We start from the raw sequence: 54,240 nt of genomic DNA on the forward strand, positions 1-54,240 counted from the left end.
CCGCGATCGTGCCGACCCGGCCGATATACATCAGGATGACGAGCACCACCTGCGCCGAGGGCGGCAAACCTGCGGTGATACCGGTGCTGAGGCCCACGGTCGCGAACGCCGAGGTCACCTCGAACAGAGCCCGGTCGAACGGCACGTTGTCGGTGAGATAGATCAAGGCAAGTGTTCCCGCAGCGACGAGGGCGACACCCAGCAATGCGACAGTCATGGCCTGCCGCTGGGTTTCCTCGGCAATGCGCCGTTTGCGGATCACCACATCGGGCTCACCTCGGATCTCCGCCCAGATCACGAACGCGAGCAGCAGAAAGGTGGTCACTTTGATGCCGCCGGCCGTACTCGCGCTGCCTCCGCCGATAAACATCATGGCCGTCGTCACGGCTCCGGTCTCGGCGTTTGCCGCGCCCAAGTCGACGCTGTTGAAACCGCCGGACCGGGTCATCACGTCCTGGGTGAAGGCGGCCAGCACCTTCGCGGGAATGCCGAGCGGCCCGAGCGTGCCCGGATTGCTCCACTCGAACACCAGGAAGACCAGAAACCCGGTGCCGCTGAGCAGGGCGGTTCCCCAAACGGTCAGGCGGGTGTGGGTGGACCATTTCCCTGGGGTACGCCACTCGCGCGCAAGCTCGAACCACACGGGAAACCCGATCGAGCCAGCCAACACTCCCAGGGTCAGCGGAATGCAGATCCACCAATCGCCAACGAACCGTACGAGGCTGTCCGGGTAGAGTGCGAACCCCGCGTTGTTGAACGCTTGTACGGCATGAAAGACCGCCTCCCAGACCGCGCGACCCAACGAGTAGTCGTACCCGAGCCAGAACCGTAACGTGAGCACGACGCTGATCACTGCTTCGGATACGAACATGACGAGAGCGACGCGGATCAGGATGCCGCCGATATTGCCGCCGAACAACCCCGCACTCTCCGCCTGGGCCAGCAGCCGGCTGCGCAGCCCCAGCCGCCGGGACACCAGCAGGCTGAGCAGCGTTGCCAGCGTCATGATGCCGAAGCCACCGATCTGCGACAGTACGGTGATCAGCGCCAGTCCGAAACCGGACCAGTACGTCGGTGTATCGACGACGGACAGGCCGGTGACGCAGACGGCGCTCGTCGCGGTGAAAAGCGCGGTAACGAACGGCGCGTGCCCCGGATCGGCCCGCGCCGCAGGCAGCATCATCAGCAGCGTCCCCACGGCGATCGCACCGAGGAACGCCAGCGGCACAATGCGCGCCGGGTAGCGCCACGGCGAGCGAGTATGCACCGCGCAACCTCCCGATCTCTTTGTTGGAGTGCTTCATTACCCGGCAGAGAGGGTCTGCGGCGCAACTCGACATGACGATGTTCCTCCTTCCTTTGGCGATGACAGCCGCATCAACCGTGTTGTTCTAGAGTCAGCGGCATGGCGAGGCTTGCGGTAGTTAGTGGCGGCGGCACGGGAATCGGCCGGGCAACGGCGGGAATGCTGGCAGGGGAGGGCTACGACGTCCTCATCGTCGGCCGGCGCCCGGCTGTGCTGGCCGACGCGGTGAAATGGATCGGGCCGCAGGCCACGGCCGTCACCGCGGACTGCGCCGACCCCGCCCAGATCCCCGCCGTGGTCCAGGCAGTCGGCGACCGCCCGGTCGATGTGCTGGTCAACAACGCAGGCGCGTACGTGGCCGGCGACGACTCCACTCTCGCGGAGCTCGCCGACCGCTGGACGGCCACCTTCGACTCCAACGTGCTCACTGCTGTCCTCCTTACCGAGGGCCTGCGTCCGCTGTTGCGCCGACCGGGTGGACGGGTGATCCTGCTCAGCTCGGTCGCCGCGCAGCGCGGTGGCGGCGGCCCCTACTCGGCGGCGAAAGCTGCCCTGCACGGCTGGGTGTTCGACCTGGCAGCCCAACTCGGGCGGGACGGGATCACCGCTAATGTGATCGCGCCCGGGTATGTGACCGACAGCGAGTTCTTCGCCGGCCGTATGACCGAGGAAGGCCACCGTAAGCGGGTCGAGGCGGCTCTCCTGAAGCGTGCAGGCGAACCCGATGACATCGCCGAGACGGTCCGCTGGCTCGCCGGTCCAGGCGGCACCTTCGTGACCGGCCAGATCATCAACGTGAACGGCGGCTCCGTCCTGGGCCGCTGACAGGCCTCCGCAACGTTCTCCCCGCGAGACAGCGCGCATCCTGCCCAGTCTGTTGCTGCCGTCTCCCTGCTTGCCCGGGCGGCTCCCCGAGTCGATGCCAAGATTGGCCGCTGGCCGCTGGCCGCTGGCCGCTGGCCGCTGGCCGCTGGCCGCTGGCCGCTGGCCGCTGGCCGCTGGCCGGTTGGCCGCTGGCCGGTTGGCCGGTTGGCGGAGCTGTCAGGCTAGTCAGTGCGGAAACGGAGGGCTGACCAGCGGTCGTCGATCGCTACCTGATCGCAGGGCCGCATGGCGAAGTCCGCGGCGACCGGGCCCAGTGAATCGCTGTCGATGTCCGACTTGCTGCTCCTCGGATAGGCGATCCAGAATGCGGCCGGCTGCTTGAGCTCCTCGGCGTGCTCCGTCATGAGCCTGCGCGCGCTCGCGACATCTTCCGCAAACACCACTGCCGCGCTCGCCGTCGACGGGGTGTCGACCTCGCGAACCCCCTCGGGCATCGGGGTCAGCAAAGGCAGCTGGGCAGGATGCGACAACCAGACCGTGGAATGCGGCTTGATCTGCAGTTTCTCGGCAATCGTCTGCGTCATGCCTTCACGCTGCCACCGGCGAAATGACTTGTCGACCGGATCGCCGAAGGCCTGTGGACAACGTGGCCGCCTGTGGATAACCCGGCTCTTGTCGGTCCGGGCTGATAGACATGCGGTCGTGGTGGAGATGACGCGGAACGAGGTCAGCGAGGCAGAACGGGCGGCCGTCCGGGAGTGCGCCGAGGAGGTGCTGCGCCGGCTCGCCGGTGATCATGCCGTGCTGCGCGAGGACCAATGGCGGGCGATCGAGGCACTTGTGGTCGACCGCCGCCGGGTGCTGTGCGTGCAGCGCACCGGGTGGGGCAAGTCTGCGGTCTACTTCGTCGCCACCGCGCTGCTGCGGGACGGTGTCACAGCTGAGCCGGGTGACCCGCCAGCCGGACCGACCGTCATCGTGTCACCCCTGCTGGCGCTCATGCGCAACCAGGTGGAGGCCGCCGCTCGTGCCGGCATCAGGGCGCGCACCATCAACTCCGCCAACCTCGACGAATGGGACGAGATCACCGCCGAGATCCGCGGCGGAACGGTCGACGTGCTGCTGATCAGCCCCGAGCGGCTCAACAATCCGGACTTCCGCGACAACGTGCTGCCCGGCTTGGCGGCCAGCACCGGCTTGCTGGTGGTCGACGAGGCCCATTGCGTGTCCGACTGGGGCCACGATTTCCGCCCCGACTACCGGCGGCTCCGCACTTTCCTTGCCGGGCTTCCGACGCGGACGCCGGTGTTGGCGACCACCGCCACCGCCAACGCCCGCGTGACCGCCGACGTCGCCGACCAGCTCGGTGACGCACTGGTGCTGCGCGGCACGCTCGACCGCGACTCTCTGCGCCTTGCCGTGCTGGAGCTGCCAGATCCGGCGCACCGCCTCGCCTGGCTGGCCGATCACCTCGAGAAGTTCCCGGGCTCCGGCATCGTCTACACGCTGACGGTTGCCGCCGCCACCGAAACCGCCGAGTTCCTGCACAGCCGTGGCTTCCCCGTCGCTTCGTACACAGGGCAGGTCGAGGATGCCGCCCGCCGCGCTGCCGAGCAGGACCTGCTCGACAACAAGATCAAAGCGTTGGTGGCAACGTCCGCGCTCGGCATGGGTTTCGACAAACCGGACCTCGGTTTCGTCGTGCACCTCGGGGCGCCACCGTCGCCGATTGCTTACTACCAGCAGGTCGGCCGGGCAGGCCGAGCCGTGGACCATGCCGAGGTCTTGCTGCTCCCCGGCCAGGAGGATGTCGCCATCTGGCGCTACTTCGCGTCACTCGCGTTCCCACCCGAGGAGCAGGTGCGCGCCGTGCTCGCCGCACTGCCTGCCGACCGGCCGATGTCGACACAGGCCCTCGAACCCGTCGTCGACCTGCGCCGCGCCCGCCTCGAACTGATGCTCAAGGTCCTCGACGTCGACGGCGCTGTGCGCCGCACCCGAGGCGGCTGGCTCGCCACCGGCCAACCCTGGACCTACGACACCGCCCGGCTCCAGCGCGTCGCCGAAGCGCGGAGCGCCGAGCAGAAAACCATGCTTGAGTACGCCAGAACGACAGCGTGCCGCATGGAGTTTCTGCGCCGCTGCTTGGACGATCCCGACGCGGTAGCCTGCGGCCGGTGCGACACGTGCACAGCACCCCAGTTTGACGCGGAGGTGACAACCGCCTCGCTGGCCGCCACGAACGCCTTCCTCGGTCGTGCCGGCGTCGACATCACCCCGAAGAAGCTCTGGCCGACCGGCATGGCAACCGTGGGAGTCGCCCTCAAAGGGAAAATCTCTCCGGGTGACCAGATCACTTCCGGCCGTGCGGTAGGCCGCCTGTCCGACCAGGGCTGGGGAGCAAAGCTGCGCGCACTCGTCGGCCCGGAAGCCCCGGACGGACCGATTTCTGACGAGCTCGCCGCGGCCGTGGTCGACGTCCTCAAGAGCTGGGCGCATGGCGATGACGCCTGGTCCGATCGGCCGGTTGCAGTCGTCGCGGTCGGTTCCCACCGCCACCCCCAACTCGTCACCAGCATCGCGTCCCGAATCGCGACGGTGGGCCGGCTGCCCATGCTCGGAACACTGTCCTCATCCCACATCGGCAACGACGGACCACGAGGCAACAGCGCGCAGCGCGTGCTGGCCCTGCACGATGCCTTTACCGTCCCGCCCGACGTCGCCGCCGTCCTGACCGAGCTCACCGGCCCCATCCTGCTGGTCGACGACCTGGTCGACTCAGGCTGGACGATGGCTCTCGCAGGCCGCGCCCTCCGCCGAGCAGGCGCCCCGGGGGTGATGCCTCTTGCCCTCGCAATAGCCGCCTGACGCTAGGTGGCTGCCCTCACCGCGGTCGACACTCGAGGATTCGGGCAGGCCGGCGGCAATGATGCGGGCGGATTCCTCGCGCGCCGGTGGTCTTGGCGTTACAGGCCGATCGGGTCAGGTTGCCCAAATGGCTTGGGGGCCGGTCCACCAAGGACCGCTATCCGGGAGTAGTTAGGGGACTTCCAGTATTCGGGGTTGCTGGGCGGGCCCGGGCCGGTCATTCGGGGCGGTCCAGGCGGGTCAGTTGGGGCGGGTCCAGGCGGGTCAGTTGGGGCGGGTCCAGGCGGGTCAGTTGGGGCGGGTCCAGGCGGGTCAGTTGGGGCGGGCCCAGGCGGGTCAGCCGGGGCGGGCGAAGCCGGCGATGGGCTGAGAGTCGATGCTCGCCACTCGGACGTTCTCGCCGTACTCCGGTGCGTGGATCATGCGGCCACTGCCGATATAGATGCCGACGTGGCTGATGGGGCCATAAAAGAACACGAGGTCGCCGGGTCGCAGGTCGGATCGGCCGACGTGGCCTTCCGAGGCATACTGGCGCGCCGCGTTATGGGGGAGGTGTACGCCCACAGTTCGCCAGGCTGCGAGCGTAAGGCCGGAGCAGTCGTATGAGCCCGGACCATCTGCACCCCAGCGGTACGGCTTGCCGAGCTGGTTGAAGGCAAAGTCGACCACCCGCCCGGCGGGACCGGGTACGTACTCGGGGGCCGGAATGTCGCCGGAGTCGGTGTAACGCGAGCCGCCACCGTACGCGATTGCTCGCATCTGTTTGAGGGCGACGATTTCGCCTTCGACGGTGGCCTTGCGGGTGTTGAGCTGGATTTGCTGTCGTCTCTGTTGGGCGGAGAGGGCGTCGAGCATTGCGCGAGTACCGTCCACCTTGGCACGGGCTTCGCGGAGGTCGTCAGCGGCGCGACGTTCCTCCGCTGCGAGCTGGTGCAGCACGAGGAGTTTGTCGACGAACTCATGGGGTTGATCCGATGCGAACAGCGCCATTGTTGGGCCGGTGCGGGTGCGCTGGTACGTATTCGAGAGGAGTCCGTCCACGAGGGCCTGGCGCTGCGCGAGTTCCCGGGTCAGCGGGCCGAGTTGGGCGCCAAGTTGGGCGGTGCGCTGGCGGGTGTCGCGCAGGTCCTCCCGGGAGGTGTTGAACTTTTCGACGACCACCTCAAGTCGACGAGAAGCGGTGGCAATGTGTTGGTCCAGCTCCGCCTTACTTGGCCGCTTCTGAGTAAACGCCAACCCAGCAGCGCCCGACCATTCGCCGGGCGATGCGAGAGCCGAGCTGCGGAACGCAACCAACGAGCCAGAGGACTCAAGCGCCAAGCCGGAGAACTGAGGCGCCAAGCCGGGCAACTGAGTCCTTGAACCGGAGAACTCAAGCGCCAAGCTGCGGAACGCAACCGCCGAGCCCGAGGACTCGAGCGCCGAGCCAGAGGACTCGAGCGCCGAGCCAGAGGACTCAAGCGCCGAGCCAGAGGACTCGAGCACCGAGCCAGAGGACTCAAGCGCCGAAGCTAAGAACGCGATCGCCGAACCAGGTGGCGCGAGCGCCGGGAGGGGAGTGGCGGCGTAGGCCGACGTGAATGTGCCCAGGAGTAGCAACGCCGACAGCAGCGCCGAGGAGAGCGCCGTGAGCAGTGCGGCGGTGGATCGGGCGGTCACGGTAGACGACACAACGCTCTCAACGAGACAAATCGTCTATAAGCCACGCCTCGGTGGCTGGCAAGATCGTGCCCGCACGGCTCGACCGCGATCGTGGAGATCGCGGCCGCTCCACGCCGCCGGCGACATTTCGGCGCGCACGGCCCTGCAGCTGCGGCACCCTATGGGATCCGATCCGCTACCCCCGCACGCCGAGACACGGTTCACCGAGCTCGGGCGGATCCGCTTGGCGAGGGAGTCCACGTAGGGCAACGCCCCGCGAATTGCCGTGGTTCGGCTGCGCCCCGCTCACCTCGGCGTACCTAGACGCGACACATACGGTAGGGGGGTATGCTGGCCGGCATGACCACGGACGACGAGCACGCGGGGCCGCACGGCTACTCTGGTGATAGAGCCGCGCTGCTCAGCCGGTTGCGGCGGATCGAGGGACAGATTCGCGGACTGCAGCGGATGGTCGACGAGGACACCTATTGCATCGACGTCTTGACGCAAATCTCCGCCGCGAAGAGCGCGCTGCAGGCGGTGGCGGTCGGGCTGCTGGGGGATCATCTCGCGCACTGCGTCGTCGATGCCGCCCGGGCTGGCGACCCCGCTGCGAAGGTCAAGGAAGCCACCGACGCGATCGCGCGTCTTGTCCGTTCCTGAACTGCGACGTTGACCGAACACTACGAAGGAGCGATCGCCATGGCCGTCACCGCCACCTACACCGTTAAAGGCATGACCTGCGGACACTGCGTCCAGGCCGTAACCGGTGAACTCTCCGGCCTTCCGGGGGTCACGGACGTCCAAGTCGACCTCACCGCCGCAGCCGTCACCATCACCAGTGCCGAGCCGCTGACCACCGAGGCGGTCCGCGCGGCCGTCGACGAGGCTGGCTACGAGCTCACCGATGCCTGACACCCCCGCCGAAAAACCGATGCCTGACACCCCCGGAAAGATGCCCGACACCCCCGAGAACGCCCCGCCCCCCGGCACCGCCAGCCCCGGCAGCGGCAACGCCAGCCCCGGCAGCGGCAACGCCAGCCCCGGCAGCGGCAACGCCAGCCCCGGCAGCGGCAACGCCAGCCCCGGCGGCGGCACCGCCAACGACAAGAACACAAGCAACGGTGGCGGCAAGGTCGAAGGCAACAACGCCAGCATCGAGGGCGGCAACGCTGCCCAAGCTCCCGTCGATAGCGGAGACCAGAGCGCCGGATTCAAGCTGGCCGCTTTCGGCGCCCTCGTCGTGGTGGTGCTCTTCGCCGGGTACGGCATCGGCCGCCTCAACAACTCCGTCGACCAAACCCGGGCCACCCCGCCCGCCACCCAGCAGCAGTCTGCCTCGCACGGCACCCACAACGCCGCCGCCGCTGCACCGGCCGCCCCGCATGACGATTCCGGCGCAGCCCCGCACCAGCACAACGCGGACGGAACCGTCACGCAGGTGGCCGGCTCGGGTGCCGCCACGCAAACAGTCGGCGGTTTGGCGCTGACGGCGAGTGGACTGACCTTGCAGCCGGCGTCGGTCCAGTTCACCGCCGGTCGCGCACAGCCGTTCACCTTCAAGGTCACGGGTGCGGGCGGAGCGCCGATCACCACGTACGCGGTCGTGCATGACAAGCCGTTGCACCTGGTCGTGGTTCGGCGGGATCTCACCGGGTTCCAGCACCTGCATCCCACGATGGCCGCGGACGGCACGTGGAGCATCGACCTCACCTTGGCCGCGCCGGGCAGCTATCGGGCCATCGCGGATTTCACTGCTGTCGTCGGTGGACAGCAGACACCGGCGACGCTGGGCATCGATCTGATGGTCGCCGGGGACTTCACGCCGGCGGAACTCCCCGCGCCGGTCGCTGAGGCGAGCACGGACGGTTTCTCCGTTCAGTACCGCGGCAAGCCCCAGATCGGCAGCACGCAGCCCATCCTGATGTCGGTGCGCGGTGCTGACGGCAAGCCGGCTGCCCTGGAGCCCTATTTGGGCGCTTTCGGGCACCTGGTGGTGCTGCGCGAGGGCGATGTGGGTTACGTCCACGTGCATCCGGAAGCCGGCCCGGTCGCCGGCGGCGTGAAGTTTTGGCTGGCTGCGCCGGGTCCGGGCCGCTACCGCATGTTCTTTGACTTCCAAGTAGCCGGCAAGGTCCACACCGTCGCCTTTTCTACAGTGGTGGAGTGAGCAGCTTTTCCAAGGCGGGCGTCACGCCCCAGGTGGCGGTCAGTGCCCGGTACTCGTCGCGCTGGGCTTCGGTCGGCGGCGTGCCGGTCCGGCGTGCCCGCAGCAGCAAATTGCGGGGCGTGTGCTGGGAGTCGACGAACTCGACCACCTCCACCTTGTAGCCCTGCAAACGCAGCAGAGCGGACCGCAGCGAGTCGGTGAGGACGTCCGCGAAGCGCTCCCGCAGGATGGCATGCCGGGTGATCTCCGCGTACGGGGAAGGAGCCGCATGCCCCTTCAGCTGCGCGGCGATGTCGTGGTGGCAGCAGGGCGCCGTGAGCACCCAGCGTGCGTTCCAGTGCACGGCCCGCGCCAGCGCCTGATCTGTGGCGGTGTCGCAGGCGTGCAGGGCGAGCACCAAGTCCGGCGCCGATGTCACGGTCGCGTCCGCGATGGTGCCCGCCACGAAGGACACCGCATCTGCGCAGCCCAATTGCTCGGCGACGGCGGAATTGCGTACCCGCTGATCCTCGCGGACGTCGACTCCCACCACCTGGACGGCCGTGCGTTCGCTGAGGTATCGGTAGGCCGCGAAGGTGAGGTAGGCATTGCCGCAGCCCAGGTCGACGACGCGCAGCGGCGATGGCAGCTCCTCAGGCAGCGTGGCGGCCAGGGCCCGCAGGAACGCGTCGACCTGGCGGCGTTTCGCCGCGTTGCCGCCGATCACGCCGAACAGTGGATCGCCCGGGTCGAGGAGCCACTGCTTGGCGCGGTCGTGCTGCTGCGGCACCGGGGCCGCCGTCGCGCCGGACCGGTGCACCTGGGCGTCGCCCTTCTTCGTGATGCGGACCTGCACGGTCGCTGTCTCGGTTTCGATGTGCCAGTTGCCGAACGGCTCGGCCAGGAGGGCATCGACCGCCGTCGCCGCCTCGCCCTCCGCGACATTTCTCGTGTACGGCCGGGAGCCGTCATCCGTGACGATCTGCAACCTGCGCCCGTCTTTGAGCGCGACCGGGCGCAGCTCCGCCCGCTGCACTGACGGGGTGGCGCCGCGCCGCTTGCCGGCCGCTACTGCGCGGGTCAGTGTGGGGCTGAGGACGAGCTCACGCACCTCGGCGAGGGCGGTGTCCAGGGGCAGAGGCATTTCCCCATTCTGCCCCGGGGCCACCGTCGATCTCCAAACCGGCCGGACTTTGTTAGGCTCCCCTAACCATCGGCATGGAGGTGCTGCGATGACGTTGGCCGAACCTGACGTTCAACGACTGTCCGTCCGGCTGCGCACCGGAACCCGTTCCGAGCACGACGACGCCCAGGGCAGCGGGTTCCTCGACCGTCTCGCCGCCGGCACCCTGCCGCGAGAGGCGTACGCGGATCTTGCCGCCCAGCACTGGTTCATCTACGAAACGCTGGAGCAGGCCGCTGCGGCGATGGCCGCCGACCCGGTCGCCGGCGCCTTCGTCCTTCCCGAGCTGACCCGGCTGCCCGCCCTCACCGCCGACCTTGCCGTGCTGGCGCCGGACGCAGCCCCGGGCAGCCCCCGCCTCGCGGCGCTGCCCGCGACGCAGGAGTACTGCGCCCGGCTGCGCGCAGTTGCCTTCGACCAGCCGTGGGCCTTCGTCGCCCACCACTACACGCGGTACCTCGGCGACCTCTCCGGCGGCCAGTTCCTCGGCCCGGCCATCGCCAAGGCGTACGGCCTGAACGGCGCCGGCCACCAGTTCTTCGTGTTCGAGGGCGTGTCGCCGCCGGCGTTCCGCAACCGCTACCGCGCACTGCTGGACGAGGCTGCGTTCTCGCCGGAGGACGCGCAGCTGTTGCTGGCCGAGGTGTCCGAGGCGTACCGGCTGAACATCGCCGTTCTGGCCGAGCTGAAGGAGCGCTGGTCCGCATGACCGACACCGACGCGGCCACCCCGTTCCCGCCGGATGTCGTGGCTCAGATCGCCGAGCACATGAACGGCGACCACGCCGACGACAACGTGCTCATCGTCCGGGGCCTGGGCGGCGCCGATGCGGCCAGCGCTGCTCGGATGTCCGGCATGGACGCCGACGGCATGGACTTCGAAGCCACCGTGCACGGCATCGCGGTCCCGGTCCGCATCCCGTTCCGCGAGCGCCTGACCGAACGCCGCCAGGTCCGCGGCGAAGCGGTCCGCATGTACCAGGAAGCCTGCGCCGCCCTCGGCGTCGAACCCCGCCACTGAGCTTCGGGCCCAGCGCACCCGGGTCGACTCACGGCATCGGACACGACAAAGGCGTCCCACCCCCTCAGGTGGGACGCCTTTCTCGTGTTGTCAGATCGGTTCGGCGTCTAACGGATCAGCTTTCCGCGCCGGTGCCGACACCGGCGTCGGAACCGCCGGTCATCTCCGAGCCGGACTCGCCACTGCGTCCGCTGCGGCGACGGCGGCGGCGAGGACGGCCACCCTCAGCGGGTTCGGCCGCGTCGCCATCCTCGGAGGCCCGGGGAGTTTTGGCAGCCTCGGTCGCCGGGGAAGCCACTGAAGGTGCGGCGTCGGCTGCTTCGGGCGTACCCGAAACGGGTTCTCCGGCCCGGCGACGGCGACGTTGCCGGCGCGGCCGGTCGGAGGTCTCCCCGTCCGCGGCCGGGGCAGCCGGTGACTCGGACGCATCGTCGCCGCTGCGACCGCGACCACGGCTGCGGCCGCGTTCCGGGCGGGACGACCGGGTGGACTCGCCGCGACCCCGCCGACGGGTGCCGCCCAGGTCCTCTTCGACCTCGGCCGACAGCCCGGCGCGGCTGCGTTCGGCGGTCGGCAGCGTGCCGGAGACATCCGTGGGAATGTCCAGGTCGTGGTAGAGGGCCTCCGACGTGTGGTACGTCTCGGGCGGCTGCGGCATGCTGAGCCCCATCGACTTGTCGATGAGCACCCAGCGCGGCATGTCCTCCCAGTCCACGAAGGTCACGGCGACGCCGGTCGCGCCGGCACGGCCGGTGCGGCCGATCCGGTGCGTGTAGGTGTCCGGGTCCTCCGGGCAGTCGTAGTTGATCACGTGCGTGACGCCGGAGACGTCCAGACCGCGGGCCGCGACGTCGGTCGCAACCAACACATCGATCTTTCCGGTACGGAACGCGCGCAGTGCCCGTTCGCGGGCGCCCTGACCGAGGTCACCGTGCACGGCCGCGACCGCAAAGCCGCGGAAGTCGAGGTCCTCGGCGACCCGGTCGGCCGCCCGCTTGGTCCGCGTGAAGATCATGGTGAGGCCGCGGTCCTTGGCCTGCAGGATGCGCGCCACCATCTCCAGCTTGTTCAGCGGGTGAGTGCGGTAGACGACCTGCTTGGTCAGCGGGGACGGACCGCTGTCCGCGGTGTGGCCGGCGTGGATGGTCACCGGGTGGCTCAGGAAGCGGCGGGACAGCGCGACGATCGGGTCCGGCATGGTGGCCGAGAACAGCATCGTCTGCCGCTGCTCCGGCAGCATGGCCAGGATCTTCTCGACGTCCTCGAGGAAGCCGAGGTCGAGCATCCGGTCGGCCTCGTCCAGCACCAGCGCCTTGATCGAGGCCAGCTTGAGCTGCTTCTGCTTCGCCAGGTCGAGCAGCCGACCCGGGGTGCCGACCAGGATCTCGACGCCCTTCTTGAGCTGCTCCACCTGCGGCTCGTACGCCACGCCGCCGTAGATCGGCAGCACCCGCACGCCGCGGGTGGCGCCGGCCGCGGCGAGGTCGCGGGCCACCTGCAGGCCCAGCTCGCGGGTGGGGACGACGATGAGGGCCTGCGGCTGACCATCGGCGCCCTCGGACGGTGCGGTCACCCGCTCCAGGATGGGCAGGCCGAAGCCGAGGGTCTTACCGGTGCCGGTCGGCGCCTGGCCGATCAGGTCGGTGCCGCGCAGCGCGATCGGAAGGGCGTACTCCTGGATCGCGAAGGCCCGGGTGATGCCGGCCGCGGCCAGCGCCTCCACCGTCTCGGCCCGGACGCCCAACTCGGCGAACGTCGGGCTGTCGGAACGGACGGGGGCGCGGGTCAGGGCCGGTACCAGGGCGGGTTCGGTGTCGCTGTTCGAGATGTCGGTCATGGAGTTCTACGGGTGCCTCTCGTGGTGCGCCCGTCGAAGTCCTGGGCGCGTCTGGGTAGGGCGCGGGCCACACGCGAGAAATGCTCGCGGGCCGCACGCGCGTCGCCGCGGCGAAATCGGCCGAGCCGAACCAGGCCGTGGTGGACCAGAACGGGTCGAACCCGGGCCGGCGGTATCCGGCTCGGACCGGCCGTGATCAATCCGGGCCGGAAAGCGTCCGGGCCGGGACCGGGCAGGCCGGTCGATCACCCTCGATCAGGCTGGATGGAGCTCGATCAGGCTGGCTCGATCAGGCTGGATGGAACAGGCCGGACGGGTCGATGTCGGCGGCGACGCTGGCAAGTCTACCTGACGGAGAGATTTCGCACCTCAGGCCGAAGGTGACGGCCTACGCAAAGCGGTCGTCCAGGCTGCGGAAATGCGTCAGGGGGCCTCGCGGCCCCCTGATCACGGCAGTACGGTGCGCTCGCCGGCGCGTATCTCCCGTGCCGGCGGGGCCGCGTTCGTCAGCGGGTGGTGAAGCCGAACGGGCGGGTGCTGCTCTCGGCGATCTCCACGTACGCGACCTTGGCGATCGGGATGATCACCTTGCGGCCCTTCTCATCGGTGAGGGACAGAACGCCGTCCTTCTCCATCGCCTCGGCGACAAGCTGCTCGACCTCGGCCGGCGTCTGCGCGCTCTCCAGTGTCAGCTCGCGTGGGGCGTACTGCACGCCGATCTTGACCTCCACGGGTCCCCTCCCTCTCAGCAGTCCTCCCGCAAAGGCTATCCGATTTCCGTAGTTGTTCCGGCCGATGACTCACCCTGCAACGGGAAGCTCGAAATGCCCCGCCATACCAGGGCCGTGACCAGGGCTTCCGCCTCGTCCTTGGCGGTCTGTCGGCCGTTGGCGAGCCAGAATTGGGCGGCTGCCCCGGCCGCGCCGACCAGGCCCGCGGCGAGCAATTCCGCGCTCGGCTGATTCAAGCCGGTGTCGGAGACCACCGTGTCGGTGATCGCGGCGATGCAGCCCTGCTCGACGCGCTCCACCCGTTCCCGCACCTGCGGGTCGTTGCGCAGGTCGGACTCGAAGACCAGGCGGAAGGCCTCGCTCTCGTGGTCCATGAAGTCGAAGTACGCGCGGACGGCGCCCTTGACCCGCTCCTTGTTGTCCGGCGTGGCGAGCTGTGCCCCGCGGACCTTGGCGATGATCGAGTCGCAGTGCGTGTCCAGCAGCGCCAAGTAAAGCTCGAGCTTGCCGGGGAAGTGCTGGTAGAGCACAGGCTTGGAGACGCCGGCCCGCTCGGCGATCTCGTCCATGGCGGCGGCGTGATAGCCCTGAGCCACGAAGACTTCCTGCGCGGCCGCGAGCAGTTGCTTACGGCGCGCAGAGCGGGGCAGCCGGGTGGGCCGTCCCGCCGTCTGTGCCCCGCCGGACGCAGCGGTCATGTCAAGAACCTCCGAGCTCTTTCCACCGCGCGTAGGAACGCGGATTGCCCGGTTCGTCGCCTGTCGCGTTCCGGGCGGGCAATTGTCGCGACGCTGCAACTTATCGCTACTGCCACCACACGGTAGCCTCAGCGGTGGGCAAGCGAGGAGCGCGTGGTGGACGAATCAGGGCATTCCGGTGACGCTGGTACCGCTGACGGCGGTTCCGGAGCCGAGTCACGCGACCGCACCCGCCTGAACGGCTGGGCCACGCGGGAGAGCCCGTGGTCCCCCACCGGCGCGGCACTCGACCCGGAAGCCGAGGTCCCCGCCTGGCGACGGCCCGGCGCGGACGCCCGCTTCGCCGCCCGACCCCTTCCGGCTGACCCTCCGCCGGGTGACATTCGCCCGTTCACCGCCGCGCCGCCCCCGCCGTCGTTCACCCCAGCACAGCCTTCGACGCGCCCGGCCCCCTATACCGCGCAGGCGTCGACCCCACCGACCTACTCCGCCCAGCCGTCATCGCCCTCGACCTTCCCGGCTCGCCCTGGCGCCGCCCCCACCCCATCGGCCTTTTCCGCACCGCCATCGACCACACCACCACCTCCGGCGTCGCCGGCGTTTCCGTCCGCTGCCCGCTCGTTGCCGCGAACCCCTGCTCAGCCGCCCTCGTTCGCGCAATCTCCTCCTGCTCAGCCGCCCTCGTCCGCCCAGGCCCCTCCTGCCCAGCCCAGCGGGGAGCTGCCGCGTTCCGTGGGGGAGCCGCCGCGGGGGGAAAACGCTGCGTCGCGCTGGTCCGACGGCCGGGGGCGCTATCCGGATCCGGCGTCACCGCTCGCCCCGAACGGTGTCGATCCCCGACAGAACCAGCCGCCCCGTGCCGCTGGTCCGCAGAGCCGTCCAGACCCGCTTGGCCCGCAGCGGCTCAACAGCCAGGAAGCGGCACTGCCCGCCAGCGCCCCGCCCTACCCGTACGAGGGGGATCTGGACGACGTGCGCCCGACCTTCCCCGCCCGGCACGCCCTCGACCCGACGGCACCCGGTAACGCCGAGGAATCTTCAGTGGCCCAGGCGCCGTACGATCCGGCCAGTTACCCACGCCGGCTGCCCTACCAGTCACCGCAACCGGCATACCCGGCTCGGCCGGCCGGCGACCCCGGCGGCGCGGGAACGGGAGCGCACTCCGCTCTGCCGCAGCGCGTCCCGGCCCAGCCGGACGTGCCCACCGTTCCGGAGCCGCCGTCCGTGGAAACCTCGGCCGAGACCCCCGCGCTGGCCCGCATCGCGACGCACCTGCGTCGAGGTGACGTCCTGACGTCGCAGGAACGCCAAGAGGGCTTCGACGTCAACGCCATCCTCGCCGCGGTCCGCGAAGTCGACGGCGTCCGCGACGCGGCCCTGCGCACCACCCCGGCCGGCGCACACAGCCTCCGCCTCGACCTGTCCGAAGGCGCCGACCCAGCCGAGGTCAGCCGCCACGTCGCCCGCCTCCTCCAGGAGCGCATGGGCCTCGACGCCGCGATGCAGGGCGCTTCCCCGCTCGTGCCCACCCAGACCCCGCCGCTGACGGCCCCCCGCTCTGCACCCCCAGCCTCCGCACCCCGGTCCGGCTTCCCGGCAGCCACCGCGCCGCCAGCCTCAACTCCTGGACCCGTGTCTTCCGCGCCGCGTTCCATGCCTCCGGCAGCCTCAGCTCCTCGATCTGCGCCCCCCGCGGGGCGTGGGCCCGGGACTGTGCCTCCAGCATCGTCGGTGCCCAGGTCTGCGCCACCATCTGGGCCTGGGCCAGGGTCCGTGCTTCCGGCCGGGTCCGGGCCGAGGTCTGCGCCTCTGCCGGTGCCCGGACCATCGTCTGCGCCTCCGGCGGCCTTTGCGCCACATTCGGCTGCGCCACATTCGGCGCAACCTGGTGGCATGGAGCAGCAGGCTGGCTCGGTGCCGATGTCCGCCGGTCCGGCCCTGCGCAGTGGGCCATCGTCGCCGGAAGCAGAGTCGGCCACGCCCACCGGTTCGCTCGCGGCCTCGCCTGTTGGGTTGTCGACGGGCATTCCTGCCGGGCCGTCGACGGTCTCCGCTGCCGGTTCGCCCGCGCCACCCTCGACTGGACCACGCTCTGCATCGCAGCCACCCACAACCGGACACCGGGCTGCCGACCCTCAGCGGGCCGACCCTCAGCAGGCCGACCCGCGGCCCGGCTCGCCCCTCAGTGAACCGCGGCTCAGTTCCGCGCCAACCGAACCGGGACCCGGCGCCGCTCCGAGAGACTTGCGCTCTCATCTGCCCACAGACGACCTGCGCGACGATGGCCCCCGTTCCGGGCTGCGGCCGTTCAATCCGCGTTCCGCGCCGCCACCATCCGGTATGCGCTCCGTAACGCAGCCTCCGGATCCACTATCCGACTCGTGGTCGGTGCCCCCGGGACTGGTCGACCCGCTGACCGAAGAAACCCCGGTAGGCCCCCCGACCCCAGCCGATTCGCCGGCGGATGCACGCCCAGCCATCCGCCCGCCTGACCCGCACGCTGCGCCGGCGGATGCACGCCCAGCCGCCCGCCCGCCTGACCCGCACGCTGTGCCGGCGGATGCACGTCTTGCTGACCCGCATGCCACGTCGACGGACGCACGCTTCGCTGACCCGCATGCCACGCCGGCGGATACGCGTTTCGGCGCCTGGCCGGCCGAGTCGTCGCCTGCCGGGCGGGACCCGGCACGAGGTCATGCCGAGCCGCCGAACAAGCCCGGACCGCCTGCGGCAGCGTCGGCAGGCAAGCCACCTCCTGCAGGCAAACCACCCGCCGCGGCCCTGCCGTTCGTGCCCGCCCAACCCAATCCCGCCGGCCGCCCGACCCCGCCAATGACCGAAGGCGAAGGCGTTGCCGCCGGGGCGCGCCCGCTGCTGGAGGCCGGCGACCGGCCCGGCCCGCGGGTGATGATCGAGCAGGTCGAGGTGGGCACGGTCGGGACCGAGGCCACCGTGCGGGTGTCGTTGACCATCGATGGTGCGGTCGCGGCGGGGGAGGCCACCGGGCCGGCGATCGACGCGTACGTGCTGCGGTTGTGTGCCATGGCGACGTCGCGTGCGGTGGATGAGCTGCTCGTGCACTCCGACCATGCTGATGGGCCGGCGAAGTGCTTCGTGGAGCATGCTGCGGTCGTACCGTTCGGGTCGATGCAGGTGGCCGTGGTGGTTGTCCTGTTGGCTACCGACGGCTGGGTGGAGCAGCTGGCCGGGTCTGCCGTGGTGACCGGGGATGACCGGCAGGCGATGGTGCGGGCCACGCTCGCGGCCGTGAACCGGCGGCTCGAGGCGTTGTTGTCCTGATGAAGGGCGCGGTTCTTGCGGCGGATGAGGTCCTGCCGCCGGACGGGGCGGTTCCGCCGCCGTGGCCGGCCCGCAAGGTCACGATCAACGGCACGATGCTGCACGTACGGGACACGCCCGCCACCGCCCCCGGCGCTGAACCAGCCGTCTACGTGCACGGACTGGGCGGCTCGTCGCAGAACTTCACCGACCTTGCGGCACTGCTCGCCGGATATCTGGACGCGCACGCCGTCGACCTGCCCGGCTTCGGCTACAGCGATCCGAGCCGGCGCTATTCGATTGCCGCGTTCGCCGACCGGCTGATCGGCTGCCTGGAGCACGCGGATCGGGGGCCGGTCCATCTGGTCGGCAATTCGCTGGGCGGGTCTATTTGCGTACGCGTCGCAGCCCTGCGCCCTGATCTGGTGCGGACGCTCACGCTGATCAGCCCGGCGATGCCCTTCCTGGATCCGCGGCGTACGGCGCAGGCGCCGGTGCTGCCGCTGCTCGCCTTGCCGCGCGCCGACCGGATCTTCGCGTGGGGGATGGCCCGGTTGACCGCGGAGGAGATGGCTGAGCAGGTGATGCTTGCCTGTTTCGGGGACACCGGGAAGGTGAACGAGCAGCGCCGGGCGGAGGCGATCGAGGAGATCAGGCTTCGGCATACGGTTGCGCACTATCCGCAGGCGTACCTGGGCACGTTGCGGGGGCTGGTGTCGAGCTTCCTGCGGGCTTATCTGCCGGGGGCGGGGTCGCAGTGGCGGTTGGCGGCCCGGATCACCGCGCCGACGCTGGTGATCGGTGGGCTGCGGGATGAGCTGGTGGATCCGCGGGTGCCGGCGCAGGTGGCGAAGGTGATTCCGGATAGTCGGCTGCTGATCCTGCCCGGGGTGGGCCATGTGCCGCAGATGGAAGTACCGCGGCTGGTGGCCCGGGCTATCGCGGGTTTGCTCGAGGAACGCGCTGCCGAGCGAGCCGAGGGCGCTGACGCCGAACGCCTGTGACGTGCCGCTGGCTCTGGCAGGCTGGACCGAGTCATGGCTAGGGCTGAGGAACCTGCCGGGCTGCCGGTGTTGCGGTCGGCGACGACGAGCACGGTGGCGACGCGGGCACCGCGTGCGGTAGCGAAGAGGACGACGACAACGATCGCCTCGCGCTCCGCGGCTGCGGCGTACGCGGCGGGCCATCATGACGTGGCGACTCGTCGGGTGCTGCGGGCTTCTCCGGCCGCGCGGTTGTTTCGGCGGCGGCGACGGGTGACTGCCCTGTTCCTGCTCATGCTTGCCGCGATCGTCTTCGCCGTGGGTCAGGCGCTGCGGGAGGAGGAGGGCGGGGCGGTGGTTGCGCCAGCGCCGGTGCCGCCGGTGAGTCCGTTGCGGGCTGCTGCGCCCGTACCCGGAAAGCCGGTGGAGCAGAGCGTGACAACCGACGGGTTCCTGGTGGTGGGCGGGCAGGGTCCCGTGCTGGGCAGCGGCGGCACGTTGCGGCGATTCCGGGTTGCGGTGGAGGAAAGTTTCGGTACGGCCCGAGGCGAGGACTTCGCCGGCGAGGTGGACCGGCTCCTCGGCGACCGGCGCAGCTGGATCGGCGGCGGGAAGCTCCGGATGCAGCGGGTGCCGGCGGGGGAGGCCGCGGAGTTCACGATCTATCTGGCGTCGGCGCAGCGGTCGGAGAAGATGTGCGCGAAGGGTGGGCTCGACACGGAGGGCTTCACGTCGTGCCGGTTGCCGGGGCGGGTGGTGATGAACCTGGACCGGTGGCGGGATGCCGTGCAGGGCTACGGTGCCGCGGTGGAGGTCTATCGGGCGTACGCGATCAATCATGAAGTGGGTCATCAGCTCGGCCACGGGCACGAGTCGTGTCCGGGTAAGGGCAGGCCGGCCCCGGTGATGATGCAGCAGACCTACGGCCTGGACGGCTGTGTGGCGAACCCATGGCCCTACCTCGACGGCAAGCGGTACGCGGGCAGCCCGGTCGACTGAGCACGTCCCGCGATCCGGGCCGGGTGTTGCACGTCATGTCCATGGTTGCCCGCATCGAGCAACAATGGTGGCCGCACCTTCCGTCAACCCGGGGAGTTCACCGTGTCACTGCCCCCGCTCGTCGCACCGGCCGCCGAGCTGTCCGTCGAGGAGATCCGCCGCTATTCCCGTCACCTGATCATCCCGGACGTGGGGATGGACGGGCAGAAGCGGCTCAAGAACGCCAAGGTGCTCGTGGTCGGGGCCGGTGGCCTGGGCTCGCCGGCGCTGCTCTATCTGGCCGCGGCCGGGGTGGGCACGCTCGGCATCGTCGACTTCGACACCGTGGACGAGTCCAACCTGCAGCGCCAGATCATTCACGGCGTGTCCGACGTCGACCGGCCCAAGGCCGAGTCCGCCGCGGCGAGCATCCGCGAGATCAATCCGCTGATCGACGTGGTCATCCACAACACCGCGTTGGACCGCGACAACGTCAAGGAGATCTTCTCCGCGTACGACCTGATCGTGGACGGCACCGACAACTTCGCCACGCGGTACATGGTCAACGATGCGGCGGTGTTGCTCGGCAAGCCGTACGTGTGGGGCTCGATCTACCGCTTCGACGGCCAGGCCTCGGTGTTCTGGGAGGAGCACGGCCCCTGCTACCGCTGCCTCTACCCGGAGCCGCCGCCGCCCGGCATGGTCCCGTCGTGCGCCGAGGGTGGCGTGCTGGGCGTGCTGTGCGCGTCGATCGGTTCCATCCAGGTCAACGAGGCCATCAAGCTGATCACCGGCATCGGTGAGCCGCTGGTCGGCCGGCTGATGGTCTACGACGCGCTGGAAATGGAATACCGCAAGATCAAGGTCCGCAAGGACCCGGCTTGCGCGCTTTGCGGCGAGAACCCGACGGTCACCGACCTGCTCGAGGACTACGAGGACTTCTGCGGCGCCGTCTCGACCGAGGCTCAGGAGGCCACGGTCGACGCGACGATCACCGCCCGCGAGCTGAAGGAGATGCAGGACTCGGGCAAGGACTTCTTCCTGGTCGACGTGCGGGAGCCCGCCGAGTACGAGATCGTCTCGATCCCCGGCGCGACGTTGATCCCCAAGGGCGAGATTCTGTCCGGCGAGGCGCTGTCCCGTTTCCCGCAGGACCGGCAGATCGTCCTGCACTGCAAGTCCGGGGTGCGTTCGGCGGAGGCCTTGGCGGCGGTCAAGGCGGCCGGGTTCAAGGACGCCGTGCACGTCCAGGGTGGCATCGTCTCCTGGGTCAACACGGTCGACCCGTCGCTGCCGTCCTACTGAGTTCTCCCGCGGCCGTCCGCTCGGTTTCCGCCAGCGGGCGGCCGCGGTGACGTCTCGACCGTGGTCGATGTCGAAGCCGTGATCGGGTACGTCGTAGCCCACGGTGACCCGGTCGAACGGAAGGTCGTCGTCCGGAGCAGCTGAGCGGCTGTCAGCGGGTGTGTCCGTTGCCGGTGACGATGTACTTGGTGGAGGTCAGTTCGGGTAGGCCCATCGGGCCACGGGCGTGCAGCTTCTGCGTACTGATGCCGATCTCGGCGCCGAAGCCGAATTCGCCGCCGTCGGTGAACCGGGTCGAGGCGTTGATCATCACGGCTGCCGCGTCGACCCGGTTGGCGAAGCGGCGGGCGGCCGTCGTGCTCTCGGTGACGATGGCTTCGGTGTGGCCGGTGCCGTGGCGGCGGATGTGGTCCAGGGCGTCGTCGAGCGAGTCGACGACCCCGACCGAGATGTCGGCCGAGAGGTATTCGCGGCCCCAGTCGTCTTCGGTGGCCGGGACCACGCCGTCGAAGCCGGCCACCCGGGGGTCGCCGTGAATGGTGACGCCCGCGTTGATCAGCTCCTCGACGACGAGCGGCAGGAACGTTTCGGACAGGGCCGAGTGGATCAGCAGCGACTCGGCCGTGTTGCAGGTCGACAGGCGCTGGGTCTTCGAGTTGATGACGATGCCGAGGGCTTTCTCCAGATCGGCGTCCTCGTCCACGTACACGTGGCAGTTGCCGACGCCGGTCTCGATGACCGGGACGGTGGATTCCTCGACCACGGTCTTGATGAGTGCGGCGCCGCCGCGCGGAATGAGCACGTCGACCAGGCCGCGGGCCTGCATCAGCTCCTTCACCGAGTCGCGGGTCGTCGCGTCGAGCAATTGCACCGCGTTGGCGGGCAGGCCCGCGTCGCCGACCGCCTTGCGCAGCACCGACACGATGGCGGCGTTCGAGCTCATCGCCGAGCCGGAGCCGCGCAGCAGGGCGGCGTTGCCCGACTTCAAACAGATGCCGGCCGCGTCCACGGTCACGTTCGGGCGGCCCTCGTAGACGATCCCGACCACGCCGAACGGCACCCGGACCTGGCGCAGCTCCAGCCCGTTCGCCAGCGTCGAGCCGCGGACGACGTCGCCGACCGGGTCCGGCAGAGCGGCGAGCTGGCGCAGACCGTCGGCCATCGCGGAGACCCGCTCCGCGGTGAGCGTCAGACGGTCGATCATCGCTTCGGACTGGCCGCCCGTCCGGGCGTTGTCCACGTCGACGGCGTTTGCGGTGACGATGTCGGCCGAGCGCTCGACGAGCCGGTCGGCCATCAGCAGCAGTGCGGCGTCCTTCTCCGCGCGGGTGGCGGCGGCAAGGTCGATCGCGGCGACCCGGGCTTCGGCGGCCTGCTGACGCACGGTCATGGTGGCTCCCAGTTCTACGGAAAGAGGACCAGTTCTACAGAAGGACCAGGTCGTCGCGGTGGACGACCTCTCGTTCATATCCCGGCCCGAGCGCCGCGGCCAGCTCCGGCGTGGACCGGCCGAGCAGCGCGGGCAGTTCGACCGCGTCGTAGTTCACCAGGCCGCGGGCGACCGGGTCGCCGGATCCGGCGTCGACCAGGTCGACCGGGTCGCCGGCAGAGAACGAGCCGTCGACGGAAGTGATGCCGGCGGGCAGCAGCGATTTGCGGCGGGTCACCACCGCGGCGACCGCGCCCGGATCCAGGTGCAGGCGGCCGCGCGGGGTGGTGGCGTGCGCCAGCCAGAACAGCCGGGCCGCGGGCCGGGTCTGCGCCGCGTGGAAGAACGTGCCGACGGTGTCGCCGTCCAGGGCCGCTCCGGCCTGCGGGGCCGCCGTCAACACGACCGGGATGCCGAAGCCGGTGGCTATGCGCGCAGCCTCGACCTTGGTGACCATGCCACCGGTGCCGACACCCGCCTTGCCCGCCGAGCCGGTCTCGACCCCGACCAGATCGGCGTCGCCCCGGACGACATCGATGCGGCGCGACGCCGGGTCGGCCGGGTCACCGGTGTAGAGGGCGTCCACGTCGGAGAGCAGGACCAGCAGGTCGGCCTGGACGAGCGCGGCGACCAGAGCGGCGAGCCGGTCGTTGTCACCGAAGCGGATCTCGTCGGTGGCGACCGTGTCATTCTCGTTCACGATCGGCAGCGCCCCGAGGTCGAGCAGCTTGCGTAACGTCCGGTACGCGTTGCGGTAGTGCGCCCGCCGGGTCACGTCGTCGACGGTGAGCAACACCTGCCCGACCGTACGGCCGTGCCGGGCGAGTCCGGCCGCGTATCGGGCGATCAGCAGGCCCTGGCCCACCGAGGCGGCAGCCTGCTGGGTCGCCAGGTCGCGGGGACGCCGGCGCAGGTTGAGCGGGGCCAACCCGGCGGCGATGGCGCCGCTGGAGACGAGCACCACTTCGCGGCCCTGGGCGGCATGCCGGCCGAGCACGTCGACCAGGGCGTCGACGCGTTGATCGTCGATGCCGCCGGCGGCCGTGGTCAGCGAGGAGGAACCCACCTTCACCACGACGCGGCGGGCACTGGTCACCTCTTCGCGCACCTGCACCATTCTGCTGGTCGCCGGCGGCGGCGCCCGGCCGGTATCCCATATCGTGGCGACGGTGACCCCGCAGGAGTACGTCGAAGAGGTGCTGCGGCTCGTGGAGAGCATCCCCGAGGGCCGCGTGATGTCGTACGGCGCGGTGGCTGACGCCCTCGCCGAGGTGTCCGGGCGCAACTCGGCCCGTCAGGTGGGCACGATCATGGCCCGACACGGCGGCGGAGTGCCGTGGCACCGGGTGGTCAACAGTGCCGGCCGGATGCCGCCGGGGCATGAGCAGGAGGCCCGGCAGCGGTTGCTGAGCGAGGGCGTACCCCTGAAGGGTGACCGGGTGGATATCGCCCGTGCCGGGTGGTTTCCGTCCGTCGACCACGGCTGAATCTCGCCTACGCTTCGCCGATGACGACATGGACGCACCGGGTCGCGCCCGGGGTCGCCGCCAGCCATCCGGCGACGGCCGAGGCGGGGCTGCGGATCCTGCGGGCCGGGGGTACGGCGGCCGATGCCGCGGTGGCTGCCGTGTTCGCCGCGTGCGCCAGCGAGACGGTCTACACCGGACTGGGCGGCGGAGGCTTCGCGACGTACTTCGACGCCGCCTCCGGCGAGGTGACCTGCCTGGACTTCTTCACCGCCGTGCCCGGCACGGACGGCGACCTGCTGCCGGGGCCGATGGTGGCGGTCGACGTGTTCTTCGGCGGGGTCCCGCAGGTCTACTCGATCAGCGGCGCGAGTGTCGCGGTTCCCGGCGTGCCGGCCGGCTGCGGCGAAGTGCACCGGCGGTGGGGTCGGCTGGCGTGGGACGAGCTGGTGGCGCCCGCGTACGAGGTGGCGGTGGCGGGCGTGACGATGCCGGAGGCGCATGCGCGGACGCTGGCGGCCTGTGCTCCGGCCCTGGCATATGGCGACGGCGCCGCGATCTACGCACCCGGTGGGCGCCTGCTGGGTGGCGGCGACCGACTGTTCCACCCCGGGCTGTCGACGGCCTTCGAGAAGCTGGCCGTGGAGGGTCCGGACCTGTTCTACACCGGCGCGTACGCGGCCCTGATGGTCGACACCGTGCGGGCGGCCGGCGGCGCGTTGGGGCCACAGGATCTCGCCGACTACCGGGTGCTGGAGACGCCGGTCGACCACGCGGCGCTGGGACCGTACCGGGTGCGGGCCCGGCACGACTTGAACCGTACGGTGGACACGATCGCAGCCCTGCCCGCCGCGTTGGCCGCGCTGCCCCGGCCGGAGCGGGCGGTGACCCTGGCCGCGGCACTGCGGGATCGGGGACGGCAGAAGATCGGCGACACCACCAACGTCTCGGTGGTGGACCAGGCGGGCAACGCCTGCGTGATCACGACGACGTTGGGGTTGGGCGCGGCGGTGTGGCTGCCCGAGCTGGGCATCAACCTCAACTCGATGCTGGGCGAGGGCGAGCTGATCACCGACGACCTGGCGCCCGGTCGGCGGATGTCGTCGAACATGTGCCCGCTCGTGGTCATCGACGAGACCGGGGCGCTGGCCGTGGCGGCCGGGTCGGCCGGGGCGTCCCGGATTCGCACCGCGCTGATCGACACGCTGATCGGCGTGCTGGTGGACGGTTTGGACATGCCTTCTGCGATCGCGCGGGGCCGTTTTCACGTGGTGGACGACACGGTGCACGCCGAGCCGGGCTGCCCGCGCGACGAGCTGGCGGCACTGGCCGAGGCGGGCTGGCGGATCCAGGAATGGCCGGAGATCGACCACTACTTCGGTGGCGTCACGGCGGTCGGCGTCGGCGGTGCGGCGGGCGACCCGCGGCGGGGCGGGGTCGGACTGCTGCTCTGACGCGGTCGGCAGGTAGGTTGAGCGACGTGGCCGGTCTGCCAGGAGTGCTCGGGGAGCCCATCAAGTTCGTGCTGAACTGGGGGCGCCGCTACTCGCTGTGGGTCTTCAACTTCGGCCTGGCCTGCTGCGCGATCGAGTTCATCGCGACCAGCATGAGCCGGCACGACTTCATGCGGATGGGCGTGATCCCGTTCGCGCACGGCCCGCGCCAGGCCGACCTGATGGTGGTCTCCGGCACGGTCACCGACAAGATGGCCCCGGCGATCAAGCGGCTCTACGACCAGATGCCCGAGCCGAAGTACGTCATCTCGTTCGGCTCCTGCTCCAACTGCGGCGGGCCGTACTGGGACTCGTACTCGGTGACCAAGGGCGTCGACCAGCTCATCCCGGTCGACGTCTACGTGCCGGGCTGCCCGCCCCGGCCGGAGGCACTGCTGCACGGCATCCTGCGCCTGCAGGAGAAGATCGCCGCCGAGCAGTCCGGCCTGGGTGGTGTGTCCCGGCCCGATCCTTTGCGTACGGGCGACGCCCTCGTACCCGGCCCGCCGGAGGTTGCTGCCCAGGCCCGGGATGCCGCGTCGCTCACCGCCGCGGTGGTCCGACCGCCCGCCTGACTGACAGGCCCGGCCCGCGCGGTCTACGCTGCGGAGTCATGGGTGATCAACCGCGGTCAGACTTCATCATCGACGTGCTGACCAGGGAATTCGGCACGTTGATGGCGATCGACCCGGGGGCGTTTCGGCGCAAGTTCCGCAAGATGGCGGCTACGCCGTTCGCCTTCTACCGCGGCAGTGCCTCCCTCTTCTACGCCGACATGACCGGCGGTTACGCCGACGACCGCTACCTGGACGAGCAGACCAGCCGGGTGTGGATCCACGGTGACCTGCACGCCGAGAACTTCGGCACCTACATGAACTCCTCGGGCCAGCTCGTCTTCAACGTCAACGACTTCGACGAGGCCTACGTCGGGCCGTTCATCTGGGACCTCAAGCGGTTCTGCGCCAGCGTGGCCCTGATCGGCTACAGCAAGGCGCTCTCCGACGACGACATCACCGCACTGGTCACCACGTTCGCCCAGGCCTACCTGACCGAGCTGCGGGCCATCGCCGTCGGCGGCGACGACGCGATCGGGTCGATCACCCTCGACAACGCCACCGGCGTGCTGCGCCGGGTGCTGCAGGACGCCCGCCTCAACACCCGGGTGGATCTGCTCGCCGGGCAGACCACGATCGACGACTACGAACGCCGGTTCTCGGTCGGCGACGGCGTCTACGAGGTGGACGAGAAGACGGCCGCCACGGTGACCGAGGCGTTCCACCACTACCTCGGCACGCTGCCGTCGCACGGGGACGGCATCTCGACCACCATCAAGGACATCAAGCTGCGCAAGGGCGTCGGCATCGGCTCGGCCGGCCTCCCGTCCTACAACATGCTGCTGGAGGGCCACACCCAGGCGCTGGAGAACGACGTCATCATCTACATGAAGCAGGCACAGGTTCCGGCCGTGGCGCGCTGGATCGACGACGAGCGGGTCCGCGGCTACTTCCGCCACCAGGGACACCGGACCGCCGAGTCGCAGCGCGCGCTGCAGGCGCACGCCGACCCGTGGCTGGGCTACACCGAGCTGGCCGGCGTGGGGCAGCTGGTTGCCGAAGTGTCGCCGTACGCGAACGATCTGGACTGGTCCGACGTCAACGAGCCCGACCAGCTGACCGGCGTGCTGGCCGACCTGGGCCGCGCGGTGGCCCGGATGCACTCGGTGGCCGACGACGAGTCCAGCCACGATCTCGTCGACTTCTCCACCGAAGAAGCCATCGTGGCCGCCGTCGACCGCGACGAGGCCGGGTTCGTGCAGGTCCTGGTCGAGTTCGCCCACAAGTACGGCGACCAGGCCCGCGAAGACCACCAGGACTTCGTCGACCTGTTCCGCAACGACCGCCTGCCCGGCCTCGCCTGAGCCCGGCCTGTCTCGCCGCCTCGGCATACCGGGCCGGATCATAGGATGGCGGCATGACCCCCGAAGAGGTCGGCGAGCGGCTCGTCGCACTGCTGACCGCCGCCGATGCCGATACCCCCGTGGATCCCGAGACGCTCACCGCGAGTGTCTCCGGTGGGGGACCGGGCCACGAGCGTGCGGTCGTCGACGTCCCGGCGGCCCTGTGGTGGTCGGCCATCGCCGCGGTTCGCGATCCCGGCGCGCTCGGCTGTGACTTCTTCGACTGGCTGTCGGCGGTGGACGAGCTGGACGAGGGCTTCGCCGTCGTCGCGCATCTCTGGTCGACCCGGCGCAGACACGGCGTACTCATCCGGGCGAAGGTGCCCAAGGACGAGCCGGTGGTGGAATCGGTGGTGGACCTCTTCCCGGGCGCTGCCTGGCACGAGCGGGAGACCCACGAGATGTTCGGGATCGGCTTCACCCGGCATCCCGACCTGCGCCCACTGCTGCTGCCGCCGGAGTTCGAGGGGCACCCGCTCCGCAAGGAGTTCGTGCTCGCCTCCCGGGTCGCGAAGGCCTGGCCGGGCGCCAAGGAGCCGGGGGAGTCCGAAGCCGGGACGGCCAAGCGCGCCCCGATGCGTCCACCGGGCGTGCCCGACCCGAACGAGTGGGGCCCGATGAAGGGCAAGATCCCGCCGCCCGAACCGCCGGCCCGCCGGGCCCGTCCCGCCGCCGCTCCCCCGCGGGAGGAGAGCTGATGCCGCTCTGGCTCGACCTGGCCGTACGGGTCGTCGCGGTCACCGCCGCCTTCCTCGTCCTGCCGCTCGTCGTCGGCCAGGCCGAGCACAAGGTCATGGCACACATGCAGGGCCGCCTCGGCCCGATGTACGCGGGCGCCTTCCACGGCTGGGCGCAACTGGTCGCGGACGGCGTCAAGTTCGTGCAGAAGGAGGACATCACGCCGCGAGATGCCGACCGGCGGGTGTTCCAGCTGGCGCCGATCGTGGCGCTGTTCCCGTACCTGATCGTGTTGTTGGCTATTCCGCTCGGGCCCGGCGGACTGGTGGCCCAGCAGCTCGACGTGGGTTTGTTCTTCGTGCTGGCCGTGCTGGGCGTCGGCGTGGTGGCGGTGCTGATGTCGGCGTGGGCGTCGGCCAACAAGTACAGCCTGCTCGGCGGTCTGCGCGGCGCCGCGCAGTTGCTGGGTTACGAGCTGCCGCTGGTGTTGTCCGCGGCCAGCGTGGCGATGGCCGCGGGGACGCTGAGCCTGCCCGGCATCGTCGAGGCGTGGTCGCCGTGGTGGTTGCTGTGGCAGGCCCCGGCCGCGTTCGTCTTCTTCGTTTCCGGGCTGGCCGAGATCAGGCGGCCCCCGTTCGACATGCCGATCGCCGACTCGGAGCTGGTCTTCGGCTACATGACCGAATACACCGGCCTGCGCTTCGCGTTCTTCCTGCTCGCCGAGTACGTCGGCATCGTGGTGATCGCCGGGCTGACCACTGTGCTCTTCCTCGGCGGCTGGCACGGTCCCGCCGCGGAGCACCTCGGCTGGCTGTGGACGCTGCTCAAGGTGTTCGCGGTGTCCTTCGTGATCATCTGGCTGCGGGTGACGTTTCCCCGGCTGCGCGAGGACCAGCTGCAACGGCTGTGCTGGCTCGTGCTGGTGCCGGTCGCCCTGGGCCAGCTCGTGCTCACGGCAGCGGTCAAGGTGGCGCTCTGAGGTAGGGATAGCCCCCCTCTCATCGGCCGGTCAGCACCATCGATTCGTCCGCTGTGTCCCGCGAGACTTCAGAGGTCCCGATCTTCCGCGACCTCAGGAGTCCCCACATGTTGCGTCACGCCGCCGTAGCCGCCGTCACCACCTGCGCCGTCCTGGTGTCCGCCGTCGCACCCGCCGGTGCCACCACCCGGGACCCGGTGCGCGACGAGCTGCGCCGGGTCGTCGCCGAGCACGGTTTCCCCGGCGCGCTCGCCTCCATCGAGGGCCGAAACCTCACGGCCGGCGTCGCCGAGGTGGGCACGCAGCGGCGGGTCCCCACCGACGGTCAAGTGCGGATCGGCAGCAACACCAAGACGTTCGTCGCCGTCGTCGTCCTCCAGCTCGTGGCGGAAGACAAGGTCCGCCTGGACGAGCCGGTGGAGACCTACCTGCCGGGCCTGCTGCGCGGTGAAGGCATCGACGGACGGCAGATCACCGTACGGCAGTTGCTGCAGCACACCAGCGGCCTGACCGATTACGTCAAACATCTGCCCTTTGCGGACCCCGGCCTGCGCACTCGCTACTTCGAGCCGCGTGACCTGATCGACCTGGCTCTGGCGCACCCGGCCGACTTCCCGCCCGGTGCCAAGTGGGCGTACAGCAACACGAACTACGTGGCCCTGGGTCTGCTCGTGCAGAAGGTCACCGGCCGGCCGATCGCGGAGGAGATCACCCAGCGGGTCATCCGTAAGGCCGGGCTCCGGCACACCTATTTCCCGCCGGTTGGTGAGCAGGTCATCCGGGAGCGCCACCCGCACGGCTACACCGATCTCGGTGCGGGCCGCTTCGACGCCACCGACCTCGACCCGTCCTGGGGCTGGGCCGCGGGTCAAATGGTCGGCACGCCGTCCGACCTGCGGAAGTTCTTCACCGCCCTGCTCGACGGCAAGCTGCTGCCGCCGGCCCAGCTCGCCGAAATGCGCCGTACGGTCCCCGCCGAGGGTTCCTTCGACGACGCGGGCTACGGCCTCGGCCTGATCAGCTTCAAGCTCAGCTGCGGCAAGGTCGCCTGGGGTCACGGCGGTTCGATTCCCGGTTACGAGACCCGCGCGGCAGCGGTCGACGGTGGCCCGGCGGCAGCCGTTGCCGTCACCGCCCAGCCGAGCACCGAGGCCGGGAACCCCGCGATCTTCAAGGTTCTCGACACCGCCCTCTGTCAGTAAGGACCCGAGCCGGGCGCTCTCCGTGGGGGAGGGCGCCCGGTGCGGCCGCTCAGGTCAGCAGGGTGACCTTGTAGTTCAGCGTCGTGCCGCTGGCGGAGTAGGTAGCCGTCTGCCCGTTCGCGCAGTACGACACGAACACGTTGCCGAGGACGTCGTCACCGGCGGTGGCATGCGCGAGGGGCCGCACGTCGGTCCCCTCGGCGAAGCCTGTCGAGACGAGGTCGACCAGCCGCCACTCGTTGATGTGGTAGTCGTCGGTCGGCGCCGACAGCTGCCCGTCCCGGGTGGTGATCTGGAAGTTCAGCACGAAACCGCCGTTGTTGACGACGGCGATCTTCTGCACGCACGGGGAGGCCTGGGCGGCGGTGGGCGCCGCTGCGGCCGGTTGCGCCACGACGCCGAGCAGGCCGAGGCCGGCAGCAGCGAACGCGGCGGTCGCGGCCGCCCGGTTCCGGAGTGCGGTGCGAATCATCAGTTTCTCCTCCAATGTGGTGGAAGGCGTCTGTCGCTCTCGGCAGTAACCGGACAGCTCACCCACAAACTGACGATCATCACTATTCATAATTAATTGTTGAGTCGGAGCCACTGGGACAAGCCCTCCTGGCCCTTGCTTCGCTGCGGTGCAGTCGGTCATGTCTGAAAGGACTCGGAGGGGGTGTGCTCGCCTCCGGCCGACCGACCGGGCAGGATATGCGGTTATGAGTGAGCACGGGGAGCGGTCCGCGCCCGGCAAGGGCCTGATCAACGGGCTCGCCGTCACGCTCAAGACCATGACCAAGCGGTCCACCACCCAGCAGTACCCGGACGTCGAACCGGACCTCCCACCCCGCTCGCGCGGTGTCATCGCGCTGCTGGAGGAGAACTGCACCGTCTGCATGCTCTGCGCCCGCGAGTGCCCCGACTGGTGCATCTACATCGACTCCCACAAGGAAGAAGTCGTCGTGCCCGGCGCGGCCCGCCCCCGCCAGCGCAACGTGCTCGACCGGTTCGACATCGACTTCTCCCTGTGCATGTACTGCGGCATCTGCATCGAGGTGTGCCCGTTCGACGCCCTGCACTGGAGCCCCGAGTTCGAATACTCGGAGGTGGACGTGCTGGACCTGCTGCACGACAAGAACCGGCTCGGCGAGTGGATGCCCACCGTGCCCCCGCCGCCCGCCCACGACGTGCTCGGCGAGCCCTCCAAGGAAGAGGCCACCGCCGCCCGCAAAGCCGCCGGCCCGAACACAGCCACCGCCGCCCGTACCGCCCCCGCCCGCCCCGCGGCTCCCACCGCCGCATCTGCCAAGCCTGCGGCGCCTTCGACTCCCTCACCTGCGGCGCCTTTGACTCCCTCGCCTGCGGCGCCTTCGACCCCCTCGCCCGCGGCGGCCAAAAACGCCGAGCCGGCGGAAAAGCCGACGGTGGCCGGAAAGGTCGAGCCCGAGCAGAAGCCCGCCGCAGCGGAGTCGGAGCCGGAGAAGTGACGGTCGCTGACGCGCTGCTGCTGGCACTCGGAGCTGTCGCCGTCGGCGCGGGTGCGCTCGTCGTGACCAGCGCACAGATCGTGCGGGCCGGGCTCTACCTGGTTGTCAGCCTCGGTGCGATGGCTGGGCTCTACCTTGTCCTCGGCGCGGAACTCGTCGCCTGGGTGCAGGTCCTCGTCTACGTCGGCGCGGTCGTCGTGCTGCTGCTCTTCGCGGTCATGCTGACCCGGGCGCCGATCGGCCCGTCCGAAGACCTGGATCGCCCGGCGTGGCCCGGCCTGGTCGTCGGCGGCGGTGTCGGACTCGGCCTGGCGGCCCTGTTCGCTGACGCGTTCCGCTGGACGGTCTACCCGCTGCCCGCCCCGGGCACCACCGAGCGGATGGGCGCCGAGATCTTCGGCACCTGGGTGCTGCCGTTCGAAGTGCTCTCGATCCTGCTCCTCGCAGCCCTGGTCGGCGCCATCATCCTGTCCCGCCCTGACATCGGCGCACCGAAAACGCCTGACATCGGCACACCGAAAACGCCTGACATCGGCGCGCCGGGGAAGGGAGGGGTCTGATGCACGCGGTGATCCCGTTCGTGACAGCGGCAATCCTGTTCGGCCTCGGCGTGTACGGCGTCCTGCGCCGCCGCAACGCGATCCTCGTCCTGATGGCGGTCGAGCTGATGCTGAACGCGGTCAACCTGATCCTGGTGACCGCCGATGCCACCGTCGCGGCGGCTCTGGGGCACCGGGGTGGCGTCTTCGCGCTGTTCGTCATCGTGCTGGCCGCCGCCGAGGTCGGTGTCGGCCTGGCGATCGTGCTGCAGTGGTACCGGATGCGTAAGGCGGTCCAGGTGGACGAGGTCGCGCTGCACCACGAGGCGGAGGCCCGATGACCGGCGCTCAGGTGCTGACACCGCTGCTGGCGGGCGTACCCCTGCTGGCCGGTCTGGTCGGGCTGTTGCTGCCGCCCGGCGACGGTGGCCGGGATCGACGGCGTGGTGCCGCCGTTCTGGGCATCGCGGGCGCCGCGGCGGCGCTCGTGGTCAGTGTCGCGTTGGCGATCGCCGTGCCGGACCGGGTCGACGTGTCCCAGCACTGGGTGACCTTCGGGAACCTGCCGGTCACGGTCGGCCTGTCGTTGGGGCCGGCGGCGATCTACGTCGCGGTGGCGGTCTGCGTGGTCGCTCTGTTCGTGCAGATCTACTCGGTGTCCTACCTACACGACGACCCGCGGTACGCGCCCTACGCCGCCCAGGTCAGCCTGTTCACCGGCGCGATGCTGCTGGTGGTCTCCGCCGACGACCTGATCCTGCTGCTGGTCGGCTGGGAGGTCATGGGTGTCTGCTCGTATCTGCTGATCGGCCACGACCGCCGGCTGCCCGAGGCGCCCGCCGCGGCGGTGAAGGCGTTCGTGGTGACCCGGGTCGGCGATGTCGGCTTCCTACTCGGCATCGCCTGGCTGGCCGTCGAGGCGGGCAGCTTCCGGATTCCGGATGTGCTCGCGCACACGGGGACGTCGACCGTTGCCCTGCTGCTGGTGCTCGCCGGGGTCGCAGGCAAGAGTGCCCAGTTCCCGCTACATACCTGGCTTCCGGACGCGATGGCCGGCCCGACGCCGATCTCCGCGCTCATCCACGCTGCGACGATGGTCGCCGCCGGTGTCTATGTCGTGGTCCGGCTCTATCCGCTGTTCGCGCAGTCGCCCGCCGCGCTCGCCGTGCTCGGGGTGGCCGCCGCGATCACGCTGCTGCTGGGCGCGCTGTCCGCGACCGCGCAGGATGATCTGAAGCGGGTTCTGGCCTGGTCCACGGTCTCGCAGATCGGCTACATGACCGGCGCGCTCGCCGTGGGTTCGCCCGCTGCCGCACTGTTCCACCTGCTGACCCACGCCGCCTTCAAGGCGTTGCTGTTCCTCGCGGCCGGTGCGGTGATCCACGCGGTCGGCACCAACCTGATGTCCCGGATGGGTGGCCTGCGCACACACTTGCCGGTGACCTTCTGGTCGTTCGTGGTCGGGCTGGGTGCGCTCGCGGGCGTACCGCCGCTGGCCGGCTTCTGGTCCAAGGAGAACGTGCTGGTCGCCGCCGCGCACGCCACCGAAGGCGAGGGGCCGGCCCCCGCGTGGGTGGGCTGGGTGGTGTGGCTGGCCGCGCTCGCCGGGGTCGCGCTCACCGCCTGGTATGCCACCCGGCTGCTGCTGCGCACGTTCTTCGGGCACCCGCGGTCGCGGACCGAGGACTGGGCGGCGGGCTTCGACGACGCGTACCACCACGTGCCGCCCGCACCGCCGCACGACCCGCCGGGCCATATGCGCTGGCCGATCCTGCTGCTCGGCATTCCGTCGGTGCTGCTGGGCTTCGCGGCCTTCCTGCCCGGCTTCCGGGCCGCGCTGGAGCTCGAGGATCCGCACCTGGAAATCTCGATCGTGCTGCCGATCCTGCTGCTCGCGCTCGGCGCGACCAGCGCCTGGTGGCTCTGGCACACCGGTCCCGGCGAGGACCCCGCGCACGCTCTGGGCCGGTTGCGGCCGTTGTTCGCCGCCGGCTTCCGGATCGACGACATTCAAGACCGTGTCATCGTACGGCCGGTGCGCGCGCTCGCCGATGCCGTGCGTACCGCCGACGAACGGGTGGTCGACGCTGCGGTGGACGGCACCGGCACCACGACGACCCGCCTCGGCGCCGTACTGGACGTCGTCCATCGGGCACCCCTGCCCCGCGCGGCCACCGCTGTCCTCACCGGCGCGCTGGTCCTGGGCGTCGTTGCCGCGATCTATGGAGCGACGTCCTGATGGCGCCCACCGACGTGCCGATCGGCCTGCAGCTCGTGCTGCTCGCGACGCTGGCTGTCCCCGCGCTGGGTGCCCTCGCGGTCGCCCTGATGCCCGCAGCCCGCGACCGCGGCGCCCGGCTCCTCGCCACCGTCTTCGCGGCCGTCACCTTCGTGTTGACGCTGCTGCCCGGCGTCATTCCGTCGTCGCGGGAGCTCGGCTGGTTCCGGTACGGGCCGTCCGAGCTGCCGCCGGTGGTGCCGTGGGTCGAGGTCGACCTGCCGTGGGTGCCCGCGCTGGGTATCGACTTCCACCTGGGTGTGGACGGTGTCTCGTGGCCGTTGATCGCGTTGACCGGGCTGCTGACGCTGCTGTGCTGCGCGTACACGATGAGCAGGGTGCCGGCGGGGGGCTCCGGGCGTACCCTCGCGGCTTTGTTGTTGGTGCTCGAAGTCGGCATCCTCGGCACCTTCCTGGCGCTCGACCTGGTGTTGTTCTTCGTGTTCTTCGAGGTCGTCCTGCTGCCCATGTACGCCGTCATCGCCGGCTGGGGCGGTCCCGGGCGGCGGCGGGCAGCCCGCAAGTTCGTTCTCTACACGCTGTTCGGCTCGGTTTTGCTCCTGCTCGGCGTCTTCACCGTCGTCGTGGCCGCGGGCACCGGCGACCTGCTGGCGCTCGCGGGCGGCTACGGGCTTTCCCGCACCACCCAGTGCGTGGCGTTCGCCCTGTTCGCGGTCGCGTTCGCGGTCAAGGCGCCGCTGTGGCCGCTGCACACCTGGCTGCCCGCCGCGCACACCGAAGCGCCCACGGTCGGCAGCGTGATCCTCGCCGGCGTCCTGCTCAAGATGGGCACGTACGGTCTGATCCGGGTCGGTCTCGGCGTCGCCCCGGAGGGAGCCGTGTGGGCCGCCCCGGTGCTGGGCGTCCTGGCCGTCGCGGCGATCATCTTCGGGTCGCTGATTTGCCTGCGACAGACCGAGCTGAAGCGGCTCATCGCCTACTCCAGCGTCGGCCACATGGGCTTCGTCCTGCTCGGCATCGCGTCGCTGACCGTGACCGGCATCCAGGCCGCGCTGATCGGCAACGTGGCGCACGGCGTCATCACCGGCCTGCTCTTCTTCCTCGCCGGGGCGATCAAGGACCGCGCGCACACCGGTGACCTCGCCGACCTCGGTGGGCTGCGCGAGACCGCGCCGCGGCTGGCCGGCCTGCTCGGCTTCGCGGCCATCGCCTCTCTCGGCCTGCCCGGCCTGGCCGGCTTCTGGGGTGAGGCGTTCGCCGTGGTCGCGGCCGTCGAGCGCGGCGGCCCGCTCTGGATCACCCTCGCGGTGGTGGCGGCGATCGGCGGCGCACTGACCGCGGCCTACTTCCTGCGGCTCCTGCGCCGGATCACCCACGGCCCGGCCACCCCCGCCGTGACCGGCTTGACGCCGGTGACCGGCCCGGAATGGTTCGCGTGGAGCCCGCTGATCCTGCTCACGCTCGTGGTCGGCCTGGTTCCCGCGCTCATCCTCGCCGCCGCGTCCGACCCGGTGGCCGCCCTGACCGGAGCGCTGCGATGATCCAGGACGTCGACCACGTCATGCTGCTGCCGCTCTATGCCGCTGCCGGCACGGCGCTGCTCGTCCTCGTCGTGGAACTGGCCTTCGGCCGGTTCCACCTGCTCGCCGGCATGCTGGGCGGCCTAGCCACCGCGGTGGTGGCAGTGGCGGTGCCAGCGATCGTCTCTGCCCGCGCTTCAGAACCGCTCGGCCCAGCCCGGTTCGCGGGCACTCTCTGCCGCGACGACCTCTGCTCCTGGACGGTCACCCCGCACGCCGCGCTGATGACCGTGCTCTTCGCCGGTCTGACCGTCGGCGTGCTCGCCCTGTCGGCGCCGGCACTACGCCGCGGCTACGCGCCGCCGGGGGAATTCAGCTTCCTGCTGACCTGTGCGATGACGGGCGGCGTGGTGGTCGCCTACGCGGGTGACCTCATCACCCTCATCGTCGGCCTGGAAACGCTGACCCTGCCGCTCTATGTCCTGGTCGGGCTGCGCCGAGTCCGCGAATCTGCGCAAGGAGCCGCAGCAGCACTCACGTTCTTCCTGGTCAGCGTGGTGTCCACAGCCATCGCCTTGCTCGGCGCGGCCCTGCTGTACGCCGCCACCGGCGCGCTGCACCTCGACGCGCTGGTTGCCGGCGCAGGCGTCTACGCACCCCTGGCCGCGGTCGGTGCCGCGCTCGTCTTGATCGGCTTCGCCTTCAAGGTGGCGGCGGTCCCGCTGCACGCCTGGGCGCCCGCCACCTACGACGGCGCCCCGGTGCCGGTAGCGGCGTACTTGTCGACGGCTTCGAAGCTCGGCGGCGTCCTCGCTCTCGTGGCGGTGGTGCAGCGGTTGGACACCGGGCCGCTGCTGGCAGTCCTGGCCGCCCTGACCATGACGGTCGGCAACCTCGTAGCGCTGCGGCAGACTCGGATGGTCCGGCTGCTGGCCTGGTCGTCCGTCGCGCAGGCGGGCTACATCATCGCTCCACTCGCCGCGGGCGCCGCCGGAGTCCAAGCCGCCTACGCCTACGCGGTCTTCTTCGTGCTGCTCGAGTTCGTGGCGTTCGGAGTGCTCGTAGCGCTACGCGGCCCGGGCTCCGACGGCGGTGACCTCGAGGACTACCGGGGTGCGGGCCGCCGCCACCGGTGGCTGGGCGCGGCGCTGGTGCTGGCGCTGGCCGGGCTCGCCGGTCTGCCGCCGGGCCTGGCCGGCCTGTTCGCCAAGGTGGCGGTCGTGGAGTCACTGATCACGTCCGGGTACGGCTGGCTGGCGGGCGTAGTCGCCCTGAACGCGGTCATCGCCCTGGCCTACTACGTCCGCGTGGGCGCCCTCCTCTACGCCACCCCTGCGCTCACTTCCGCCGCTGCGGCTGCATCGTCCTCCGCCGCGCCGGCTGTCGCTTCCGCTGCCCCGCCTGCTACCAAGTCCGCCCCGCCTCCTTCTGAGGCCGCCGCGTCCCTAGCGGTCGTTGACCCGGTGCTCCTCGACGAGGCGGTCTCTTCGCGCCCCGTCGTGAGTCGGGCCGTCGCCGCGGCCCTCGTGGTGGCCGCAGTCCTGGTCATCGCGGCAGGCTTCGCGCCACAGGCGATCTTCGACGCGCTGAACCGCTGACCAACCGCCCGATCCGCGGCGTGACGTCCATGACAACGCGGTACGGCGGGACCCCTGCGGGCCGTTATGGTCGCTCGTACACCCACGTGCGAGTCCCTCGGCGCCCGAGCTAGTCCCTCGGCGCCGAGCCAGCTGCTCGTACACGAAGTGCGAGAAAGCGAGGCGGCAGGACCGTGACGGCGTTGCGTCAATATCTCGGCGTGTGGCGGATGCCGGGCGGAAAGGTTCTCCTCGTCGTCGGCATCGTGGCCCGCCTGGGCATCGGCATGACCCCGCTGGCCCTGCTCCTGCTGGTGCAGCAGGCAACCGGCTACTACGCCGCGGCGGGCCTCGCCGGTGGCGTGTACGCCCTCGCCGGTGCCGCCGTCAGCCCGATCGCCGGCCGGATCGCCGACCGCATCGGTCCGTCCCCGGTGCTGCTGGCCCTGGCCGTGCTGCATCCGGTGGCGCTGACCGGTCTCATCCTCGCCAGCCGTGGCGGCGGCGACGCCCTTCCCGCGATCATGGCGGCCTCGGCGCTGGCCGGCGCTACGTACCCGCCGCTGACCGCCGCCATCCGCCGGGCCTGGACCGACGCGACCGCACCCGGCTCTGGCCGGCACGACCTCCGCCCGGCTGCGATGGCCGCCGAGACGTCCCTGTTCGAGTTGGTCTTCGTCCTGGGCCCGATGCTCGTGGCGGCGTTCATGGTCCTCACCGGCCCCACGGCTGCGCTGATCTTCGCCGCGGTGGTGACCCTGGGCGGCACGGTGGGCATCGCGCTCCTGCCGATCATGCGGCACTGGCAGCGCCACGAGTCCGCAGAGGCGACCCGGGGCCTCGGCCCCCTCAAAGTCAGCGGGTTTCCCGCCCTGCTGGTCTGTGTGAGCTCGCTCGGTATCGCCTTCGGTGCCGCGGGCGTGATCGTTCCCGCGTACGCCACCCAGCACGGCGGTGGCGAGGCTCTGGGCGGCGTCCTGCTCGGCGTGTGGGGGCTGGGCAGCGCCATCGGCGGTATCTGGTTCGGCACCCGGCGGCCCGCCATGACCCTGCCCCGCCAGTTCGCCTGGCTCCTGGCGGCCGTGTCCCTCAGCTTCCTGGTCTTGGCGGTCATGCCGACGCCACTGGCCCTGGGCGCTGCCCTGGTCGTCGGCGGGGCCACCATCGCCCCCGCCCTGACGGTCGAGAACAGCCTGGTCAGCCGGATCGCCCCGGCCACCATGCTGAATGAGGCGTACACCTGGATGGTCACCGTCTCGGTCGCCGGCAGCGCTGCCGGCGGCGCCATCGCCGGCGTCATCGTCGACCGGCCCGGCGGGCTGCCCTGGGCGTTCGTCTTCGCGGGCGTGGTGCTGTTGCTGGCCGCGGCGGTCGCCGCCGTACCTACCGGTTCCATGGCCCGGGCCGACGAACGTGCCGCCCGCGAACTCCGCGAGGCCCTGGCTGGGTAGTCCCCGCGAGCAGGTGGCTACCCTGGCCGTCATGTCTGACCTCGCTGACCCCACCGCTGTCGCCGCCGCCGAACCGCTCGTCGTGCACTACCTGTCCTCGCTCGACGAGGCGATCGACCACGTCCGGGCGGCCGACCTGCTGGGCTTCGGCGTCCAGCTCCGCTCGGTCCTGGAGCCGGCCGAGGACGACTCGTTCACCGAGCGCTGGAAGCTGGAAATCCTGCCCGAGTCCCCGGTCGAGCACGACGACTCGGAGGAGTGAGCGCCGGCGTAGCTCTCTGAGCCCTTCGTCCCTTAACCTGCCTACATGGCAAAGGACGTCGCGCGGCGACCCGAGGTCGAGTCACTGCGGGCGGCTGATGGCGATCGGCACGCCATCGCCGAGCAACTGAAGGCGGCACTCGACGAGGGTCGTCTGTCCCTCGCCGAGTACGACGAGCGGGTCCGGGATGCGTACGCCGCCCGGACGTACGCGGATCTGCTGGTGATCGTGGCCGACCTGCCCAAACCAGGGCTGAGCGCCGCCGAAGTGAAAGCCCGGCAGGCCGCCGAGGCGCGGCGGGCCGCCCGCCGGCTGCCGCTGGCGCTGATGGTGCTGTGGACGATCTGGGGCGCGCTCGGCGCCGTCAACCTCATGGTGTGGGCGTTGGTCGCGGCGACCGTCGAAGACGACGTCTACCTGTGGCCGGTGTGGCTGCTCGTTCCGGGCGTCGCCCTCGCCGTCACCACCGTCGGCGTGCAGACGATCCGGCGACAGGGGCGCCGCCGCTGACTGCCGTCCGCGTCGTGGCCTAACCTCGGGCTACATGAGCCGCGTACCGTTATCTGTCCTCGACCTCGCCACCGTCCGCGAGGGGCACGACAGCGCCGACGCCCTCCGGGGCACCACCGAGGTGGCGAATGCCGCCGACGAGCTGGGATATGCGCGGTTCTGGGTGGCGGAACACCACAACATGCCGGCGGTCGCCTCGACGTCCCCGCCCGTGCTGATCGCCCACCTGGCCGCACAGACCCGGCGAATCCGAGTGGGTTCCGGCGGCGTGATGCTGCCCAACCACATGCCGTTCGTGGTGGCGGAACAGTTCGCGCTGCTCGAGGCCCTTCACCCGGGCCGTATCGACCTCGGCATCGGTCGGGCGCCGGGCACCGACCAGGCCACGGCCGCCGCCCTGCGCGGAGTGTCGCCACACCTGACCGTCGAACAGTTCCCCGACCACCTGCGCATGGTGCTCGCCCTGCTCAGCGCCGAACCGCCGGCCAGCCGCCTGCGCGCGACGCCCGCGGCCACGACCTTCCCCGAAGTGTGGATGTTGGGGTCCTCCACGTACGGGGCTCAGGTGGCGGCAGCGCTGGGACTGCCGTTCTGTTACGCGTACCACTTCTCGATGGGTGGCGACCTGGACGCGGCGGTGCACCTCTACCGGTCGGGGTTCCGGCCGTCCGCGCGTCACCCGGAGCCGCACCTCATGGTCAGTGCTTCGGTGCTCGCCGCCGACACGGCTGAGGAAGCGCAATACCTGGCCGGTCCGAGCCGTGTCATGGCGCGCAGCCTCCGCACCGGCCGACTGGGTCCGATGGTGTCGCCCGAGACGGCGGCCGCGACCGACCTGTCCGACGTGGACTTGAGCCTCCTGCCCGGCACCCAGTACGCCGGCACCGCCGCCGACGTCGTGGCGTCACTCGACGAACTGGTCGTGCGGACCGGCGCCGCCGAGTTGATCCTGGCCGGCGCGGTGTACGACCCGCGTACCCGTACGGACTCGCTCGCTCGGATCGCGAAGGAATGGGGGGCATCGTCATGAGCCGTGTGCTGCAGGTCAACCTCGCTGTGCCGGAAGACACCGGCATCAAGAACATCGGCAGAACCGGCATCACCAAACGGCCGGTCACGCAGCCGGTGGCCGTACGCGCACCCGGCCCGAAAGGGCTGCCACCCGACCAGGCGAGCGGCCTCGCCGGAGACCTGATCTTCGACATCGCGCATCACGGGGGCAACGACCAGGCCGTCTACGCGTACGCCCGCGAGGACTACGACTGGTGGGAACAGGAGCTCGACCGAGAATTGCCGGGCGGCATGTTCGGCGAGAATCTCACCACTGTGGACGTCGACGTCTGCGGCGCCGAGATCGGTGAGACGTGGCGGATCGGCGACACGCTCGTCCTGCAGGCCACCTTCGGCCGTATTCCCTGCGCCACCTTCCAATGGAAAATGGCCGAGCCGCGGTGGGTGAAACGGTTCGCCGCCGAGAGCCGCCCGGGCACCTACTTCCGCGTCGTCACCCCGGGCGACGTCCAGGCCGGCGATCAGGTCACCGTCCTGGACCGCCCCGGGCACGGCGTCACAATCGCTGACGCCTTCCGCGCCTGGATGCATGATCCCGCCCAGCTCGCCGGCTACCTCGAGGTCGACGGACTCCCCGAAACCCTCAAAGCCGATATTCGCAAGCGCCTGCGCCGCTAGTCCGCCACGATGACGCCCGAAAGGAGCTCACCCATGGAAGAGCAAGTCATCCAGTACGGCGACGAGTCAGTGCTCCTCTGCCCCGACACCGGCGCCCCCATCAGCACCCCCCAGGACGCCCTCGACCTGATCGGCGCCACCTACAGCCGAGCCGGCACCGTGGCGCTCCCGGTCACCCGCCTGGATGAACAATTCTTCCGGCTGCGCAGCGGAGTCGCCGGCGAGATCATGCAGAAGTTCGTCAACTACCAGGTCCGTCTGGTGCTCCTCGGCGACATCTCCGCCGAGATCGCCGCCAGCGACGCCCTCCGTGACCTCGTCCGCGAATCCAACAAGGGCAAACACATCTGGTTCCTGTCCAGCCTCGACGAGCTGGAATCCCGCCTGTCGGCGCGCCGCCCGGTCGGCTAGCCCCGCCGGAGCGCACCCGACCGGCCCGCACAATGAGATCGGCCCCTGACCGCGTTATCGCAGTTCAGGGGCCGATTCTTCGTGCCTGTGGCGGGTAGAGGATTCGAACCTCTGTAGCTTCGCGATGGATTGACAGTCCGCCGAACAGTTGCGGGTGTTTCAGGGCGAACGCGCCTTTTGGCGCCGGGCCTACGCGGATCCGACAATCGGGTCAGGGAATGGTCTCCCGAACTGTCTCCTGTGTTTCCCCTGCTTGACTTCCCTGCAGGGAGGGTGGACAGAGCAGGAGGCTGGCCATGCAGCCGCCATCGGCTAGCCTGGCTGGAAGCCATGTCCGTTGCGTCCGGGGACGAGGCCGTTGACGTAGAGCGCGGACGTGGAGGACGTATCTCATGCCACCGAATCCGGAAGACGACTTGCGGTCCTTCGAGTTGCGCGCCAACGCGCAGCTACAGCGAACGCTGCAGTTGAGCGCCGAGCTCGAGGCGGCCGAGGTCATGGTGCAATCACCTAATGGTGAAGTGACGGTGCGCGTCAACTCGGCAGGCGGCCTTGCTGACCTGGTGTTCCACCCGGAGTCCGATCGACTCGTCCGTGACGATTTGGCCCGTCTCGTGCTCACCACGTCCCGTCGCGCCCAGGCAAAGCTTGCCGAGCGTGTCAGTGAGATAACGACGAGCATGTACGGGGCGAGCTCCAGTACCGCGGCTTTTCTCAGTGAGGCATACACCAGTCGTTATCCCCAACCCGATGACGACGACCCGGAGACACGCTGATGAGCATTGAGATTTCTCCAGCCGAGGTGCGCGAGCACGCGCGTGACGTCGACGAGGCCAGCCGGATGCTCGATGAGGCGCGCGCCGCCGCGTCGTACATCCGGATCAACAGCGGCGCGTACGGCTACTTCGTTGGCGCGTTGATCGCCGATCACTACATCAATCCGCACGGTGACGAGGCGATCGCTGCGTTCGTCAAGGCGGTGGACGGCCTGCGAGGCCTAGCTGATCAGGTTCGCGGAATGGCGGATGACTTCGAGCACACCGACAACGACGCGGCTGTCCGGCTGAGGGCGACGCAATGACCGACGCGGCGTTCACCCGGCCGAGCCTGATCGCACCTGAGGCCGAGACCAAGGGCTATGAGGGCGCCGGCATCCTCGAAGCCGCCATGGGCATGAAGGACGGCTTCAAAGACGGCAACGAGATCGCCGGCTTCGGCAACATGGCGGTGGTGGGGCTCAGCGCACTCGGCGCCATCATGGACCCGTTTCAGGCAGTGTTCGCGGCGGGCGTCGGCTGGCTCATGGGAGCATCTCGATTGCCTGCGCGAACCGATGGACAAGCTCCTCGGCGATCCCAAGGAGATCGAGGGACACGCGGCCACCTGGCGAAACCTGCAGAAACGCACGTACGAGGCGGCCGAGTACTTCGCCGATCAAGTGACCGCCAAAACTGTCCACTGGCAATCGGACGCGGTCACCGCCTACCGAGCTAAAGCCTCCCAGGTCATCGACAGCACCCTCGCCCTCGGCGAGATCGCCGACTCGATGGCGGAAGCCACGCTCGTCGCCGGCTCGATCGTGGGGGTGTTCCGCAACACCATCCGCGATCTAGTTGCGGAATTGGTCGGTGCCGCGATCTCCAAGGCTTTGCAGTCGCTGCTCGTGGTGACCATCCCGAAAGTGCTCGCCGAGGTTGCCCTGATGGTCGCCGAAGTGACCGGCAAGATCGTCCGGCTGCTGAACCAGCTGACCGAGGCGATCGGCAGGCTGGGCAGTAAGTTCCCTGCGATGGCCTCGCTGCTCGGCCAGATCACCAAGTCGATGGACAGCACGACCTCGGACCTCGCATACGGCTCGGTGTTCTTGAACTCCTCCAAGCTGCATGCCGCGGATAGCTATGTCGCGGACAGCCAGGGTGCATGGCAGGCGTACAAACACGCGTATAGGACGCTGTCCGAAGGGGACGCAGTCGCTTACGGCACCAGGACGCAGATTGCCGCCAACGCCCTGCGTGAGGGAGTGAAGATGAACGGCATCCAGAACGGCAGCACCACCGCCGGGCAGATTCACGACGACGAGCCGTCGAAGCCGTCAATCGAGCTTCCGCTCTGAGCGAGGGTTTGACCAATGAGGGACGACGATCAGCGTAGGGCCGAACGTCGGCGCCGGATGGACGAGTTGCTGGCCGAGGCCGAGGCTAACGTCGCACGTACGGGTGCGGCGAAAAGCCAGCCGGCACCGGCGGTTGACGAGCGACGCGGCACCGCCTGGGGAAGCGCCCTCGGCGTGCTGATCTTGCTGGTGCTGGCGGCCGTCTTCGGAATGCTGGCTATGACCGCCGGCCGGTTCACCGGCCCGGACTACGGCGACGCCAGCCGCCGAGGCACGGCGATCGTCGAGCAGTGCGAGCGGCGTGGCCCGATCACCTGGGAGGGCTTCGGCTACTACCACGCCTGCACGGTGGACATCACCTGGAACGACGCTGCCGGCCCTCGGGTCGTGATCGACGATCCAGGCTACTTCAAGGGCGAGAAGCCCGGTGACAAGATCGAGGTCGGGCAGAACCAGGGCACCCGCGGCGCCGTCAGCTACTCCCGGCCGGAGGTGCCGTCCCGAGGCTGGGTCACCGCCGTCACGGTGCTTTTCGCGGTGGTTGCGTTCGTGTGCATCGGGGCGGTCTATCTCTTCCTACGACAGACGATCAGAGACTTGCGCCGCTCGCGGGCCTGATTTCTCGCGGATAGCTGCACACGCCCTGCCGACCTGCATTCGGGCAGCTCAGCGCGGCCTTCGCCGTGATCACGAGCGGAAGGGCGTCGGAGTCGAACCCATGGAGGCGTGAAACGCATTGCCGGTTTCCAAGCCGGCCGCTCCCACGCTGTGACCTGCGGCCGCCTCATCCGCCGCGGACCGGTTACCGCCGATGTGCCGCGTGGCAGACCCGAACTGATCCTTCTGCATCTAAAGCGCCGCGCAAAGCGCGGCGCTGAACGGTCGCGCTCGGCCTGCTGGCGGTCCGGCCGGCATCGCCGGCGCACCGCTCCATGCTGTGTGGGTCGACCGCGGGGAAAGGCAAGGGGTATCGGGGGAGTGACGCGCGGCTCCGACGAGCCGGATTCGACGGGATCAAGCTGAACCAACGAGAACGGCCCCGGAGCGCGTTTCCGCAGCTTCCGGAGCCGTCCTGCTTGCCTGTGGCGGGTAGAGGATTCGAACCTCTGTAGCTTTCGCGACGGATTTACAGACCATTCGGGCCACGGCTCTGACCAGCCAAAACTTGACCTCGATCGGCGTCTCGGGGACAGCTCGGGGATGGGGGATATCGATGCCCTGTGAGCCCCGCCCACGTCCCTGGACAATGCCCGACCTGATTTAGACCTTCACATCCAGCCGCCCTGGAAGGCAACCGCCGTCCAGGGCTTCTTCTTGCCCGGAGGACGTCATGACACTCACTCAACTACCGCCCACAGAGCGGGCGCGTCGATTCGTCATGGATGCCGTGACGGCGCTTGAGCAAGCCGACGCGCTCCTAGCCTTCCTGGCGCGGACCGATATCGGCATGGCGTACCAGCGCGACGCCCCCGACGACACGAGCCGCCCGCTGCCCCCCGGAGTGGACGGCTACGCCTACGGCACCCGGACGGCAGGCAACACGAGGAGGCCAGCGATGAAACGGTGTCTACCGCTCTCTGAGGCCGCGGAACGAGCCGTTCTGATCCTGATCATGATCGGGGTGGGAGTTCTTGCCGGATGGACCGCGGTCGGTCACGTCATCGACTGGACGATGCGCAACTCGCCCGCAGGCACGTCATCGTCGGTAGCGATCACGAACGCTGCCGCCTCGGAGCTGGTCCCCATCGCCTGCGCATTGGTCATCCGGCGGCGCCGACGACTCGGCCTGTCGATCCGATGGCCGGTCGTCTTCCTCGTCGCCGCTGTCGCGTTCAGCCTGTCGGCGCAACTGGCCGTGGCGAAGCCGGGCGTCAGTGGGTGGATTGTCTCGGCGGTGCCGTCGCTGGCGTTCCTCGGGATCACGAAGATGTGCCTCTCGCTCATGCCGATCGTCACACCAGCGGCGGCGACCACTTTGCAAGAGATCAGGGTGGCAACCGGCGCTACAGAGGCGCTGTCAGTCGGCGAGCCCCAAACAACGGCGGAGTCCTCCTCGGCAGGGCGAGATCCGGTCCTGCCCCCACAGCCGCACTCGAGCTTTGCCGCGCCTGAACCGACCGTCGATCGCCAGGCGAATAACGCTGCGCCAAGCGAGCGACCTCGCCGCGCGAGAACCGTGACGTCAGCCCAGCGAGTCCGGCCCCGCTCGCTGACCAGCGCGGCAAAGGTCGAAGCAGCGTGGAAGGCACTTCCCGCAGGCGCATCCGTGGAACAAATCGCGGTCAAGGCCGGCGTCAGCGTCAGCACTGCACGCAGGCACCTGCCGTCACGGGAGGCAGACCCGGCGGCAACCGCCGATGCAGTAGTAGGGGCGGACGGGCCGCGCCTGCTGGCAGCAACCGCAGCCTGATACCGATTCGCCCAGCACGGGTCAGTCTTTCAATTGCAATGGCGGCTTCTATCAACCAAGGCTAGCCAGATCGGATGTCACCTAACCGTGCAGCAGACCCATCTCCGTCGATCGACTTGAAGTGAGTGCCGACCGTACAAAGCATGCCGTACATCGCGATGACCGAATTGCCTTTTAGGTCCTTAATGGAGGCGATGGATCCAGTTGAGGCAATCCGCGGCAATCGTGATTCCAGGTTGCCCCAGTGCGAACAGTTGATGCTATCCTCTCGCCTTGCAAGAATGACGAGAGTTGAACGGGGAGAAATGAAGTTCACTGCTTTGCGGCGATGGCTGGCAGCCGTTTCGGTTGGCATCTTTATCATTGTCGGGCTCAGCCCCACGGCCGCTCACGCTAACGTGCCAGGGGTGGCCGCCGGCTGGAGTGTGATCACGAATCTTGAGACCGGAATGGTTCTGGCCATCAAGGGCGGCGTCGGCGAGCCCGCTGGAGCTCCAGCGATTCAATGGCATTATCCGAGAACAGTCCCGGTGCCGCAGGACCAGCAATGGATCATGGGTCCCAACGATACTGGCAAGGCGATCCGCAATGGCGGAACGGCCCATCAGTTCGCACTGAGTATTCAGGGCAACAGCCACGCAAATGGCGCTCGCGTCGTCCAATGGTGGCACCAGCCGAACAACCGGTACCAAAGCTGGAGAACCGAATTCGCATATCACAACGGCGACTTCTGGTACAAGATCATCAACAACGCCACCGGAAAGTGTCTCGCCGTAGCTAATGGCGGAGACCTCAACGCAGGTGCGGCGATCATCCAGTGGACCTGCGGAAACGGACCTGACCAAAAGTGGCACTTCTCGAGCTAAGGGCTGCCGGTCGCTGACGGCGTTTACGTGATCGAGGCCAACGGTCGTCGACGATCACTAAACGCAGGCGGATCGGGCCTAACTCTTGCCTTCGCACTACATGGCGGCGGTCTCTCATCGTGAGGGGCCGTCGCCTGTGTCTGATGCGGTTACTTGGACCGCAGTGCACCGCGTCAAATCCCGAGTGGCATTGCGTGCCCCGACTGCGGGCACGGAGTGCAGGCCGAGGTGTCCGCCTGCAAGCTGCGCCGCTTTGCCCACAACCCGGACCGTCCGGCCGACTGCGTATGACTCAACGAATCGCGCGAACATCCACCTACTCAAGCTGGAAATGTAGTAGCGGGCGTTGCAAACTAGCGACGGTCGTCCTTAAGTTCCGGTAGTCGGCGCGGGATCTCAGCTTCGCCAGTTACGTACTGGTCGAGCTGAGCCGCGCATGCGCTCTCACTCGATCAGCGAGAGAGAGGATCGACCACCGTGACCGCTTCCACTCGCGCGCTCTGGCTCGCGATCATGATCTTCGTCAGCCTCGGTGCTGGTGTGCTGGCCGGTGTTCTATCGAGCGCAAGCGGCATCAGCCTCCCGGCTGCTGTATTGACAGGTGGGGCTTCCTTCGGCGGAACGCTGCTTCTGCTTATGAAGGTGTTCCACTTCGCCACTGCTGATCTCAAGACCGTAGGTGAGCGCGCCGCTGAGCCTTCGGGCAGTCTCAGGCGGAGGTCCACGAAAGGTTCGTCGGCCGCTGGCCCGTCTTGACGTACTCTCGAATTGCCCGAATGGCGGCGCCGGGGGTGACGAGCGCGCGGCCGGCTGAGATCTGGATGGGCGGGTCGTCGGTGCTCTCAGTGACGGTCAGCGGGCTGTGGTGCGCGGTGACGCCTTGCTCGACAGCTATCTCTTTCGTGGGCAGCCAGTGCGCCGCGGCCCGGCCGGACTCGACGTCTAGGTCTACCCGCAGGTGGCTGCCTTCCGGGCCGTCACAGGATCGAGGCCCCCACCATGAGGTGAAACCATGCCCGCCGTACGAGAAGACTCGGGTGAGGACGTCGTAAATGAGCGCTTCGGCGTCCTCGAGTGAATCGATGGTCTCCGTGTGGATGTCCCGCCAGGCGCGAACCACCTGGTTGATCGCCTCGGTCGGCGGGCTCATGGTCATTGTTCGATTCCCTCTCCGGTCACACGGTATGTGCGCGGCCATCGCCTTATGATCGGCTGTCGCCCCGACCGACTAGTCACCTTGAGGGGGGTACCAATCGCCGTCTATAACGGATGTTCCCGCTACGCGCCTGCCTTGGGGGTCGGAGTACACGAAGGACCAGTTTCCGCGAGGGGAGATGACGGTTTTTAGGGTGACGATACCCGGAATTCGAAATGTTAGTTCGCGGCCTGGCATCCACGGTGTCCGGCCCCCGCCGAATTGGCAGTCGATCGTGTCGCGGTCGCCAATGGTGTCAACTCGACGCCAAATTCCTTCATCGCATCGGGCGGGAACGAGGAGTTCGTGATCGTCGTCGGTCACGGCAGTGTCTAGTTTGATTACCCTTGCTAGGGCTATATCCCGGTGAACGCTGAGATGGTCGATCTCGTAGGACGTTTCGTCTAACGCTGCCAAGCGTAAGACGTCTTGTGCCGCGAGCGGAAGGAAGGCCATCTGTCACACCAATCACCTATGCAGATGCTCGGAAGTCCCGCTGCTCTAGAAGCGCCTGATGAGCAGGGATTACGGGTGGCTCCATGCGGGACTTCCGAGCATTGTACCTGCGCTCAGCAGCGCGTCGCGAGGCGAATCGGCGGTGAGGTTACACCCGTGAAGTCGCAGTCAGGCAGACCTGGAATGACGTAGAGCCGCCACGAACCAGCGACATATCTGCACGTGTAGTCGTAGATCGTGCCGCCGTTGAGGAATGCCCTGCCCGTGGCTATGCAGGCACTCTCTGAGTTGAATTTGTAGCCCGAATACACATACGGGGGGCCGGGCTGCGGGTCGAAGATCGCGTTAGAGGTCCCGTAGTTGCTGGGCGAGCTCGCTGCGGCAGCGCTGGGCGAGGCGGTCGTTGTGATCCCCAGACTGAGGGTCAACAGGCCGACGAGAGCCAGGATTTTTCTGATCATTTCCATCTCTCTCGTAAGGGTTGCACATCCCAACTTTCTATCGATCATCACCTATGTATAAGCGCAGACTTTACCTCCTTTCAGCGGCGGCTATGGATGGGTGAAGGACGGGACGATGAAACACCACCCGAAAGATCGGATCCAGTGTCGCTATTCGCACACTAGGCAAGGGATGGATTCGTACTTGCGTGCGGTATCCATCGTAGGTTAGCCGCCTGAGGAACTAGGGAATCCCAAGCGTTGAACACCGGAAATCTTGTGATGAGAGTTTGTCTCGCTAGCCGAATCCCTCCGAGAGGCTAGTTCGAGAACAGTTAACGCGAGGAATCTCCGAGGGGCTGCCCGGTTTCGGCCGGAACCGGGGCTGAACGCTACCTCTGACGGAATGCCGCCCACTTACGATTCCATTCCGCAAGGTCTTGCACCCATGAAGCGGCGTTGTTGCCTGCCTTGTGGGACCACTTGGCGGCATTCGCGGCTGCGAAGTGGTCCAGGACCGCAGGGCTTGCGGTGCGCCAAGTCGGAGAACCGCTGAGCCAGCGTTCAGCCTGCTCAGCGGTGTGTCCGCTCCCGATGAGCCATTGCGCGAGCATGGCTAGTTCCACCCAGGGCGCCCCCTTGGTGGCGAAGGCCCAGTCAATGAGCCGCAGCCCGTTCGGTGTGATGATCAGGTTGGCGGGATTGAGGTCGGTGTGGATGAGTGTGTTGCCGGCCATCGCTGGATGCGCGAATCCCAGCCTCCCGGCCGGGCTGAACCACGGCGGACCGGGTGGCGCGGGTGTCTCGCCGAGCGCATCCAGAGTTTCCGCGAGCAGGTCGAGATGGGGGCTGCCGGGCGACAGGTCGGCGTGAGGGCCAGGGCAGTGCTCGAAACCCACGACCAGCCACCCCGCCGCCTCGAAAGTCCACTCCACCGCTGGCGCGAACGACCACGTGATGGCCTTGCCAACCAGCAGTTCGTACTGCAGCAACCGGACCTCAAGCTCTGACTTGGCGGCCTTGACGAACACCGTCGCCTCCGCCCCGTCCACCATCGCCGCGATCTCCGCATGGTTGCCGCTCTTCGCGGCGACGACGTGAAAGACGCCGACCCTTTCGGCGATCTCCTCCGTGACGGCTTCGGGCAGATCAGTCCAGTTGATGCGCATCAGTCATACAGCCCTTCAGTTGCCCGGGTTTGGCGGACAGCAGCTCTCCGCCTCGCCGCTCCAGAACTCGAGGTCGACGTCGTAGCCGGTAGCCGCGAGCGCCCGCCGGGTGTACTCGATGGACGTACCGTCCGCCATACCCTCAGTCAGGATCGGAACGTGGTGCACGAACTCACCCGCGATCTGCTGGCAGGCGGCGAGGTACGGCTCAGTGTGCTGAAGGGAGACGTGCCAGGCGACGTCGACTGGCTTGGTCGGCACCACCCGGTACGACCGGCCATCAGGTAGGAGCCGGCCGAAGTCCGGGTCGTGCTTGGAGTCGGCGTGCGCGCGGAGCATGAGCAGCATCTGCCCGATGGCCCGCTCAGCGTAGGTCCGGGTGACCTCCTGCACAGCGGCGAAGTGCTCGGCCAACTTGTCGAAGGTCTTCGGGTCGACGAGGAACTTGGGGTCGCCGGTATGCGCCGGCGCGGTGGTCGTCAGGGTCACGAATCCTCCTCGAATCTATGGATCGCCGGCGCCCGACGCGTCGGTGAAATCCCGCAGTTGCGCTCGGCTCGCCGTTGATCGACTTCGCCGATTCTTCGTATGCCAGCGGCGAGCCGCTTCAGTTCGTCAACGTTCAAGGGATCGTTCGGGATCACGCCGGAGGGCAAGACGCGTGCCACTCCGATCGCCCGCAGTTTGAGCATGGGGTGCAGAGATTCGCCTGGCACTCGGCGGGCAAGCACCGCCCGAGCGTCTTCTTCGCGGTGCATCCCTACATAAGTGGACTCGGCGCTACTCAACATCGCGCACCTTCCCCTGAAGGGTTGCTCCGCGCCCAGCCGACGAAACGGTCGAACAGGTTGTCGACCCGACCCCAGTGGTGATCACTGACGGCCTCGCGCATGGCTCTGTCCAGGTAGGTGCCCAGGTAGACCATCAGGCTCGTCAGGTTCCCCTTGAACTCCTCAAGCAGCTCAACTTTGGCCGGCGCGCAGGGCCAGGGCTGATCACACACGGAGCAGTCGAGGCTCGGCTGAAGCGGGGTGTGCGTCAGTTCCTGCACGGCGGTCACTTCCGACCGCCGTTGACGCGCTGCTCACCCAGCCGAGTGAGGTAGCCCGCGTGCCCAATCTGAGCGGCAACGCTGTAGTTCGGCCATGCCCCCGTCCGGTCATGCACGGCAGCAGATTCCCGGATACGCGCGTTCTTCGCTTCGTCGCAGGGCCAATGCACGCCGCAAGCCGCGCAAACGCCAGTATGCAAGCCGTTCCCACCAGGCACCTGTACGCGGGATGTGCATCGGACCTCCAAGATCGGAAACCTGACGAACGTGTACGAACCGCCGAAGCGGCCATGGATGAACATCACTCTCTTGTGTGCAACAAGCTACGCCACGCTACAAGCGTACGCAACAAGCGTTTCCGTGCACCCGGTTGATTTGATGCACCCGGACATACAATGCGATCGGGTACCTTGCAACTTGCGCCAGGGGTTATACGAGAGGTGACGATGGGAACTGCAAGCGCCAGGAGTCTCGGCTCGGCGTTGCATCAGCTACGCGTCGGCGCAGGCGATGAACGCAGCCCGCAGTGGACCCTCGAAGAGGTTGCAAAAGCCATCGAGGTCCACAAAACGACAGTCAGCCGCGTCGAGCGCGGCACTGTGGCGGTGAACCCCCGGATCGTGGACAAGCTGCTGGACTTCTACGGCGTAGAAGATCGCCTGATGGTGGCTAGCATCCGCCAACTTGCCGAAGCCGGCCGAAGGCGGAAGTGGTGGACCGACTACCGAGACGTCTTGCATCCCAAGTTCCAGCACGTTCTGGGGCTGGAGGCGGAGGCTGTCAGCCTGCACGCGTGGGAGCCGAGCCTCGTCCCGGGCCTGCTGCAGACTGCTGAATATGCGAGGGCGCTCGTCGTGGCGTACCAGCGAGGCCGCGACGCAGCTGGTATCGAGCGGACCGTCAAGGCGCGAATGGAACGCCAGGCGATCTTGCAGCGGGAAGACGCCCCGCTCCTACAGGCCGTGATCGGCGAGGCCGCGCTGCACAGAGTGATCGGCAGTCGCGAGGTCATGTACGCCCAGTTAAGGCAACTCGCCGAAGCCACCGGGCAGCCGAACGTGCAGGTGCAGGTCCTTCCCTTCTCCGCAGGTGCGATCATGTCTGAGGTTGGCGGACTCCAGGTATTGCGCTTCGCAGACAGCGCCGCAGGGGAAGTAGTGTGCGCGGAGGCCCTTACTCGGTCGCTATACGTCGATGACCGGGAAGAGGTTGGGCTGTACCGGGATGCGTGGGAAGACGTACTCGCGCACGCCGCAACGCGCCAGGAGTCGGCGGAGATGATTGAGGCAGCAGCCGAGGAGATGAAGTAATGGACGACAAGGGCTTCGGCCACATCGACTTTGCCGCTCTGGCGTGGCGCAAGGGTGCCCGCTCGGGCGGAGGCGGCGGCAACTGCGTGGAGGTCGCCGACCTGCCTGGCGGCGGCTTCGCTGTTCGGGACTCGAAGAACCCGCTCAGCGCTCCACTCGTGTTCACCGCAGCTGAAAAGGCCGCGTTTGTGGAAGGCGTCAAGAATGAGGGCCTGCTCGGCTGAGCGAACAGGTTCGCAGGCTCCGCCCGGATGACGCTGGGCGGAGCCTCTTCGTGCCCGAACGTGCGAACGACGAAAGCGCCCCGGCTGGCGACGATGCCAGGACCGGGGCGCGTTCACTGTGACCGAGGTAGCGCAGAGCTCGTTATACGCGTACGCCGTTCAGGGTGTTGTCGATGCAGCCGACCCCTCGGCCAGCAGGGTCGAGATGCGGGGTTGGGAGACGCCGCGGTTGGCGGCAATGTGCTTCTCGCGCCAGTCGAGGCCGTAGCGCAGCAAGAGTGCTTGACTCACCCAGCGATGAGGGGCAGAACGGACCGCCTGAACTGCCCGAACGAGGCCCCCTCACGAGACCCAAATAGGACCCGGGGCCCGAGAATCAGCCGGATCGAGCGAGACTGAGTGAGACACACGAAAGAGGCCCCCGACCGGCATCTCTGCTGGTCAGGGGCCTCTTTGTGCACCATGTGGCGGGTAGAGGATTCGAACCTCTGTAGCTTTCGCGACGGATTTACAGTCCGCTCCCATTGGCCGCTCGGGCAACCCGCCTGGGCATCGCTACCGCCATGTTTCGGGGCAGCGGAGAACAGGATAGCCGTACCGGCGGGCGGTTCTGCAACCGGGTACGGTCGGCATGTCGAGGATCCTGCGGGGTCCTCGTCGACATCGATATGTGGCCCAGCAGCAGGAGTCTGATCATGGCAGCCAGTCCGTCGTTTGACATCGTGAGCAAGGTCGACGGCCAGGAGGTGGACAACGCCTTCCATCAGGCGGAGAAGGAGCTGGGGACCCGGTTTGACTTCCGCGGGACCGGCACCACGATCGTCAAGTCGGGGGAGAACGGGGTCACCATCACCTCCGAGACCGAGGAGCGGGCCGTTGCCGCGCTCGAGGTCTACAAGGAGAAGCTTGTCAAGCGGAACATTTCCCTGAAGTCGCTCGATGCGGGTGAGCCGCGGCAGTCCGGGAAGACCCACAAGATCGACTGCAGGGTGATCGAGGGGATCGAGGCGGACAAGGCGAAGGCGATCAGCAAGAAGATCCGGGACGAGGGTCCGAAGGGTGTGCAGGCGCAGATTCAGGGCGACCAGCTCCGCGTGACTGGCAAGAAGCGGGACGATCTGCAGGCCGTGATCGCGCTGCTCAAGCAGGAGGACTTCGGGGTCGCGCTGCAGTTCACCAACTACCGGTAAAGCGTCGGACAGCGCCGCAGACTGGGGTCATGGACCTTGGTATGGCGATGCTCGTCGTGGGCGGCGGTATCGGTCTGCTGCTGGCGATCTTCGGCGCGAAGATGCTGGTGACCGGCCGAGCCCCGGCGGGCACGCTGCGCAACTT

Annotated in this window: 58 protein-coding genes and 2 tRNA genes (2 of these 60 running past the window's edge); 40 read left to right on the forward strand and 20 right to left on the reverse strand. The window is 68.9% G+C overall.

The features are described from left to right. A protein-coding gene (locus ACIA1L_RS08095) for a TrkH family potassium uptake protein (RefSeq protein WP_396072444.1) crosses the window boundary here: on the reverse strand, positions 1-1,183 show its 5' portion. Its footprint begins 74 nt before the window's first position; the window shows 1,183 of its 1,257 coding nt (coding positions 1-1,183); it begins with the start codon at positions 1,181-1,183; its stop codon lies beyond the left edge, outside the window. Between the two features lie 222 nt (positions 1,184-1,405). Between ACIA1L_RS08095 and ACIA1L_RS08100 the strand changes: the two genes are divergently transcribed. Then, positions 1,406-2,131, forward strand: a complete 726-nt coding sequence (locus ACIA1L_RS08100) for an SDR family NAD(P)-dependent oxidoreductase (RefSeq protein WP_396071850.1) — start codon at positions 1,406-1,408, stop codon at positions 2,129-2,131. A gap of 221 nt (positions 2,132-2,352) precedes the next feature. Here ACIA1L_RS08100 and ACIA1L_RS08105 read toward each other — a convergent pair whose 3' ends face one another. Continuing rightward, a complete protein-coding gene (locus tag ACIA1L_RS08105) occupies positions 2,353-2,715 on the reverse strand; it encodes a hypothetical protein (RefSeq protein ID WP_396071851.1) in 363 nt (120 codons plus the stop codon). Between the two features lie 127 nt (positions 2,716-2,842). Between ACIA1L_RS08105 and ACIA1L_RS08110 the strand changes: the two genes are divergently transcribed. Next, a complete protein-coding gene (locus ACIA1L_RS08110; RefSeq protein ID WP_396072445.1) occupies positions 2,843-4,999 on the forward strand; it encodes a DEAD/DEAH box helicase in 2,157 nt (718 codons plus the stop codon). A gap of 336 nt (positions 5,000-5,335) precedes the next feature. Here the strand turns inward: ACIA1L_RS08110 and ACIA1L_RS08115 are convergent, their stop codons facing one another. Next, entirely contained in the window at positions 5,336-6,658 is a 1,323-nt protein-coding gene (locus ACIA1L_RS08115) for an NlpC/P60 family protein (protein WP_396071853.1), read from the reverse strand. Positions 6,659-7,000: 342 nt separating this feature from the next. On the opposite strand from ACIA1L_RS08115, the gene ACIA1L_RS08120 reads away from it, so the two are divergent. Genes ACIA1L_RS08120 through ACIA1L_RS08130 form a run of 3 tightly spaced genes read left to right on the forward strand, consistent with a single transcriptional unit; the run spans position 7,001 to position 8,810 of the window. Next, positions 7,001-7,303, forward strand: a complete 303-nt coding sequence (locus ACIA1L_RS08120) for a metal-sensitive transcriptional regulator (RefSeq protein WP_396071855.1) — start codon at positions 7,001-7,003, stop codon at positions 7,301-7,303. 39 nt (positions 7,304-7,342) lie between these two features. Continuing rightward, a complete protein-coding gene (locus ACIA1L_RS08125) occupies positions 7,343-7,555 on the forward strand; it encodes a heavy-metal-associated domain-containing protein (protein WP_396071856.1) in 213 nt (70 codons plus the stop codon). Beyond that, complete coding sequence (locus tag ACIA1L_RS08130) at positions 7,548-8,810, forward strand: hypothetical protein (RefSeq protein ID WP_396071858.1); 1,263 nt, start codon at positions 7,548-7,550, stop codon at positions 8,808-8,810. Before ACIA1L_RS08125 ends, ACIA1L_RS08130 begins: the two co-directional genes overlap by 8 nt. Here the strand turns inward: ACIA1L_RS08130 and ACIA1L_RS08135 are convergent. Further along, positions 8,794-9,933 (reverse strand): class I SAM-dependent methyltransferase, encoded by a 1,140-nt coding sequence (locus ACIA1L_RS08135; RefSeq protein ID WP_396071859.1) that lies wholly within the window; start codon positions 9,931-9,933, stop codon positions 8,794-8,796. The genes ACIA1L_RS08130 and ACIA1L_RS08135 overlap by 17 nt on opposite strands. A gap of 88 nt (positions 9,934-10,021) precedes the next feature. Between ACIA1L_RS08135 and ACIA1L_RS08140 the strand changes: the two genes are divergently transcribed. Both ACIA1L_RS08140 and ACIA1L_RS08145 read left to right on the forward strand, forming a co-directional pair. Then, positions 10,022-10,681 carry a heme oxygenase (biliverdin-producing) gene (locus ACIA1L_RS08140; protein WP_396071860.1) on the forward strand — a complete coding sequence of 220 codons (660 nt, stop codon included), beginning with the start codon at positions 10,022-10,024 and terminating at the stop codon, positions 10,679-10,681. Next, positions 10,678-10,992, forward strand: coding sequence for a DUF2470 domain-containing protein (locus tag ACIA1L_RS08145; protein WP_396071861.1), 315 nt, complete (start codon positions 10,678-10,680; stop codon positions 10,990-10,992). The genes ACIA1L_RS08140 and ACIA1L_RS08145 overlap by 4 nt, the downstream gene beginning before the upstream one ends. Positions 10,993-11,107: 115 nt before the next feature. Here ACIA1L_RS08145 and ACIA1L_RS08150 read toward each other — a convergent pair whose 3' ends face one another. From ACIA1L_RS08150 to ACIA1L_RS08165, 4 genes are all read right to left on the reverse strand, one after another. Further along, on the reverse strand, positions 11,108-12,829 hold the full coding sequence (locus tag ACIA1L_RS08150; protein ID WP_396071863.1) for a DEAD/DEAH box helicase: 1,722 nt from the start codon (positions 12,827-12,829) through the stop codon (positions 11,108-11,110). 506 nt (positions 12,830-13,335) lie between these two features. After that, entirely contained in the window at positions 13,336-13,560 is a 225-nt protein-coding gene (locus ACIA1L_RS08155) for a DUF3107 domain-containing protein (RefSeq protein ID WP_396071864.1), read from the reverse strand. Between the two features lie 35 nt (positions 13,561-13,595). After that, a complete protein-coding gene (locus tag ACIA1L_RS08160; RefSeq protein ID WP_396071865.1) occupies positions 13,596-14,258 on the reverse strand; it encodes a TetR/AcrR family transcriptional regulator in 663 nt (220 codons plus the stop codon). Between the two features lie 1,095 nt (positions 14,259-15,353). Further along, positions 15,354-15,716, reverse strand: a complete 363-nt coding sequence (locus ACIA1L_RS08165; protein WP_396071866.1) for a hypothetical protein — start codon at positions 15,714-15,716, stop codon at positions 15,354-15,356. Positions 15,717-17,048: 1,332 nt separating this feature from the next. Here ACIA1L_RS08165 and ACIA1L_RS08170 point away from each other — a divergent pair. The 4 genes from ACIA1L_RS08170 to moeZ all read left to right on the forward strand — a co-directional run bounded on the left by ACIA1L_RS08170 (position 17,049) and on the right by moeZ (position 20,803). After that, positions 17,049-17,558, forward strand: coding sequence for a hypothetical protein (locus tag ACIA1L_RS08170; protein ID WP_396071867.1), 510 nt, complete (start codon positions 17,049-17,051; stop codon positions 17,556-17,558). After that, positions 17,558-18,541: an alpha/beta fold hydrolase gene (locus ACIA1L_RS08175; protein WP_396071869.1), complete on the forward strand. Its 984-nt coding sequence runs from the start codon at positions 17,558-17,560 to the stop codon at positions 18,539-18,541. Before ACIA1L_RS08170 ends, ACIA1L_RS08175 begins: the two co-directional genes overlap by 1 nt. Before the next feature lie 33 nt (positions 18,542-18,574). Further along, the gene (locus ACIA1L_RS08180; RefSeq protein ID WP_396071870.1) at positions 18,575-19,519 is read left to right on the forward strand and encodes a DUF3152 domain-containing protein; all 945 of its coding nucleotides are present in this window, start codon (positions 18,575-18,577) and stop codon (positions 19,517-19,519) included. A gap of 102 nt (positions 19,520-19,621) precedes the next feature. Next, positions 19,622-20,803 (forward strand): adenylyltransferase/sulfurtransferase MoeZ, encoded by a 1,182-nt coding sequence (moeZ, locus tag ACIA1L_RS08185; RefSeq protein ID WP_396071871.1) that lies wholly within the window; start codon positions 19,622-19,624, stop codon positions 20,801-20,803. Positions 20,804-20,954: 151 nt separating this feature from the next. Here moeZ and ACIA1L_RS08190 read toward each other — a convergent pair whose 3' ends face one another. Next, a complete protein-coding gene (locus ACIA1L_RS08190; RefSeq protein ID WP_396071872.1) occupies positions 20,955-22,271 on the reverse strand; it encodes a glutamate-5-semialdehyde dehydrogenase in 1,317 nt (438 codons plus the stop codon). Next, the gene (proB, locus tag ACIA1L_RS08195) at positions 22,228-23,340 is read right to left on the reverse strand and encodes a glutamate 5-kinase (protein ID WP_396071873.1); all 1,113 of its coding nucleotides are present in this window, start codon (positions 23,338-23,340) and stop codon (positions 22,228-22,230) included. The genes ACIA1L_RS08190 and proB overlap by 44 nt, the downstream gene beginning before the upstream one ends. A gap of 61 nt (positions 23,341-23,401) precedes the next feature. Here proB and ACIA1L_RS08200 point away from each other — a divergent pair, with 61 nt between their 5' ends. From ACIA1L_RS08200 to ACIA1L_RS08230, 7 genes are all read left to right on the forward strand, one after another. Next, on the forward strand, positions 23,402-23,719 hold the full coding sequence (locus ACIA1L_RS08200) for an MGMT family protein (protein ID WP_396071875.1): 318 nt from the start codon (positions 23,402-23,404) through the stop codon (positions 23,717-23,719). A gap of 20 nt (positions 23,720-23,739) precedes the next feature. Next, positions 23,740-25,152 carry a gamma-glutamyltransferase gene (locus ACIA1L_RS08205; protein WP_396071877.1) on the forward strand — a complete coding sequence of 471 codons (1,413 nt, stop codon included), beginning with the start codon at positions 23,740-23,742 and terminating at the stop codon, positions 25,150-25,152. 26 nt (positions 25,153-25,178) lie between these two features. Continuing rightward, positions 25,179-25,766, forward strand: a complete 588-nt coding sequence (locus tag ACIA1L_RS08210) for an NADH-quinone oxidoreductase subunit B (protein WP_396071878.1) — start codon at positions 25,179-25,181, stop codon at positions 25,764-25,766. A 38-nt stretch (positions 25,767-25,804) separates the two neighbouring features. Next, positions 25,805-27,109 carry a DUF2252 domain-containing protein gene (locus ACIA1L_RS08215; RefSeq protein WP_396071879.1) on the forward strand — a complete coding sequence of 435 codons (1,305 nt, stop codon included), beginning with the start codon at positions 25,805-25,807 and terminating at the stop codon, positions 27,107-27,109. A gap of 53 nt (positions 27,110-27,162) precedes the next feature. Next, on the forward strand, positions 27,163-27,846 hold the full coding sequence (locus ACIA1L_RS08220) for an NADH-quinone oxidoreductase subunit C (RefSeq protein WP_396071880.1): 684 nt from the start codon (positions 27,163-27,165) through the stop codon (positions 27,844-27,846). Then, the gene (locus ACIA1L_RS08225) at positions 27,846-28,805 is read left to right on the forward strand and encodes an NADH-quinone oxidoreductase subunit H (protein WP_396071881.1); all 960 of its coding nucleotides are present in this window, start codon (positions 27,846-27,848) and stop codon (positions 28,803-28,805) included. Before ACIA1L_RS08220 ends, ACIA1L_RS08225 begins: the two co-directional genes overlap by 1 nt. Before the next feature lie 107 nt (positions 28,806-28,912). Further along, the gene (locus ACIA1L_RS08230) at positions 28,913-30,007 is read left to right on the forward strand and encodes a serine hydrolase domain-containing protein (protein WP_396071882.1); all 1,095 of its coding nucleotides are present in this window, start codon (positions 28,913-28,915) and stop codon (positions 30,005-30,007) included. A gap of 49 nt (positions 30,008-30,056) precedes the next feature. On the opposite strand, the gene ACIA1L_RS08235 is transcribed toward ACIA1L_RS08230, so the two are convergent. Beyond that, positions 30,057-30,479: a hypothetical protein gene (locus ACIA1L_RS08235; protein WP_396071883.1), complete on the reverse strand. Its 423-nt coding sequence runs from the start codon at positions 30,477-30,479 to the stop codon at positions 30,057-30,059. A gap of 226 nt (positions 30,480-30,705) precedes the next feature. Here ACIA1L_RS08235 and ACIA1L_RS08240 point away from each other — a divergent pair, with 226 nt between their 5' ends. The 16 genes from ACIA1L_RS08240 (at position 30,706) to ACIA1L_RS08315 (ending at position 44,402) form a co-directional block, all read left to right on the forward strand. Beyond that, positions 30,706-31,473: a 4Fe-4S binding protein gene (locus ACIA1L_RS08240; protein ID WP_396071884.1), complete on the forward strand. Its 768-nt coding sequence runs from the start codon at positions 30,706-30,708 to the stop codon at positions 31,471-31,473. Next, a complete protein-coding gene (locus ACIA1L_RS08245) occupies positions 31,470-32,033 on the forward strand; it encodes an NADH-quinone oxidoreductase subunit J (RefSeq protein ID WP_396071885.1) in 564 nt (187 codons plus the stop codon). Before ACIA1L_RS08240 ends, ACIA1L_RS08245 begins: the two co-directional genes overlap by 4 nt. Further along, positions 32,033-32,353, forward strand: a complete 321-nt coding sequence (gene nuoK, locus ACIA1L_RS08250) for an NADH-quinone oxidoreductase subunit NuoK (protein WP_396071887.1) — start codon at positions 32,033-32,035, stop codon at positions 32,351-32,353. Before ACIA1L_RS08245 ends, nuoK begins: the two co-directional genes overlap by 1 nt. Continuing rightward, the gene (locus ACIA1L_RS08255; protein ID WP_396071888.1) at positions 32,350-34,251 is read left to right on the forward strand and encodes an NADH-quinone oxidoreductase subunit L; all 1,902 of its coding nucleotides are present in this window, start codon (positions 32,350-32,352) and stop codon (positions 34,249-34,251) included. Before nuoK ends, ACIA1L_RS08255 begins: the two co-directional genes overlap by 4 nt. Next, positions 34,251-35,792, forward strand: a complete 1,542-nt coding sequence (locus tag ACIA1L_RS08260) for a NuoM family protein (protein WP_396071890.1) — start codon at positions 34,251-34,253, stop codon at positions 35,790-35,792. The genes ACIA1L_RS08255 and ACIA1L_RS08260 overlap by 1 nt, the downstream gene beginning before the upstream one ends. After that, positions 35,789-37,369, forward strand: coding sequence for an NADH-quinone oxidoreductase subunit N (locus ACIA1L_RS08265; RefSeq protein ID WP_396071891.1), 1,581 nt, complete (start codon positions 35,789-35,791; stop codon positions 37,367-37,369). The genes ACIA1L_RS08260 and ACIA1L_RS08265 overlap by 4 nt, the downstream gene beginning before the upstream one ends. A 173-nt stretch (positions 37,370-37,542) precedes the next feature. Then, positions 37,543-38,799 (forward strand): MFS transporter, encoded by a 1,257-nt coding sequence (locus ACIA1L_RS08270; protein WP_396071893.1) that lies wholly within the window; start codon positions 37,543-37,545, stop codon positions 38,797-38,799. Positions 38,800-38,830: 31 nt separating this feature from the next. Continuing rightward, positions 38,831-39,061, forward strand: coding sequence for a hypothetical protein (locus ACIA1L_RS08275; RefSeq protein ID WP_396071894.1), 231 nt, complete (start codon positions 38,831-38,833; stop codon positions 39,059-39,061). Positions 39,062-39,106: 45 nt separating this feature from the next. Continuing rightward, positions 39,107-39,571, forward strand: a complete 465-nt coding sequence (locus ACIA1L_RS08280) for a DUF1707 domain-containing protein (protein ID WP_396071895.1) — start codon at positions 39,107-39,109, stop codon at positions 39,569-39,571. 34 nt (positions 39,572-39,605) lie between these two features. Beyond that, a complete protein-coding gene (locus ACIA1L_RS08285; RefSeq protein ID WP_396071896.1) occupies positions 39,606-40,601 on the forward strand; it encodes an LLM class flavin-dependent oxidoreductase in 996 nt (331 codons plus the stop codon). After that, entirely contained in the window at positions 40,598-41,260 is a 663-nt protein-coding gene (locus ACIA1L_RS08290; RefSeq protein WP_396071897.1) for an MOSC domain-containing protein, read from the forward strand. The genes ACIA1L_RS08285 and ACIA1L_RS08290 overlap by 4 nt, the downstream gene beginning before the upstream one ends. Before the next feature lie 33 nt (positions 41,261-41,293). Then, positions 41,294-41,671 (forward strand): DUF4180 domain-containing protein, encoded by a 378-nt coding sequence (locus tag ACIA1L_RS08295; RefSeq protein ID WP_396071899.1) that lies wholly within the window; start codon positions 41,294-41,296, stop codon positions 41,669-41,671. 392 nt (positions 41,672-42,063) lie between these two features. Then, positions 42,064-42,447 (forward strand): YbaB/EbfC family nucleoid-associated protein, encoded by a 384-nt coding sequence (locus tag ACIA1L_RS08300; protein ID WP_396071900.1) that lies wholly within the window; start codon positions 42,064-42,066, stop codon positions 42,445-42,447. Then, entirely contained in the window at positions 42,447-42,752 is a 306-nt protein-coding gene (locus ACIA1L_RS08305; protein ID WP_396071901.1) for a type VII secretion target, read from the forward strand. The genes ACIA1L_RS08300 and ACIA1L_RS08305 overlap by 1 nt, the downstream gene beginning before the upstream one ends. 252 nt (positions 42,753-43,004) lie before the next feature. Next, positions 43,005-43,784 (forward strand): hypothetical protein, encoded by a 780-nt coding sequence (locus ACIA1L_RS08310; RefSeq protein WP_396071902.1) that lies wholly within the window; start codon positions 43,005-43,007, stop codon positions 43,782-43,784. Positions 43,785-43,799: 15 nt separating this feature from the next. Continuing rightward, positions 43,800-44,402 carry a DUF6346 domain-containing protein gene (locus tag ACIA1L_RS08315; RefSeq protein ID WP_396071903.1) on the forward strand — a complete coding sequence of 201 codons (603 nt, stop codon included), beginning with the start codon at positions 43,800-43,802 and terminating at the stop codon, positions 44,400-44,402. 465 nt (positions 44,403-44,867) lie between these two features. On the opposite strand, the gene ACIA1L_RS08320 is transcribed toward ACIA1L_RS08315, so the two are convergent. Beyond that, positions 44,868-44,944, reverse strand: a tRNA-Tyr gene (locus ACIA1L_RS08320). A 218-nt stretch (positions 44,945-45,162) separates the two neighbouring features. Between ACIA1L_RS08320 and ACIA1L_RS08325 the strand changes: the two genes are divergently transcribed. Both ACIA1L_RS08325 and ACIA1L_RS08330 read left to right on the forward strand, forming a co-directional pair. Further along, positions 45,163-46,194 (forward strand): hypothetical protein, encoded by a 1,032-nt coding sequence (locus ACIA1L_RS08325; RefSeq protein WP_396071905.1) that lies wholly within the window; start codon positions 45,163-45,165, stop codon positions 46,192-46,194. A 143-nt stretch (positions 46,195-46,337) separates the two neighbouring features. Continuing rightward, positions 46,338-47,060 carry an RICIN domain-containing protein gene (locus ACIA1L_RS08330; RefSeq protein WP_396071906.1) on the forward strand — a complete coding sequence of 241 codons (723 nt, stop codon included), beginning with the start codon at positions 46,338-46,340 and terminating at the stop codon, positions 47,058-47,060. A 709-nt stretch (positions 47,061-47,769) separates the two neighbouring features. Here ACIA1L_RS08330 and ACIA1L_RS08335 read toward each other — a convergent pair. From ACIA1L_RS08335 to ACIA1L_RS08360, 6 genes are all read right to left on the reverse strand, one after another. Further along, positions 47,770-48,216 carry an Imm1 family immunity protein gene (locus ACIA1L_RS08335; protein ID WP_396071907.1) on the reverse strand — a complete coding sequence of 149 codons (447 nt, stop codon included), beginning with the start codon at positions 48,214-48,216 and terminating at the stop codon, positions 47,770-47,772. 608 nt (positions 48,217-48,824) lie between these two features. Continuing rightward, the gene (locus ACIA1L_RS08340; protein WP_396071909.1) at positions 48,825-49,220 is read right to left on the reverse strand and encodes a hypothetical protein; all 396 of its coding nucleotides are present in this window, start codon (positions 49,218-49,220) and stop codon (positions 48,825-48,827) included. A 323-nt stretch (positions 49,221-49,543) separates the two neighbouring features. Beyond that, on the reverse strand, positions 49,544-50,320 hold the full coding sequence (locus ACIA1L_RS08345) for a phosphotransferase (RefSeq protein WP_396071910.1): 777 nt from the start codon (positions 50,318-50,320) through the stop codon (positions 49,544-49,546). A gap of 15 nt (positions 50,321-50,335) precedes the next feature. Continuing rightward, the gene (locus ACIA1L_RS08350) at positions 50,336-50,809 is read right to left on the reverse strand and encodes a hypothetical protein (RefSeq protein WP_396071911.1); all 474 of its coding nucleotides are present in this window, start codon (positions 50,807-50,809) and stop codon (positions 50,336-50,338) included. Continuing rightward, complete coding sequence (locus tag ACIA1L_RS08355; protein WP_396071912.1) at positions 50,806-51,111, reverse strand: hypothetical protein; 306 nt, start codon at positions 51,109-51,111, stop codon at positions 50,806-50,808. Before ACIA1L_RS08355 ends, ACIA1L_RS08350 begins: the two co-directional genes overlap by 4 nt. Continuing rightward, positions 51,105-51,380: a hypothetical protein gene (locus tag ACIA1L_RS08360; RefSeq protein ID WP_396071913.1), complete on the reverse strand. Its 276-nt coding sequence runs from the start codon at positions 51,378-51,380 to the stop codon at positions 51,105-51,107. The genes ACIA1L_RS08355 and ACIA1L_RS08360 overlap by 7 nt, the downstream gene beginning before the upstream one ends. Before the next feature lie 437 nt (positions 51,381-51,817). Between ACIA1L_RS08360 and ACIA1L_RS08365 the strand changes: the two genes are divergently transcribed. Further along, a complete protein-coding gene (locus tag ACIA1L_RS08365; protein WP_396072446.1) occupies positions 51,818-52,681 on the forward strand; it encodes a helix-turn-helix transcriptional regulator in 864 nt (287 codons plus the stop codon). Further along, the gene (locus ACIA1L_RS08370; RefSeq protein WP_396071914.1) at positions 52,681-52,905 is read left to right on the forward strand and encodes a DUF397 domain-containing protein; all 225 of its coding nucleotides are present in this window, start codon (positions 52,681-52,683) and stop codon (positions 52,903-52,905) included. The genes ACIA1L_RS08365 and ACIA1L_RS08370 overlap by 1 nt, the downstream gene beginning before the upstream one ends. 159 nt (positions 52,906-53,064) lie before the next feature. Here ACIA1L_RS08370 and ACIA1L_RS08375 read toward each other — a convergent pair whose 3' ends face one another. Both ACIA1L_RS08375 and ACIA1L_RS08380 read right to left on the reverse strand, forming a co-directional pair. Beyond that, positions 53,065-53,196, reverse strand: coding sequence for a hypothetical protein (locus ACIA1L_RS08375; protein WP_396071916.1), 132 nt, complete (start codon positions 53,194-53,196; stop codon positions 53,065-53,067). A gap of 174 nt (positions 53,197-53,370) precedes the next feature. Then, positions 53,371-53,451 (reverse strand) — tRNA-Tyr (locus ACIA1L_RS08380). Between the two features lie 149 nt (positions 53,452-53,600). Here ACIA1L_RS08380 and ACIA1L_RS08385 point away from each other — a divergent pair. Next, positions 53,601-54,095 (forward strand): YajQ family cyclic di-GMP-binding protein, encoded by a 495-nt coding sequence (locus ACIA1L_RS08385; protein ID WP_396071918.1) that lies wholly within the window; start codon positions 53,601-53,603, stop codon positions 54,093-54,095. Between the two features lie 29 nt (positions 54,096-54,124). Beyond that, a protein-coding gene (locus ACIA1L_RS08390) for a hypothetical protein (protein ID WP_396071919.1) crosses the window boundary here: on the forward strand, positions 54,125-54,240 show its start. It continues 187 nt past the right edge of the window; the window shows 116 of its 303 coding nt (coding positions 1-116); its start codon is at positions 54,125-54,127; the stop codon falls past the right edge of the window.

The organism is Actinoplanes sp. NPDC051859 (genome assembly GCF_044452725.1).
GTDB lineage: Bacteria > Actinomycetota > Actinomycetes > Mycobacteriales > Micromonosporaceae > Actinoplanes.

Bases quoted from the DNA above. Each gene is read 5' to 3' on its own strand.
- ACIA1L_RS08100 (WP_396071850.1), top strand. From the start codon at position 1,406: ATGGCGAGGCTTGCGGTAGTTAGTGGCGGCGGCACGGGAATCGGCCGG.
- ACIA1L_RS08105 (WP_396071851.1), bottom strand. From the start codon at position 2,715: ATGACGCAGACGATTGCCGAGAAACTGCAGATCAAGCCGCATTCCACG.
- ACIA1L_RS08110 (WP_396072445.1), top strand. From the start codon at position 2,843: ATGACGCGGAACGAGGTCAGCGAGGCAGAACGGGCGGCCGTCCGGGAG.
- ACIA1L_RS08120 (WP_396071855.1), top strand. From the start codon at position 7,001: ATGACCACGGACGACGAGCACGCGGGGCCGCACGGCTACTCTGGTGAT.
- ACIA1L_RS08125 (WP_396071856.1), top strand. From the start codon at position 7,343: ATGGCCGTCACCGCCACCTACACCGTTAAAGGCATGACCTGCGGACAC.
- ACIA1L_RS08130 (WP_396071858.1), top strand. From the start codon at position 7,548: ATGCCTGACACCCCCGCCGAAAAACCGATGCCTGACACCCCCGGAAAG.
- ACIA1L_RS08135 (WP_396071859.1), bottom strand. From the start codon at position 9,933: ATGCCTCTGCCCCTGGACACCGCCCTCGCCGAGGTGCGTGAGCTCGTC.
- ACIA1L_RS08140 (WP_396071860.1), top strand. From the start codon at position 10,022: ATGACGTTGGCCGAACCTGACGTTCAACGACTGTCCGTCCGGCTGCGC.
- ACIA1L_RS08145 (WP_396071861.1), top strand. From the start codon at position 10,678: ATGACCGACACCGACGCGGCCACCCCGTTCCCGCCGGATGTCGTGGCT.
- ACIA1L_RS08150 (WP_396071863.1), bottom strand. From the start codon at position 12,829: ATGACCGACATCTCGAACAGCGACACCGAACCCGCCCTGGTACCGGCC.
- ACIA1L_RS08160 (WP_396071865.1), bottom strand. From the start codon at position 14,258: ATGACCGCTGCGTCCGGCGGGGCACAGACGGCGGGACGGCCCACCCGG.
- ACIA1L_RS08175 (WP_396071869.1), top strand. From the start codon at position 17,558: ATGAAGGGCGCGGTTCTTGCGGCGGATGAGGTCCTGCCGCCGGACGGG.
- ACIA1L_RS08180 (WP_396071870.1), top strand. From the start codon at position 18,575: ATGGCTAGGGCTGAGGAACCTGCCGGGCTGCCGGTGTTGCGGTCGGCG.
- ACIA1L_RS08190 (WP_396071872.1), bottom strand. From the start codon at position 22,271: ATGAACGAGAGGTCGTCCACCGCGACGACCTGGTCCTTCTGTAGAACT.
- ACIA1L_RS08205 (WP_396071877.1), top strand. From the start codon at position 23,740: ATGACGACATGGACGCACCGGGTCGCGCCCGGGGTCGCCGCCAGCCAT.
- ACIA1L_RS08215 (WP_396071879.1), top strand. From the start codon at position 25,805: ATGGGTGATCAACCGCGGTCAGACTTCATCATCGACGTGCTGACCAGG.
- ACIA1L_RS08220 (WP_396071880.1), top strand. From the start codon at position 27,163: ATGACCCCCGAAGAGGTCGGCGAGCGGCTCGTCGCACTGCTGACCGCC.
- ACIA1L_RS08225 (WP_396071881.1), top strand. From the start codon at position 27,846: ATGCCGCTCTGGCTCGACCTGGCCGTACGGGTCGTCGCGGTCACCGCC.
- ACIA1L_RS08230 (WP_396071882.1), top strand. From the start codon at position 28,913: ATGTTGCGTCACGCCGCCGTAGCCGCCGTCACCACCTGCGCCGTCCTG.
- ACIA1L_RS08235 (WP_396071883.1), bottom strand. From the start codon at position 30,479: ATGATTCGCACCGCACTCCGGAACCGGGCGGCCGCGACCGCCGCGTTC.
- ACIA1L_RS08240 (WP_396071884.1), top strand. From the start codon at position 30,706: ATGAGTGAGCACGGGGAGCGGTCCGCGCCCGGCAAGGGCCTGATCAAC.
- nuoK (WP_396071887.1), top strand. From the start codon at position 32,033: ATGCACGCGGTGATCCCGTTCGTGACAGCGGCAATCCTGTTCGGCCTC.
- ACIA1L_RS08255 (WP_396071888.1), top strand. From the start codon at position 32,350: ATGACCGGCGCTCAGGTGCTGACACCGCTGCTGGCGGGCGTACCCCTG.
- ACIA1L_RS08260 (WP_396071890.1), top strand. From the start codon at position 34,251: ATGGCGCCCACCGACGTGCCGATCGGCCTGCAGCTCGTGCTGCTCGCG.
- ACIA1L_RS08265 (WP_396071891.1), top strand. From the start codon at position 35,789: ATGATCCAGGACGTCGACCACGTCATGCTGCTGCCGCTCTATGCCGCT.
- ACIA1L_RS08275 (WP_396071894.1), top strand. From the start codon at position 38,831: ATGTCTGACCTCGCTGACCCCACCGCTGTCGCCGCCGCCGAACCGCTC.
- ACIA1L_RS08280 (WP_396071895.1), top strand. From the start codon at position 39,107: ATGGCAAAGGACGTCGCGCGGCGACCCGAGGTCGAGTCACTGCGGGCG.
- ACIA1L_RS08285 (WP_396071896.1), top strand. From the start codon at position 39,606: ATGAGCCGCGTACCGTTATCTGTCCTCGACCTCGCCACCGTCCGCGAG.
- ACIA1L_RS08290 (WP_396071897.1), top strand. From the start codon at position 40,598: ATGAGCCGTGTGCTGCAGGTCAACCTCGCTGTGCCGGAAGACACCGGC.
- ACIA1L_RS08295 (WP_396071899.1), top strand. From the start codon at position 41,294: ATGGAAGAGCAAGTCATCCAGTACGGCGACGAGTCAGTGCTCCTCTGC.
- ACIA1L_RS08300 (WP_396071900.1), top strand. From the start codon at position 42,064: ATGCCACCGAATCCGGAAGACGACTTGCGGTCCTTCGAGTTGCGCGCC.
- ACIA1L_RS08305 (WP_396071901.1), top strand. From the start codon at position 42,447: ATGAGCATTGAGATTTCTCCAGCCGAGGTGCGCGAGCACGCGCGTGAC.
- ACIA1L_RS08310 (WP_396071902.1), top strand. From the start codon at position 43,005: ATGGACAAGCTCCTCGGCGATCCCAAGGAGATCGAGGGACACGCGGCC.
- ACIA1L_RS08315 (WP_396071903.1), top strand. From the start codon at position 43,800: ATGAGGGACGACGATCAGCGTAGGGCCGAACGTCGGCGCCGGATGGAC.
- ACIA1L_RS08325 (WP_396071905.1), top strand. From the start codon at position 45,163: ATGGATGCCGTGACGGCGCTTGAGCAAGCCGACGCGCTCCTAGCCTTC.
- ACIA1L_RS08330 (WP_396071906.1), top strand. From the start codon at position 46,338: ATGCCGTACATCGCGATGACCGAATTGCCTTTTAGGTCCTTAATGGAG.
- ACIA1L_RS08335 (WP_396071907.1), bottom strand. From the start codon at position 48,216: ATGACCATGAGCCCGCCGACCGAGGCGATCAACCAGGTGGTTCGCGCC.
- ACIA1L_RS08340 (WP_396071909.1), bottom strand. From the start codon at position 49,220: ATGATCGATAGAAAGTTGGGATGTGCAACCCTTACGAGAGAGATGGAA.
- ACIA1L_RS08345 (WP_396071910.1), bottom strand. From the start codon at position 50,320: ATGCGCATCAACTGGACTGATCTGCCCGAAGCCGTCACGGAGGAGATC.
- ACIA1L_RS08355 (WP_396071912.1), bottom strand. From the start codon at position 51,111: ATGTTGAGTAGCGCCGAGTCCACTTATGTAGGGATGCACCGCGAAGAA.
- ACIA1L_RS08365 (WP_396072446.1), top strand. From the start codon at position 51,818: ATGGGAACTGCAAGCGCCAGGAGTCTCGGCTCGGCGTTGCATCAGCTA.
- ACIA1L_RS08370 (WP_396071914.1), top strand. From the start codon at position 52,681: ATGGACGACAAGGGCTTCGGCCACATCGACTTTGCCGCTCTGGCGTGG.
- ACIA1L_RS08385 (WP_396071918.1), top strand. From the start codon at position 53,601: ATGGCAGCCAGTCCGTCGTTTGACATCGTGAGCAAGGTCGACGGCCAG.